The 56,701-nt window shown below is 75.5% G+C and carries 50 protein-coding genes, 2 tRNA genes, 1 rRNA gene, 1 pseudogene and 1 riboswitch (1 of these 55 cut by a window edge); of the genes and pseudogenes, 25 read left to right on the forward strand and 29 right to left on the reverse strand.

The genetic code is table 11. The annotated features are described in order from the left end of the window. The 3 genes and pseudogenes from ABT093_RS03915 to ABT093_RS03925 all read right to left on the reverse strand — a co-directional run. Positions 1–85, reverse strand: a 16S ribosomal RNA gene (locus tag ABT093_RS03915); the annotation flags it as partial. Between the two features lie 612 nt (positions 86–697). After that, positions 698–2,050, reverse strand: a pseudogene (locus ABT093_RS03920) (PP2C family protein-serine/threonine phosphatase); the annotation flags it as partial. Positions 2,051–2,252: 202 nt separating this feature from the next. After that, positions 2,253–3,554 (reverse strand): NAD(P)/FAD-dependent oxidoreductase, encoded by a 1,302-nt coding sequence (locus ABT093_RS03925; protein WP_502884117.1) that lies wholly within the window; start codon positions 3,552–3,554, stop codon positions 2,253–2,255. Between the two features lie 804 nt (positions 3,555–4,358). Here ABT093_RS03925 and ABT093_RS03930 point away from each other — a divergent pair. Both ABT093_RS03930 and ABT093_RS03935 read left to right on the forward strand, forming a co-directional pair. Next, positions 4,359–5,222 (forward strand): TetR/AcrR family transcriptional regulator, encoded by an 864-nt coding sequence (locus ABT093_RS03930; RefSeq protein WP_350560081.1) that lies wholly within the window; start codon positions 4,359–4,361, stop codon positions 5,220–5,222. 338 nt (positions 5,223–5,560) lie between these two features. Beyond that, entirely contained in the window at positions 5,561–7,924 is a 2,364-nt protein-coding gene (locus ABT093_RS03935) for a sigma-70 family RNA polymerase sigma factor (RefSeq protein ID WP_350560083.1), read from the forward strand. Positions 7,925–8,037: 113 nt separating this feature from the next. On the opposite strand, the gene ABT093_RS03940 is transcribed toward ABT093_RS03935, so the two are convergent. The 3 genes from ABT093_RS03940 to ABT093_RS03950 form a co-directional block, all read right to left on the reverse strand. After that, a complete protein-coding gene (locus ABT093_RS03940; protein WP_350560085.1) occupies positions 8,038–8,742 on the reverse strand; it encodes a DsbA family oxidoreductase in 705 nt (234 codons plus the stop codon). Positions 8,743–8,874: 132 nt separating this feature from the next. Then, positions 8,875–9,396, reverse strand: a complete 522-nt coding sequence (locus tag ABT093_RS03945) for a universal stress protein (RefSeq protein ID WP_350560087.1) — start codon at positions 9,394–9,396, stop codon at positions 8,875–8,877. 534 nt (positions 9,397–9,930) lie between these two features. After that, positions 9,931–12,111 (reverse strand): asparagine synthase-related protein, encoded by a 2,181-nt coding sequence (locus ABT093_RS03950; RefSeq protein ID WP_350560089.1) that lies wholly within the window; start codon positions 12,109–12,111, stop codon positions 9,931–9,933. Positions 12,112–12,878: 767 nt separating this feature from the next. On the opposite strand from ABT093_RS03950, the gene ABT093_RS03955 reads away from it, so the two are divergent. From ABT093_RS03955 to ABT093_RS03985, 7 genes are all read left to right on the forward strand, one after another. Next, positions 12,879–14,306, forward strand: a complete 1,428-nt coding sequence (locus ABT093_RS03955; protein ID WP_350547828.1) for an NsdA family TPR-like regulatory protein — start codon at positions 12,879–12,881, stop codon at positions 14,304–14,306. A 108-nt stretch (positions 14,307–14,414) separates the two neighbouring features. Next, a complete protein-coding gene (gene lhgD / locus ABT093_RS03960; RefSeq protein ID WP_350560091.1) occupies positions 14,415–15,650 on the forward strand; it encodes an L-2-hydroxyglutarate dehydrogenase in 1,236 nt (411 codons plus the stop codon). 82 nt (positions 15,651–15,732) lie between these two features. Next, positions 15,733–16,563: a tRNA (guanosine(46)-N7)-methyltransferase TrmB gene (gene trmB, locus ABT093_RS03965; protein WP_350560093.1), complete on the forward strand. Its 831-nt coding sequence runs from the start codon at positions 15,733–15,735 to the stop codon at positions 16,561–16,563. 126 nt (positions 16,564–16,689) lie between these two features. Continuing rightward, positions 16,690–17,979 (forward strand): PrsW family intramembrane metalloprotease, encoded by a 1,290-nt coding sequence (locus ABT093_RS03970; RefSeq protein WP_350560095.1) that lies wholly within the window; start codon positions 16,690–16,692, stop codon positions 17,977–17,979. Between the two features lie 48 nt (positions 17,980–18,027). After that, positions 18,028–18,101 (forward strand) — tRNA-Met (locus ABT093_RS03975). Positions 18,102–18,294: 193 nt separating this feature from the next. Then, positions 18,295–19,047, forward strand: a complete 753-nt coding sequence (locus tag ABT093_RS03980) for a hypothetical protein (protein ID WP_350560097.1) — start codon at positions 18,295–18,297, stop codon at positions 19,045–19,047. A 502-nt stretch (positions 19,048–19,549) separates the two neighbouring features. Beyond that, entirely contained in the window at positions 19,550–20,671 is a 1,122-nt protein-coding gene (locus ABT093_RS03985; RefSeq protein WP_350560099.1) for a hypothetical protein, read from the forward strand. A gap of 10 nt (positions 20,672–20,681) precedes the next feature. Here the strand turns inward: ABT093_RS03985 and ABT093_RS03990 are convergent, their stop codons facing one another. The 4 genes from ABT093_RS03990 to ABT093_RS04005 all read right to left on the reverse strand — a co-directional run bounded on the left by ABT093_RS03990 (position 20,682) and on the right by ABT093_RS04005 (position 23,463). Beyond that, positions 20,682–21,131, reverse strand: coding sequence for a GNAT family N-acetyltransferase (locus ABT093_RS03990; protein WP_350560101.1), 450 nt, complete (start codon positions 21,129–21,131; stop codon positions 20,682–20,684). A gap of 37 nt (positions 21,132–21,168) precedes the next feature. Beyond that, positions 21,169–21,891 (reverse strand): class I SAM-dependent methyltransferase, encoded by a 723-nt coding sequence (locus ABT093_RS03995; RefSeq protein ID WP_350560103.1) that lies wholly within the window; start codon positions 21,889–21,891, stop codon positions 21,169–21,171. Between the two features lie 112 nt (positions 21,892–22,003). Beyond that, a complete protein-coding gene (locus tag ABT093_RS04000; protein WP_350560105.1) occupies positions 22,004–22,750 on the reverse strand; it encodes a sensor domain-containing protein in 747 nt (248 codons plus the stop codon). Positions 22,751–22,875: 125 nt separating this feature from the next. Then, positions 22,876–23,463, reverse strand: coding sequence for a GNAT family N-acetyltransferase (locus ABT093_RS04005; RefSeq protein ID WP_350560107.1), 588 nt, complete (start codon positions 23,461–23,463; stop codon positions 22,876–22,878). 43 nt (positions 23,464–23,506) lie between these two features. Between ABT093_RS04005 and ABT093_RS04010 the strand changes: the two genes are divergently transcribed. Together ABT093_RS04010 and ABT093_RS04015 are read left to right on the forward strand one after the other, a co-directional pair. After that, positions 23,507–24,409, forward strand: a complete 903-nt coding sequence (locus ABT093_RS04010; RefSeq protein WP_350560109.1) for a hypothetical protein — start codon at positions 23,507–23,509, stop codon at positions 24,407–24,409. A gap of 182 nt (positions 24,410–24,591) precedes the next feature. Next, a complete protein-coding gene (locus ABT093_RS04015; RefSeq protein WP_350560111.1) occupies positions 24,592–25,038 on the forward strand; it encodes a hypothetical protein in 447 nt (148 codons plus the stop codon). Positions 25,039–25,114: 76 nt separating this feature from the next. On the opposite strand, the gene ABT093_RS04020 is transcribed toward ABT093_RS04015, so the two are convergent. Next, positions 25,115–25,984 carry a M23 family metallopeptidase gene (locus ABT093_RS04020; protein ID WP_350560113.1) on the reverse strand — a complete coding sequence of 290 codons (870 nt, stop codon included), beginning with the start codon at positions 25,982–25,984 and terminating at the stop codon, positions 25,115–25,117. A 12-nt stretch (positions 25,985–25,996) separates the two neighbouring features. After that, positions 25,997–26,165, reverse strand: a riboswitch (cyclic di-AMP (ydaO/yuaA leader). A gap of 246 nt (positions 26,166–26,411) precedes the next feature. Between ABT093_RS04020 and ABT093_RS04025 the strand changes: the two genes are divergently transcribed. The 3 genes from ABT093_RS04025 to ABT093_RS04035 all read left to right on the forward strand — a co-directional run bounded on the left by ABT093_RS04025 (position 26,412) and on the right by ABT093_RS04035 (position 28,308). Next, a complete protein-coding gene (locus ABT093_RS04025; protein ID WP_350560115.1) occupies positions 26,412–26,702 on the forward strand; it encodes a YiaA/YiaB family inner membrane protein in 291 nt (96 codons plus the stop codon). Positions 26,703–26,821: 119 nt separating this feature from the next. Beyond that, positions 26,822–27,649, forward strand: coding sequence for an alpha/beta fold hydrolase (locus ABT093_RS04030; RefSeq protein ID WP_350560117.1), 828 nt, complete (start codon positions 26,822–26,824; stop codon positions 27,647–27,649). 89 nt (positions 27,650–27,738) lie between these two features. Next, on the forward strand, positions 27,739–28,308 hold the full coding sequence (locus tag ABT093_RS04035) for a TetR/AcrR family transcriptional regulator (RefSeq protein WP_350560119.1): 570 nt from the start codon (positions 27,739–27,741) through the stop codon (positions 28,306–28,308). Positions 28,309–28,396: 88 nt separating this feature from the next. Here ABT093_RS04035 and ABT093_RS04040 read toward each other — a convergent pair. After that, positions 28,397–28,470, reverse strand: a tRNA-Ile gene (locus tag ABT093_RS04040). Positions 28,471–28,664: 194 nt separating this feature from the next. Here ABT093_RS04040 and ABT093_RS04045 point away from each other — a divergent pair. The 9 genes from ABT093_RS04045 to ABT093_RS04085 all read left to right on the forward strand — a co-directional run bounded on the left by ABT093_RS04045 (position 28,665) and on the right by ABT093_RS04085 (position 37,354). Next, positions 28,665–31,022 (forward strand): SpoIIE family protein phosphatase, encoded by a 2,358-nt coding sequence (locus ABT093_RS04045; protein WP_350560121.1) that lies wholly within the window; start codon positions 28,665–28,667, stop codon positions 31,020–31,022. Positions 31,023–31,175: 153 nt separating this feature from the next. Next, on the forward strand, positions 31,176–32,771 hold the full coding sequence (locus ABT093_RS04050; RefSeq protein WP_350560604.1) for an ATP-binding protein: 1,596 nt from the start codon (positions 31,176–31,178) through the stop codon (positions 32,769–32,771). Then, positions 32,755–33,168 carry a roadblock/LC7 domain-containing protein gene (locus tag ABT093_RS04055; RefSeq protein WP_350560123.1) on the forward strand — a complete coding sequence of 138 codons (414 nt, stop codon included), beginning with the start codon at positions 32,755–32,757 and terminating at the stop codon, positions 33,166–33,168. The genes ABT093_RS04050 and ABT093_RS04055 overlap by 17 nt, the downstream gene beginning before the upstream one ends. Further along, positions 33,165–33,515 (forward strand): DUF742 domain-containing protein, encoded by a 351-nt coding sequence (locus ABT093_RS04060; RefSeq protein ID WP_350560125.1) that lies wholly within the window; start codon positions 33,165–33,167, stop codon positions 33,513–33,515. Before ABT093_RS04055 ends, ABT093_RS04060 begins: the two co-directional genes overlap by 4 nt. Positions 33,516–33,531: 16 nt before the next feature. Next, positions 33,532–34,143 (forward strand): GTP-binding protein, encoded by a 612-nt coding sequence (locus tag ABT093_RS04065; RefSeq protein ID WP_502884129.1) that lies wholly within the window; start codon positions 33,532–33,534, stop codon positions 34,141–34,143. Continuing rightward, complete coding sequence (locus ABT093_RS04070; protein WP_350560127.1) at positions 34,140–35,705, forward strand: cytochrome P450; 1,566 nt, start codon at positions 34,140–34,142, stop codon at positions 35,703–35,705. Before ABT093_RS04065 ends, ABT093_RS04070 begins: the two co-directional genes overlap by 4 nt. Beyond that, positions 35,690–36,784 carry a cytochrome P450 family protein gene (locus ABT093_RS04075; protein WP_350560129.1) on the forward strand — a complete coding sequence of 365 codons (1,095 nt, stop codon included), beginning with the start codon at positions 35,690–35,692 and terminating at the stop codon, positions 36,782–36,784. The genes ABT093_RS04070 and ABT093_RS04075 overlap by 16 nt, the downstream gene beginning before the upstream one ends. Positions 36,785–36,824: 40 nt before the next feature. Further along, a complete protein-coding gene (locus tag ABT093_RS04080; RefSeq protein WP_350560131.1) occupies positions 36,825–37,091 on the forward strand; it encodes a hypothetical protein in 267 nt (88 codons plus the stop codon). A gap of 5 nt (positions 37,092–37,096) precedes the next feature. Further along, positions 37,097–37,354: a hypothetical protein gene (locus ABT093_RS04085; RefSeq protein WP_350560133.1), complete on the forward strand. Its 258-nt coding sequence runs from the start codon at positions 37,097–37,099 to the stop codon at positions 37,352–37,354. Here the strand turns inward: ABT093_RS04085 and ABT093_RS04090 are convergent. From ABT093_RS04090 to ABT093_RS04105, 4 genes are all read right to left on the reverse strand, one after another. Further along, complete coding sequence (locus ABT093_RS04090) at positions 37,344–38,162, reverse strand: isocitrate lyase/PEP mutase family protein (protein WP_350560135.1); 819 nt, start codon at positions 38,160–38,162, stop codon at positions 37,344–37,346. The two genes, ABT093_RS04085 and ABT093_RS04090, sit on opposite strands and share 11 nt — an antisense overlap. A gap of 11 nt (positions 38,163–38,173) precedes the next feature. Beyond that, the gene (locus tag ABT093_RS04095; protein ID WP_350560137.1) at positions 38,174–38,659 is read right to left on the reverse strand and encodes a carboxymuconolactone decarboxylase family protein; all 486 of its coding nucleotides are present in this window, start codon (positions 38,657–38,659) and stop codon (positions 38,174–38,176) included. 107 nt (positions 38,660–38,766) lie between these two features. Then, positions 38,767–39,348: an RloB family protein gene (locus tag ABT093_RS04100; RefSeq protein WP_350560139.1), complete on the reverse strand. Its 582-nt coding sequence runs from the start codon at positions 39,346–39,348 to the stop codon at positions 38,767–38,769. Next, positions 39,341–40,663, reverse strand: a complete 1,323-nt coding sequence (locus tag ABT093_RS04105; protein ID WP_350560141.1) for an AAA family ATPase — start codon at positions 40,661–40,663, stop codon at positions 39,341–39,343. The genes ABT093_RS04100 and ABT093_RS04105 overlap by 8 nt, the downstream gene beginning before the upstream one ends. A 219-nt stretch (positions 40,664–40,882) precedes the next feature. On the opposite strand from ABT093_RS04105, the gene ABT093_RS04110 reads away from it, so the two are divergent. Next, entirely contained in the window at positions 40,883–41,674 is a 792-nt protein-coding gene (locus ABT093_RS04110) for an NRDE family protein (protein WP_350560143.1), read from the forward strand. Positions 41,675–41,720: 46 nt separating this feature from the next. On the opposite strand, the gene ABT093_RS04115 is transcribed toward ABT093_RS04110, so the two are convergent. The 9 genes from ABT093_RS04115 to ABT093_RS04155 all read right to left on the reverse strand — a co-directional run bounded on the left by ABT093_RS04115 (position 41,721) and on the right by ABT093_RS04155 (position 51,420). Further along, the gene (locus ABT093_RS04115; RefSeq protein WP_350560145.1) at positions 41,721–42,332 is read right to left on the reverse strand and encodes a response regulator; all 612 of its coding nucleotides are present in this window, start codon (positions 42,330–42,332) and stop codon (positions 41,721–41,723) included. A gap of 37 nt (positions 42,333–42,369) precedes the next feature. Next, on the reverse strand, positions 42,370–43,557 hold the full coding sequence (locus ABT093_RS04120) for a sensor histidine kinase (protein ID WP_350560147.1): 1,188 nt from the start codon (positions 43,555–43,557) through the stop codon (positions 42,370–42,372). Between the two features lie 5 nt (positions 43,558–43,562). Further along, a complete protein-coding gene (locus ABT093_RS04125) occupies positions 43,563–45,752 on the reverse strand; it encodes an MMPL family transporter (RefSeq protein ID WP_350560149.1) in 2,190 nt (729 codons plus the stop codon). A 100-nt stretch (positions 45,753–45,852) separates the two neighbouring features. Further along, positions 45,853–46,653 carry an alpha/beta fold hydrolase gene (locus ABT093_RS04130; RefSeq protein WP_350560151.1) on the reverse strand — a complete coding sequence of 267 codons (801 nt, stop codon included), beginning with the start codon at positions 46,651–46,653 and terminating at the stop codon, positions 45,853–45,855. A gap of 88 nt (positions 46,654–46,741) precedes the next feature. Next, on the reverse strand, positions 46,742–47,386 hold the full coding sequence (locus ABT093_RS04135; RefSeq protein WP_350560153.1) for a dihydrofolate reductase family protein: 645 nt from the start codon (positions 47,384–47,386) through the stop codon (positions 46,742–46,744). Next, positions 47,383–48,663 carry an RNA polymerase sigma factor gene (locus ABT093_RS04140; protein ID WP_350560155.1) on the reverse strand — a complete coding sequence of 427 codons (1,281 nt, stop codon included), beginning with the start codon at positions 48,661–48,663 and terminating at the stop codon, positions 47,383–47,385. The genes ABT093_RS04135 and ABT093_RS04140 overlap by 4 nt, the downstream gene beginning before the upstream one ends. Beyond that, complete coding sequence (locus ABT093_RS04145; protein ID WP_350560157.1) at positions 48,660–49,031, reverse strand: YciI family protein; 372 nt, start codon at positions 49,029–49,031, stop codon at positions 48,660–48,662. Before ABT093_RS04145 ends, ABT093_RS04140 begins: the two co-directional genes overlap by 4 nt. A gap of 425 nt (positions 49,032–49,456) precedes the next feature. Beyond that, the gene (locus tag ABT093_RS04150) at positions 49,457–50,350 is read right to left on the reverse strand and encodes a sigma-70 family RNA polymerase sigma factor (RefSeq protein WP_350560159.1); all 894 of its coding nucleotides are present in this window, start codon (positions 50,348–50,350) and stop codon (positions 49,457–49,459) included. Between the two features lie 128 nt (positions 50,351–50,478). Then, entirely contained in the window at positions 50,479–51,420 is a 942-nt protein-coding gene (locus ABT093_RS04155) for a hypothetical protein (RefSeq protein ID WP_350560161.1), read from the reverse strand. Positions 51,421–51,504: 84 nt separating this feature from the next. Between ABT093_RS04155 and pdxR the strand changes: the two genes are divergently transcribed. Further along, positions 51,505–53,043 carry a MocR-like pyridoxine biosynthesis transcription factor PdxR gene (gene pdxR, locus ABT093_RS04160; protein WP_350560163.1) on the forward strand — a complete coding sequence of 513 codons (1,539 nt, stop codon included), beginning with the start codon at positions 51,505–51,507 and terminating at the stop codon, positions 53,041–53,043. A 111-nt stretch (positions 53,044–53,154) separates the two neighbouring features. Here pdxR and ABT093_RS04165 read toward each other — a convergent pair whose 3' ends face one another. The 4 genes from ABT093_RS04165 to ABT093_RS04180 all read right to left on the reverse strand — a co-directional run. After that, a complete protein-coding gene (locus ABT093_RS04165) occupies positions 53,155–53,352 on the reverse strand; it encodes a DUF6126 family protein (protein ID WP_350560165.1) in 198 nt (65 codons plus the stop codon). 31 nt (positions 53,353–53,383) lie between these two features. Next, positions 53,384–54,049, reverse strand: a complete 666-nt coding sequence (locus ABT093_RS04170) for a helix-turn-helix domain-containing protein (RefSeq protein WP_350560167.1) — start codon at positions 54,047–54,049, stop codon at positions 53,384–53,386. Between the two features lie 72 nt (positions 54,050–54,121). Beyond that, a complete protein-coding gene (locus ABT093_RS04175) occupies positions 54,122–55,834 on the reverse strand; it encodes a pyruvate dehydrogenase (protein ID WP_502884130.1) in 1,713 nt (570 codons plus the stop codon). 151 nt (positions 55,835–55,985) lie between these two features. Beyond that, positions 55,986–56,701, reverse strand: the final stretch of a protein-coding gene (locus ABT093_RS04180) for a glycoside hydrolase family 65 protein (RefSeq protein ID WP_350560171.1). The gene runs 1,696 nt beyond the window's last position; the window shows 716 of its 2,412 coding nt (coding positions 1,697–2,412); the start codon falls outside the window, past its right edge; it ends in the stop codon at positions 55,986–55,988.

Here is a 56,701-nt window from a genome sequence, read left to right on the forward strand (position 1 = left end):
ACCCCGAAGGGCTTCACCGTTCGACTTGCATGTGTTAAGCACGCCGCCAGCGTTCGTCCTGAGCCAGGATCAAACTCTCCGTGAATGATTACCGGTTATCCGGTTCACACCCGCGTCGAGCGGCACGGCAACCACCGGAATAGGGCGGCCCCGCGCACTGCGTCCTCGCTAGTGTTATTTCAAAAGGAATCTCCAACCCCAGAAGAATCTGAGGCCGGGGATGTCAACATATCTGGCGTTGACTTTTGGCACGCTGTTGAGTTCTCAAGGAACGGACGCTTCCATCAGGCGGCTTTCACACCGGCCCTCCGGGCGCTTCGTTCTTTCGTGTTTCCAGCTTATCAGATGTTTTCCGTGCCGTTCCCGGCGCTTCCTTCATCCAACTCGCTGGCGTCTTCTGCGGCTTGACGCCCTGTCCGACGTTTCAAACTCTAGCCGATCACCGCTCCGAAAAGCGAATCCGGCCGCGATCCCCGAAAACAGGCACACCGAATAGACCCTGAGCCGGAACGCGTCGAAACAAATAACGACACGCCTCGGCCCGTAACCGGGAAGAGGTGGTGTTTCAGAGGATTGGCCGCCCCGGGACCGTCCGCGCAGACGCGTGTCCGGTGCTCCCAGCCAGGCAGCTCGAAGAACACTAGACCTCTCGGGTGGCAGAGTCAAGCGCCCGCCGCTGCTCGGGGTACTCCTCGTCGGCCGGCAGCTGGAAGGCGAGGACGGCGACGTCGTCGTCGTGCTCGGAGGTGACGCCCATCGCCCGCAGCAGGCGGGCGCAGACCACGTCGGGGGCACCGACCGCGCCGGCGAGGGTGCGGGCGAGCTGGTCGAGACCCTGGTCGATGTCCTCGTCGCGGCGCTCGACCAGGCCGTCCGTATAGAGGACGCCGGTGGTGCCGGGCAGCAGCCGGAGGGTGTGCGAGAGGTGCACGCCTCCCCCGGTGCCCAGGGGCGGGCCGTTCTGTTCCTCGCTGCGCAGGACGGTGCCGTCGGGGCAGCGCAGCAGGATCGGGAGGTGGCCGGCGGAGGCGTAGTCGAGGGTGCGGCGCTGCGGGTCCCAGACGGCGTAGGTGCAAGTGGCGATCTGGTTGGCGTCGATCTCCATCGCGAGGCCGTCGAGCAGGCTCATCACCTTGTGCGGCGGGAGGTCGAGGCGGGCGTAGGCGCGCACGGCGGTGCGGAGCTGGCCCATGACGGCGGCGGCGCGCAGACCGCGGCCCATGACGTCGCCGATGACGAGGGCGGTGCGGCCGCCGCCGATGGCGATGACGTCGTACCAGTCGCCGCCGACGGCGGCCTCGGCTCCGCCGGGCTGGTAGGTGGCGGCGACCCGGAGGTCGGCCGGCTGGTCGAGCTTCTGCGGCAGGAGGCTGCGCTGGAGGGTGACGGCGGCCTCGCGGTGGCGGCGTTCGGACTCGCGCAGCCGGGCGGCGGCGAGGACCTGGTCGGTGACCTCGGCGGCGAAGACGAGGACACCGGAGGTCGGGTCGTCGCTCGTTCGGGTGGAAAGGGCGGGCTCGCCGCCGGGGCCCGCTCGGCTCGGGTCACGGGTGAGGGGGACGCAGGAGACGTTGTAGTAGCGGTTGCCGGTGAGACCGAGGATGCAGCGGGCCTTGACGCTGCGGGGGCTGCCGCCGCGGATCACCTGGTCCATCAGGGGCAGGACGCCGAGGGCGCCGAGTTCGGGCAGCGCGTCGCAGGCGGGCAGGCCGGTGGGGCGCTCGCCGAAGAGCTCGCGGTAGGCGCGGTTGGCGTAGCCGAGCTGGTGGAGCGGGCCGTAGGTGACGGCGACCGGCGACGGGATGCGGTTGAGGACCTCGCGGAGGTCCTGGGGCCGGTGGGGGTCGAGCACGCCGGTGGGGTCGAGGGCGTCGGGGGTGTCGAGGGCGTCGGGGGTGTCGACCGGTCCGGCGGGGCTGGTGGGGTCGCGGGGGCCGGGCACCACGACGGCGTCGCCGGCCGGGGTGCCGAGGTCGGTGCCGGCCCCGGACCGCGGGGTGGCACGCCAAGGGACTCCGGTGAGCCGGGCGCTCCAGCGCATGAGGTTCAAACGACGGCCGCTTCCTCGGGTTCCAGACATATCATCACTTTTTGTGCACTCGTCAGCACACGGGGTAATGACTCGGTCGGGCCGATCCTGTCAGGCGGAGGCCCGATTCCGGAAGTCGTCCGCGCCGGGCGTGGCCCTCCGGTCGGCCGCAGGGCCGCGTCCGTACGCCGGGCGGGCGGCGGCGGCCGGGCGCCGGGGCGGCTCACCCGGGCCGGTCGTCGACCGGCGCGGGCTGCTCGGGGCGGCCGAGCGGGACCACCTCGCGGGAGAAGAGCCCGGCCAGCGCCCAGTCCACCAGGACCCGCACCCGGCGCTCGCCGCTCGGCAGCCGGCGCAGATGCCGGGCCCGGTGCAGCCACCAGGCCCGGCGGCCGGTGAGCCGCCCGCCGCGCCGGGTGTGGGCCACCGCCCGGCCGAGGCCCAGCGAGGTGGAACAGGCCGGGGCCTCGGGCCGGTACTCGGCGATCCCGGGCGCGTGCGGACCCCCCTCCAGGGCGACCAGCACGTTGGCGGCCAGCAGCTCGGCCTGGGCGAAGGCGTGCTGGGCGTTCGGCGCGCACGGCGCCCCGTCCGCGTGCGGGTCCGGCACGGCGGCGCAGTCCCCGGCGGCCCAGGCCCCCGGCAGCGCGCGGCCGTCCGGGCCCAGCACCTGGAGGGTCGGCAGACAGCGGATCCGGCCGGCGGTGTCCAGCGGCAGGTCGGTGTCGCGCAGCAGTGGGTTCGGGCGGATCCCGGCCGTCCAGACCAGGGTGCGGGCCGCGAACCGGCTGCCGTCGGAGAGCGCCATGACCCCGCCGGCGGCGGACTCCAGGGTGGTGCGCAGCCGGACGTCGACGCTGCGCTCGCGCAGCTGGGCCAGGGTGTGGTCGGCGAGTTCGGGCGTCTCCTCGGCGAGGATCCGGCCGGTGGCCTCGACCAGCACCCAGCGCAGGTCCTCGGGGGTGATGTTGTGGTGACCGCGGACGGCGTACCGGGCCATGTCCTCCAGTTCGGCGAGCGCGCCGACGCCCGCGTAGCCGGCCCCGACGAAGACGAAGGTGAGCGCGGCCTGGCGGAGCGCCGGGTCACGGGTGGTGGCGGCCAGGTCGAGCTGCTCCAGGACGTGGTTGCGCAGGCCGACGGCCTCGCCGACGGTGGAGAAGCCCCGGCCGTGCTCGGCCAGGCCCGGGACGGGTGCGGTGCGGGAGACCGCGCCGGGGGCGAGCACCAGGACGTCGTAGTCGAGTTCGACCGGTGCGGGCGGTTCGCCCGGGCCTGCGGCGTCGGCCCAGGCCCGGCGGGTGGCGTGCTCGATGCGGGTGATCCGGGCGGTCAGCACCTTGCAGGCGGTGAGCTCGCGGCGCAGCGGCACGACCACGTGGCGGGGGTCGATGGTGCCGGCCGCGACCTCCGCGAGCAGCGGGTGGTAGGTGAGGTAGGCCTGCGGTTCGACCACGGTGAGGTGGACCTCGCCGCGGCGCAGCCGCTCGCGCAGGCCGCGCTGGAGGTGCAGCGCTGCGGACATGCCCGCGCAGCCGCCGCCGACGATCAGGATCCTGATGGCGCACCTCCTGTCGATGGGTCCGGGCGCCCGCCTTCGGCCGGGCATGCCCCCATCACGCCCCCCAATAAAGGACCGTCGGCGCCGTCTTGTCCACCATCCGTGCTGTGACGGGCGGGGCGGTTGGGGCCGGGTGGGGACAGATGTGCTGCCGGGGTCAGTTTCTGACGCACTTTCGGCCTCGAACGGCGGTGAACTATGGTCGGATTGTGTGGCGTCGCGGCCACTGCCATGTCAACCGGCGGCGACGCACCGTGGATCGGCCATTACGGCCAGTTCTAGTGTTGGCGGGAGAACCCGACTGCGGGACCGTGATCCGGGGAAGGGTAGTTCCCGGACAAGGCCCCGGACGGGCGCCGAGACGCCGGTCCGATCGCACCGATCGGCCCGGCGGCGCCCGCCGGATCGGGGTCCGGGTGGTCTGCGTGTGACCGCACCCGCGGTCGGGCGTCACCCGGGCGGCACCACCAACGGCACGAGCGATGGGTCATCGGTCATTTCTTTCAGGCGTAGCTGCACCGGGGGGTGCAGGGGCGGGCGACGACAGGGTCCGGAATCGGATGCCTGCGGGGGAGAGTTGGGATGATGGAACAGGAGCGACTGTTGGGGCGAGCGGGTGCGGCACTTCCCGGCCAGGGCGTGGTGCCGGAGCAACGCGGACCCGCCGAGGCGGCCGGGCTTCCCGGGCTTCCCGGGGCGTCCAGTGCGTCCGGCGTTCCCGGAGCGTCCGGGACGGCGTACGCGGCGGTCCCGTACCGGGGCGGCGAAGTGACACAGGCAGGCGGACCACCGCCGGGCGCGCGGCTGCGGGTCGACGCCCGCCGGAACCTGGAGAGCGTGCTGCGCGCGGCTCGCGAGGTGTTCGGCGAGTTCGGCTACGGCGCGCCGATGGAGGAGGTCGCGCGGCGGGCCGGCGTCGGCGTGGGCACGGTGTACCGGCGCTTCCCGAGCAAGGAGGTGCTGGTCCAGCGGATCGCGGCCGAGGAGGTCGCCTGGCTGACCGCCCAGGCGCGCGAGTCGCTGTACGGCGGTTCGGGGGCCTGGGAGGCGCTGGCCGGGTACCTGGCGCACGCGGTGTCCACCGGGGCGGGGCGGCTGCTGCCGCCGGAGGCGTTCCGGTACGCCGAGGAGCTGGGGCGGGTGCCCGAGCAGCGCTCGCCCGAGCCACTGGGCCCCGGCGGGCCGGTCGGCGGGTTCGGCTCCCAGCGGTACGAGCCGCCGGGCGACGGACCGACGGCGGCCGGCGGGTTCCCGGACACCGGGGTCCCGGCGTCCGAGGCCGAGGCCGCGGCGCTGGTGGCCGACGCGGACCCGCGGCTGCTGCTGCAGCTGCTCGCGGCGCTGGTGGCGCGGGCGGGCGCGGCTGGCGAGCTGCGGCCCGGCGTGACCGTCGCGGACGTGGTGCTGGTGCTGACGGCCTCCGTGCCGGTGCACGCGTGGCGCGGCGTTCCGGCGGGCGGCACCGGGCCGGCGGGCACGGCCGCGGCCGCGGTCTCCGGTGCCGCGGTGGCGGGCCCGGCGGCCGGGGACGTCTCGCAGCCGGCAAGTGGTCGGCAGGCGGACGGTCAACCTGCCGAAGGCCCGTCGGACCGCCTGCTGCAGATCCTGCTGGACGGGCTGCGGGCCCGCTGAACGCCACCCCGCCGGACGGCCACCGTCCGCCGCGGGCAAGGAGGTTGGCGAACCGGGTGGTGCGGCGGACCGGATCGCGCGCCCGGCGCGAGCGGTGCCCGCCGGGGTGCCGTTCACCCGGCGAACACATCCGCGACGGCCCCACGGAAGAGTGGGTCGCGGCCGGTCCGGCTACCGCCCAACTCTGCGCTATGCCATCCTTTGCCCGTGGTTGGAGCCAATGTCCCGATGCGCGCCGTTCGCGTGCCCTCGGCGCCGTGCAGCGGGACCTCGTGCGCCCACGCACTCCTGCGCGCCCTGCCACACTACGGGGGCTGTCGTGGAATCTGGGGTCCGTTGTGAGCGCCGAGGAACAGAACGACTACGGCTACGGCCTCGACTTCGGGCGGTCCGCCGGGACCGGGCCCGACTGGGAGTCCGACTGGCGGCCCGAGGGGCCGGGCGCGGACGCCGGGGCGCCCGGTTGCGCGGCGGCGGCCGTCCCGCAGGCGTCCGGTCCGGTGCAGCTTCCGCCCGGCCAGGTGCCCGACCAGGCCGGGATGCCCAGCCGCGAGACGCTCTCCGCCTCCGCCGCCTTCCCCCAGGGCCGCGTCCCCGGGCAGGCCCCCGCCGGACGGGGCGGTGTCACCCCGGAGGCCTTCGTCGGCGCCGGCGCCCCGGCGCGCCCCACCGTGCCGGCGCCCGCCGACCCGGTCGACGGTGAACGGCCGCCCTCCGACGCGGAGTTGACCGCGCTGGTGCGGGCCGGCGACGACACCGCGTACGAGGAGATCTACCGCCGGCACGTCGACTCGGTGCGCCGCTACGCCCGCACCTGCTGCCGGGACAGCTTCACCGCCGAGGACCTGGCCGGCGAGGTGTTCGCGCGCACCCTGCAGGCGCTGAGGGCCGGCAAGGGGCCGGAGTTCGCCGTCCGCGCCTATCTGCTGACCGCCGTGCGGAACGTCGCCGCGGCCTGGACCCGCAGCGAGCGGCGTGAGCAACTCGTCGACGACTTCAGCGTGTTCGCGCAGACCTCGGCGGCCGTCGTCGACCTCGACCTGGCCGACCCGGGCGCCGACGCCTGGGCGATGGCGATGGCCGACCAGCGCATGGTGATGCAGGCCTACGCCGAACTCCCCGAGGACGACCGGATGGTGCTCTGGCACACCGAGGTCGAGCGGGAGTCGCCCAAGACCGTCGCGGTGATGCTCGGCAAGACCGCCAACGCGACCGCCGTCCAGGCCCACCGGGCCCGCGACCGGCTCGCCGCCGGCTTCCTGCAGGCGCACGTCTCGGGCAGCCAGGACCGGGACTGCGAGGGGTACGCCAACCGGCTCGGCGCGTACGCGCGCGGCTCGCTGCGCAAGCGGGCCTCGGCGGAGGTCGGGCGGCACCTCAAGGAGTGCGACCGGTGCACGGCCGCGTGCCTGGAGCTGTCCGAGATCAACCACGGGCTGCGCGCGCTGCTGCCCGGCGGGGTGCTGGTCTGGGTCGGCGTGGGCGGCTTCGGTGCCGCCGCGGCCGCCGTGGGCGGGGCGGCGGTGGTCGGCGGCGCGGCCGCCGGGACCGCGGCCGCCACGGCGGGCGGCGCGGCAGGGGGCGCGGCGACGGGGGCGACGAGTGGTGCCGCCGCGGGTGCGGCGGGTACCGCGGGTGGCGCTGCGGGCGGGGCCGCGGGCGGGGGTGGTGGTGCGGGCGCCGGTGCCGGCGCTGCCGGGGAGGGCCTGGGCACCGCCGCGAAGGCCGGCATCGCCGCCGCCATCGCGGTGGCGGCCGCCGCCGTCGCCGCGTACGCGCTCACCGGCTCGCCCGAGCCCAAGCCCCCGGTGGCCGCTCCCCCGGTGGCCGCCCCGGTCTCGCCCGCGCCGCCGGCCCCCGCGCCCGAACCGGCCGCCCCGGAACCGGCGCCGAAGCCGGCCCCGGCGAGCGCCGAACCGGCGCCCGCGGAGGAGCCGGCGCCCGAGCCGTCGCCGCCGGCCGCGTCCCCCGCGCCGTCCAAGCCCGCGCCCCCGGCCGCGCCCAGCGCCGCGCCGGCCGGCGCGGCGCCGGCGCCGTCGAAGCCCGCGCCCCCGAAGGAGACCTCGGCGCCGTCGCCGTCACCGACGCCGGTGCCGACCAAGCCGCAGCCCCCGGTCCTGGTGACGCCGCAGCCGAGCCTGCCGCCGCTGCCGACGCCCGAGGTGCCGGTGATCCCGACGCCCGAGGTGCCGGTCATCCCCACGCCCACCTTCACGCCGTCCGTGCCGACGCCGACCCCGCCGCTGCCGCCGACCGACTTCTGGGCCGACAGCCTGCCGGTGGTCAAGCCCGGAAACAACCGGGTGCCCCCGCCGCAGCCGAGCATCCGGCAGAAGGGGAGCGACTGGTTCTGGCAGAGGGACGCGGTGTCGGTCGGCGGCACCGAGCACCTGCACGGCATCACCGTGCACGCTCCGGCGACCACGCTGATCGATCTCAACCGCACCTGCACGTCCTTCGACGCGGTGGCCGGGATGGACGACCTGAGCGTGACCCTCGGGGGCGTGGTCTTCTCGGTCCAGAGCGGCGACGGGCGGACGCTGTGGAGTTCGCGCACGCTGCGGGCAGGCGACGCGGCGGTGCCGGTGCACGTGCCGCTGGACGGGCAGAAGTCGATCCGGCTGGTGGTGACGCCGGCGAGCGGGGTCTGGTCGGCGCTGAACGTGGCCGACTGGGCCGAGGCCCGCTTCAGGTGCGTCTGAAACGGGCCTCGGGGGCTCTCCGGTCCGGTGACGGGGCCGGCGCGGGCGGCGGCGTCGGTCCGGGCGCCGGTGTCGGTTCGGACGGCGGCGTCGGTTCGGACGGCGGCGTCGGCTCAGATGGCGCAGGAGCCGTCCGCGCAGGCCTCGCCGGCCGGGGCGACCTGCACCGGCGCGGGCCGGCGCTCGCCGATCTCGGTGGCGACCTGGTCCAGCACCTGGCGGAAGGTCTCGGCCTCCTGGCCGCCCTGGACGGCCCACTTGCCCTCGAAGACGAAGGTCGGCACGGCGGTGATGCCCAGCTCGCGGGCCTCGGCCAGCTGCGCGCGGACCTCGGCGGTGCCCTCGTCGCCCGCGAGGTAGGCGGTCACGCGGTCGCGGTCCAGGCCCGCCGCCACGGCCACCTCGGCGAGGGCGGTGCGGTCGCCGACGTCGACGCCGTCGGTGAAGTGCGCCTTGAGCAGGGCCTCCTTGAGGCGGCCCTGGACGGCCGCGCCGTACTCGGTCTCGGCGAGGTGCAGCAGGCGGTGGCCGAGGAAGGTGTTGGCGTGCAGGGCGGCGTCGAAGTCGTAGGTGATGCCCTCGGTGCGGCCCAGTTCGGCCACCCGGGCATCCATCGCGACGGACTGCGGGCCGTAGCGCTCGGCCAGCCACTCGCGGTGCGGGCTGGCGGTGGCCGGCGCGTCCGGCACCAGCTGGTACGGCCGGTAGACCACCTCGACGTTCTCCTTGCCCGCGAAGCCCTCCAGCGCCTGCTCGAAGCGGCGCTTGCCGATGTAGCACCAGGGGCAGGCGATGTCGGAGTAGATCTCGACCTTCATGACGGGGGCTCCAGGGAGGTGGGGTGGGGCGGGCGGTGGTCCGGTGATCCGGCGGTCCGTTGATCCGGTGATCCGGTGATCCGGGATTGGTGAACGGTGAACCATCTCGGGACATTCCCGGCGCCCCGCCGCTCAGCCCTCCGGCGGGGCGGGGACGACCAGGACGGGGCAGGCCGCGTGGTGGACGACAGCGGTGCTGACCGAGCCCAGGAGCAGGCGGGTGAAGCCACCGTTGCCCCGGGTGCCCAGCACCAGGGTGTGCTGGCGGGCCGAGGCGGCCAGCAGGACCTCGATCACGTTGCCGAGCACCACGTGCAGGGACATCTCCGCCGCGCAGGGGTGGGTGCGGGCCTTCTGGACCGCGGCCACCGAACGGCGCAGACCGTCGGCCATCGACTCGACCAGGGTCTCCACGCTCTCCTGGACCAGCTCGGCCATTCCCGGCGGGTAACCGGCGGGCGCCGGGTTGACGACGGCGAGCACGTACAGGGGCAGGCCGTGCACCTCGGCCTCGGTCATCGCCCGCTCCAGCGCCCAGAGCGAACCGTCCGACCCGTCACACGCCGCGAGCACCCCCGGCGGCCGCCCCGTCGGCGGCCGCCCGAGCACCGAGAGCAGGACGGGGACGGACGGGTCCGGGTGGGCACTGGCCACCACGACCTCCATGGGTACGGGAGAAGGGGACGGGACGCCTCGCCATGATCGCCGCCCCGGCCCGCCCCACGTCCGAGCCGCGCCGAATATGCCCACCGGGCACAGCGCAACGCGGCAGCCGCACAGAAAGTCGGACCCGCCGACTTCCTACTCCAGCCATGCCGCCCGAAAGGCCGAATCAGTAGACCGGTCTGCATATTTGCGGGCGGGGAGGGGGTGGCGAGCGCAGGAAGTCGGACCCGCCGACTTTCCACTCCAGCCACACAGAGGCCAGCGAGCACAATAAGTAGACCGGTCTGGATATTCGTGGGCGGGGAAGAAGCGGCGAGCGCAGGAAGTCGGACCGGCCGACTTTCCACTCCGGCCGCACAGAGGCCGGCGCGGGCAATCAGTGGACCGGTCTGCATATTCGAGGCGGGGAGGTGGCCGCGCGCGCAGGAAGTCGGACCCGCCGACTTTCCACTCCAGCCACACGGAGACCAGCGAGCACAATAAGTAGATCGGTCTGCATATTCGTGGGCGGGAAGCGGGGGGTCAGGGGAAGCGGGTGGGGGCGAGGGCGGGGTGGGTGGGGTGGGGGAGGCCGGTCCAGCAGGAGCCGTGGCGGCGGGCGCGGATGCGGCGGAGCCAGAGTTCGGTGGCGACCAGGTCGGCGAGGCCGGCGAGGGTGGCGGGTGAGAGGGGGGCGGTCCGGTCGGTGGCGTGGGTGAGGGCGGCTCGGACGGCGGGGAGGTCGATGAGGCCGGCCTCCGCGAGCAGGGGGGCGTCGAAGAGTTCGGCCAGGCCGTCGGCGGCCAGCCGCAGGCCCGCCCGGGCGGGGGCGGTGCGGTCGGGGCGCGGCCCGCGGCCCCAGTCCGGCGGCAGGTCGGTACGCCCCGCGGCGGCCAGGACGGACCGCAACAGCGCGTGCCGGGCCCCGGGCTGGAGCCGGACGTCGTCCGGGAGCAGCCGCGCGGCGCGCACCACCTGGTTGTCGAGGAAGGGCGCGTGCAGGCGCTGCCCCGGCTGTTCGGCGGCGTGCACCAGCGTGCGGAAGCCGCGCGCGTGCCGGTGCAGGGCGTGCCGGGCCCGGTACGCGCCCGGGTGTTCACCGGGCTCCGGCTCGCGCGCCGCCAAGCGGAGCCGCAGCGCGACGGCGGAGAGCGCGTCGTCGGAGAGCCAGCGGGCGGCCGGCCCCGGGACCACCCAGGCGAGGTCGTCCGCCGAGCGCGCGCCCGCCGTGCCGGCGCCGTCGGGCGTCCGCCGCAGGGTCAGCCGCACGGCCGTGTCGTCGAGCGCGTCCGCCCACCGGCGGCGGGCCAGCCGGTGGGCGGCGCGCACCACGGTGAGCGGGGTCCGCAGCGCGCCCGCGAGGACGCCGGCGGCCGCCCGGTCGGCGCCCGCCAGCGCGGCGACCGGGGAGAGCAGTTCGCGCGACCGCCCGGCCCGGACCAGGTCGGCCAGCCGGGCCGGGTGCCCGTCCAGCACGTGGCGGGCGCCGTAACCGGTGAGGTGGTCGGTGCCGCCCGCCTCGAACCGGGCCCCGGCCCAGGCCGCGGTGACCAGTTCCGGCCCGGGTTCGTCGGTGAGCCGCCCGGCCGTCGGGTCGGTGCGCAGGTCCGCGTACGGGAGGGTGTCCGGGCCGGTGGCGAGCACGGTGTGGCGCAGCCGCGGGACGTCGGGGGCCGGGACCGGGACGGCGGCGGCGGGGGCGGAGGCGGCCGGCAGGCCGGAGGTGACGGCGGCGACCGGCTCCGGAGCCGTCCGCGGCCGGTCGGCCGCGCGCGCCCAGGAGCCCTTCACCGCTCCGGTGCGCGCGCCCGTCGCCGGTTCGGACCCGGCGGGCGGCGGGCCCGGTTGGCGCGGCACGGCGGTGCCGCCGGCCGCGAGCGGGACGGCGGCGGCGAGCAGCGCGACGGTGGCGGACGCCGTCCCGTAGGAGAGGTCGACGCCGAGCCGGGCCCGCCCCGGCGGCCCGGCCGGGCTGGTGCGGACCCGGAAGCGGACCGACTCCAGCAGCGCCCGGGTGAGTTCCCCGACGGCCGCCGCCTCGCCCCGCCCGCGCGCCCCGCCGGCGCCCGGCTCGTCGTACCCGGAGAGGTACGGCCGCCCGTCGCGCAGGCCGAGCGCGTGCCCGGGCGGCACCCGCTGCACGCCCAGGTAGGGCGTGCCGGTGCCGAGCGCCTCCGGTGCCTCGGGGCAGGCGAGCCGGGCGGCGAGGTGGCCGGTGTCCAGCGGCGCGCCGACCAGGTCGGCGAGCGGCAGCGCCGCCGTGGCGTACGCGGTGCCGCCGCCCCACGGGGTGTGGAAGACCGGCCGGGCGCCGGCCAGGTCGGTGAGCAGCACCGTCGAGCGGGTGCCGCTGCGCAGCACCGCGGTGTAGCTGCCGGGCCAGGCGGTGAGGTGGCGGACGGCGCCGCCGCGGGCGTTGGCCAGGCCGGCGGCGAGTTCGGCGTCGGTGGCGCCGCAGTGGCCGAGGACGGCGAGCCGCAGGACGGCGGGGCCGGCCTCGACCGGGTCCGGCGCGGTGGGGCCGGTGGTGACGGCGGCGGGGGCGCCGGGCCGCAGGGTGACCAGGCGGATCTCCTCGGGCCGCCAGTCGCCGACCGCCCAGAGCGGGTCGGCGCCGCTCCACAGGGGGCGCGCGGCGATCGGGGCGACCGTGCCGGGCGGCGGTTCGTGCGCCGGTGCGCCCGGTCGGGGCGCGCCCGTGCACCAGCCCGTCAGCCACCGCATCGCGCCTCCACCGCACGAGGACCTGCACCGCGCGGCGTCCGCCGGCGGGCGGTCCCCCGGCCGGTCCGGGGCGCGCCACGGCGGGCGCCGCCCACCGCGATCCGGCGCACCGTCAGAAGACACCGTCGGAAGACATGGTGCCACCGGTTGGGCGTCCGCCGACCGGAGTTGTCCTTTCCGGTACGCATCCGGCCGGGCGCGCACCGGAGAACGGGGAGCACCGGCGCCCGGCGGAACCCGCGCCGTCGAACACCCGGACGAGCCTCCCCGTCGGGGCGGGCCGGGCCTCCCCCTCCCCGGCCCGGACCGCCCTCCACGGCGCCCTGTCATGGCCATCGCGAGATGGCCGAAAGGCGTCGCTCTGCCCGGGAGGGCATCCGCATGCCCTCCCGGACGTCGCCGCCGCCCGCGGGGATGTAGGCGGCGGCATCCCCCGGCCCGCCGGGTCCTCGACGGCGGGCCGACCCACGACCACCAGCGAATCGCCGACCAGCCGGTCGGGCCAGGGGGCACGGCCGGGCGCACATCGACACGGGACCGGAGCACGGCGCTCCGGCGCTCCGCCCGGACACCCCCGGACGGCCGGATCCGGGCGGTCGGGACCGATCCCGCCCGCCGCCCGCCGCCCGGCCCCGGGCGCGCGATCCCGCCATCCGGAATGCGGCCTCTTAACCGTCGGAACGCGTCCGACTACTCTAGGTACAGCAGCTACGGCCCGGTGCCGCCCGGGCCCCGCGCACAAGGCCGCAGGAGGTGCCGCCGCCACCATGACCGTCAGCCCACGAGGACCGAACGAACGGCTCGGCACGCTCCTGACCCTCGCCCAGATCAGCAACGCGGGGCTGGCCCGCCGCGTCAACGACCTCGGCGCGCAACGCGGGTTGACGCTCCGCTACGACAAGACCTCGGTGGCCCGCTGGGTCAGCAAGGGCATGGTGCCGCAGGGCCCCGTCCCGCACCTGATCGCCACCGCGATCGGCGGCAAGCTCGGCCGGCCGGTGCCGCTGGAGGAGATCGGCCTCGGCGACACCGACCCGGCCCCCGAACTCGGCCTCGCCTTCCCGCGCGAGGTCCCCGACGCCGTGCGGTCCGCCACCGACCTCTGGCGGGTCGACCTCGACCTGCGGCGCGGCCCCGGCGGCGGGCGCTGGAGCGACAGCCTGGCCGGCACCTTCTCGGTCGCCGCGTACGCGACCCCGGTCTCCCGCTGGCTGATCACCCCCGCCGACGGCTCGGTGGCCCGCGAGGTGCCGCGCTCCCCCGCCGAGGCCGGCTCGTACCGGGTCGGCCACTCGGACGCCGCCAAGCTGCGCGAGGCCGCCCAGGAGGCCCGCCGCTGGGACTCCAAGTACGGGGGCGGGGACTGGCGTTCGTCGATGGTGCCGGAGTGCCTGCGGGTCGAGGCCGCGCCGCTGCTGCTCGCCTCCTACAGCGACGCGGTGGGCCGGGCGCTGTTCGGCGCGACGGCCGAACTCACCCGGCTGGCCGGGTGGATGGCGTTCGACACCGGCCAGCACGAGGCCGCCCAGCGCTACTACATCCAGGCCCTGCGGCTCGCCCGGGCCGCCGCGGACGTCCCGCTCGGCGGTTACGTGCTGGCCTCGATGAGCCTGCAGGCCGGCTACCGGGGCTTCGCCGAGGAGGCCGTGGACCTCGCCCAGGCCGCGCTGGAGCGCAACCGGGGCCTGGCCACCGCCCGGACGATGAGCTTCTTCCACCTGGTCGAGGCACGGGCCCAGGCCAAGGCGCGGAACGCGGCGGCGTGCGCGACGGCGCTCGGCGCGGCGGAGAGCGCCCTCGAACGGGCGCGCGCCGGGGATCCCGATCCGGCGTGGATCGACTTCTACGCCTACGACCGGCTCGCCGCCGACGCCGCCGAGTGCTTCCGCGACCTCGGTGTGCCCTCCAAGGTCCGCCAGTTCACCCGCGAGGCGCTGGCCCGGCCGACCGAGGGGTTCGTCCGCTCGCACGGCCTGCGGCTGGTGGTCTCCGCGATGGCCGAGGCCGAGGCGGGCAACCTCGACGCGGCGGTCGCGGCCGGCGAGCGCGCCGTCGACGTGGCCGGGCGGATCTCCTCGCAGCGCAGCCGCGAGTACGTGGTGGAGATGCTGCGCCGGCTCGAACCGTTCCAGGGCGAGCGCCGCGTCCGCGAACTGACCGAACGGGCCCGCGCGGTGATCGTCGCCCCGGCCTGACCGGGACCGGGGGCCCGGCGACGACGCCCCCTCGACCGGCCCCCGCCGGCGTGGCAGCATCGCGGTCGGACGGGGGACGGTCGGACGAGGCGAGGCGAGGAGCGGGCCGTGCGGTACGACGTCGACGTGCTGGTGGTGGGGGGCGGGATCGTCGGGCTCGCCACAGCGTACGCGCTGACCGGGGCCCGGCCCGGACTGCGGCTCACCGTCCTGGAGAAGGAGCCCGGCCTGGCCACCCACCAGACCGGGCGCAACAGCGGGGTGATCCACAGCGGCGTCTACTACCGGCCCGGGTCGCTCAAGGCCCGGTACGCCGTCTCCGGTGCCGCCGAGATGGTGGAGTTCTGCCGCGCCCACGCCATCCCCCACGAGGTCACCGGGAAGCTGATCGTCGCCACCGGGCCCGCCGAGCTGGACCGGCTGCGCACGCTGGCCGAACGCGGCCGGGCCAACGGCATCCCGGTCACCGAGCTGGACCGCCGGGGCATCGCCGGCCACGAGCCGCAGGTCACCGGCATCGCCGGGCTGCACATCGGGACCACCGGCATCTGCGACTTCCCCGCCGTGGCCGCCGCCTACGCGCGGCTGGCCCGGGAGGCCGGGGCGGAGATCCGCACCGGGGCCGAGCTGCGGGCGGTCGCCCGGCGGGCCGACGGCGTCACCGTGCAGACCTCGGCGGGCGAGCTGCGCTGCCGGGTGCTGGTGAACTGCGCGGGCCTGCACAGCGACCGGGTCGCCCGGCTGGCCGGCGACGACCCCGGGGTGCGGATCGTGCCCTTCCGCGGCGAGTACTACGAACTCGTCAAGGAGCGGCGGGAGTTGGTCCGGGGCCTGGTCTACCCGGTGCCCGACCCGGCGTTCCCCTTCCTGGGCGTCCACCTGACCCGGGGCGTGCACGGGGACGTGCACGTCGGCCCGAACGCGGTGCCGGCGCTGGCCCGCGAGGGCTACGACTGGCGCACCGTGCGGCCGCGCGACCTCGCCGGCACCCTCGCCTTCCCCGGCACCTGGCAGATCGCCCGCCGGCACTGGCGCTACGAGGTGGGCGAGCTGCACCGCTCGCTGTCCAAGCGGGCGTTCACCGCGGCCGTCCGGCGACTGCTGCCGGCCGTCACGGCGGGCGACCTGGCCCGGGCCGGGGCGGGCGTGCGCGCCCAGGCGGTGGCCCGGGACGGCTCGCTGCTGGACGACTTCGCGTTCGCCGGCTTCGACCCGGACGACCCGCGTTCCACCCGCCGCCTGGTGCACGTGCTGAACGCGCCCTCCCCGGCGGCGACGGCCTCGCTGCCGATCGGCCGGGAGGTGGCCCGCCGGGCGCTCGCCGCACTGGAGGCGGGCGGCTGAGCGGGCGGACGGGACCCGGCCGCGTGGGGACCGTCACAGGCCCTGCGGCCCGCGGCCGAGGGCCCCGTAGACTCGGGGGATTGTGACTGCCACCGCCCCGATCCCCCAGCCCTCGCCCTCCGCCCGGCTCTCCGCGGCGCCCGCCGCGTACCCCGCGCCGATGTACCCGCACAAGGCCACCGAGGCCCAGCACAGCGAGCGCCGCATCCGCAGCTTCCAGCCGCGCCGGGGCCGGATGACCAACGCCCAGGCGGGCGCGCTGGACCGGGGCTGGGAGAAGTACGGCATAGCCATCGACGGCACCCCGCTCGACCTGCCGGCGCTGTTCGACGGCCTGCCGGTCACCCTGGAGATCGGCTTCGGGATGGGCGAGACCACCGCCGCGATGGCCGCCGCCGACCCCGCGACGGGCATCCTGGCCGCCGACGTCCACACCCCCGGCCACGGCAACCTGCTCGGGCTGCTGGAGCGCGACGGCAGCACCAACGTCCGCCCGGCCGCCGGCGACGCCGTGATCCTGCTGCGCGACATGCTGCCGGACGCCTCGCTGGCCGGCCTGCGGGTCTACTTCGCCGACCCGTGGCCCAAGCCCAAGCACCACAAGCGCCGGCTGGTCCAGCCGTCCTTCCTGGACCTGGTCCTCCCCCGGCTGGCGCCCGGCGCGCTGGTGCACTGCGCCACCGACTGGGAGCCGTACGCCGAGCAGATGCTCGCCGTGCTGTCCGCCTCGCCGGAGCTGGAGAACCTGCACCCCGAGGGCGACGGCACCGGCTGGCTGGAGCCGGCGGACCACCCGGACGGCTCCGTCCCCGGCTACGCGCCCCGGCCCGCCTGGCGCCCGGTCACCAAGTTCGAACGGGCCGGCATCGCCAAGGGCCACGTGGTGCACGACCTGCTGTTCCGCCGCCGCTGAGCGGCCGCCGGGCGTTCGACCCGGCAGGCCGTCCCGGCCCCGGCGCCCGCCGCCGGGCCGCACCGGGACGGGGCACGCGCCCCGGCTCCCGCCGGCGGCCGGTCACCGTGGCCTACCCTGTGCCGGGTGAGCACCCCGTCCTTCGGTGGGTACCACATCACCGTGCGGGCCGCCGACGACCGAGAGATGCCCACGCCCACCGCCGGCCCCCGGACCGTCCCGGGGCCCCGGAGGCGCCGGGCGCACCGGCTCGTGCCCGCCCCCGCGCCCCGGCCGGACCGCGCGGCCTCCCCCGCCGCCCCGGCCGCCGGCGCCGCGCGGGCGCTGCGCCCGGTGGCGTTCCCCGCCGTGACCGCGACGGTCGTCCTGGCCCTGGCCGGCTGCGGCGTGCTGATCCTCCACCTGGTCCGCCGCCAGACCGGCACCGCCGGGCTGCTGGTCGGCCTCGGGCTGGCGACGGTCCCGCTGCCCTTCGTGCTCGGCGGGCTCGCCTGGCTCAACCAGACCGCCCGGGTGCCGCTGCGGTACACCGTCTTCTGTCTCGGCTGGGGCGCCTGCGCCGCCACCACGGTGGCCATCCTCGCCAACGGCTGGACCAGCACCTACCTGACCGCCCACCAGGGCAGCCTCGGCGAGGCGCTGGGCGCCGACCTGGTCACCCCGGTGATCGAGGAGAGCGCGAAGGGCGCCGCCCTGCTCGTCCTGCTGCTGCCGCTCGGCCGCCGGCCGCGCCGCGCGGGCGGGCACCGCGGCGGGCCCGGCGCGGGCGGGCCGTACCGGCTGCCCGGCCCCCGGCGGCCGCGCGGGTACGAGCGCCGGCCCGTCCGGCCGCACGCGCGCGGCCGGCTGCGGCTGCGCCCCTGTCCGCGCCCGCTGCCCCACCCCCGCCCCGGGCGGGCGGTCCTCCCCCGCGGCGCCCGGGTACGGCCGCGCGCGCTGGCCGCCGGGGTGGTGCTGGGCGGGATCACCGCCTGCGGCTTCGCCTTCACCGAGAACGCGCTCTACCTGGGACGGGCGTTCACCGACGACCAGCAGCAGCGGCTGGACAGCATCGGCCTCGGCGAGCCGCCGAGCCTGCGGGACTTCGACAGCACCGTGCAGACCTTCGTCCTGCGCGGCCTGCTCTCGCCGTTCGCCCACCCGCTGTTCACCGCGCTCACCGGGCTCGGCCTGGCGCTGACCCTCACCACCGGGCGCCGCGGGCTGGCCCGGCTGGCCGCGCCGGGCGGGCTGGTCCTGGCGATGGCCCTGCACGGCACCTGGAACGCCGCCGCGGACCTCGGGACACACGGCTTCCTGCTGGTGTACGCGGCGCTGATGGTGCCGTGCTTCGCGGCGCTGGTCGGCTTCGCCGCCTGGGCCCGGTCGCGGGCCGGGCGGCACACCGCGCGGGGGCCGTCGAAGGGGCGGACGTAGAACCGATTTCCCATTCGGGCGACTTCCCCGTATGGTTGTGTTCACCGACGCGGGGTGGAGCAGCTCGGTAGCTCGCTGGGCTCATAACCCAGAGGTCGCAGGTTCAAATCCTGTCCCCGCTACTCAGTAGCCGAAGGCCCGGAGGATTCGTCCTCCGGGCCTTCGTCATGCCCGGTGACCTCGGGCTCGGCACAGTCCTGCCACGAACCTGTAACGGCACGGCGGGTCAAGATCAGTCAAATGGTCCTTCGATCATACTGAGCGGGAAAGTCAGCCGTTCGGACGCGCACTGTCGCGCCGGGTTAGGAAGCACTCATGTTGTCGAAGCGCCTTGCCAGCACCGCCGCGATCTGTCTGCTGCTCGCGGCCGGAGCGACCGCCTGCGGCGACGACAAGGCCTCCCCCGCGAAGCTGGACACCGCCAAGCTCAGCGCCGAGGAGATCCAGAAGCAGGCCAAGGACGCCCTGGCCGGCGCCACGTCGGTCAAGGTCGTGGGCACGATCGGCGGCGCCGAGAAGATGACCCTGGACCTGGCGGTCGACACCCAGGGGCAGTGCAAGGGCACCATCACCATGCCCGGGACGGGCAAGTTCGAGCTGCTGGGCGACGGCAAGCAGGTCTACCTGAAGCCCGACGCCGAGTTCCTGACCAACGTCGCCGGCGGCGGCGCGGACGGCGCCAAGGCCGCCGAGCTCCTCAAGGGCCGCTACATCGCGGGCGTCCAGGACGACCCGGAGATGAAGGAGCTCACCACCGCCTGCAACCTCAAGGAGCTCACCAGGAGCTTCGTGGAGGACGGCAAGTCCACCGACCTCACCAAGGGCTCGGCCGGCACCGTCAACGGCGCGAAGACCTTCAGCGTCAAGTCGAAGAACAGCAGCGGCGACGAGATCGTCCTGCACGTCGCCACCGAGGGCACCCCGTACCCGCTGCGGCTCGAGAAGACCGGCAAGGACGGCGGCCAGGCGGACTTCACCGAGATCAACAAGCCGCTGACCATCCAGGCCCCGCCGGCCGACCAGATCATCGACTACTCGATGTTCAAGGACCAGGCGACCACCGCCTGATCCGGCCGGAAGCGGCCGCGATAAATGCGTTGCCCTCCTCCCTGCGGGCTGCCTATGGTGGCTGCACACTGAAGGGAGGTGATCCTGAGTTGAGTTCCATCAGGATGCGTGAGGTGGCTGCTCGCTAGAGCCGCCCCTGCCTGCGCAGGGCGGGGCCGCAGGCCCCCGGCACAGGCGAAATCCACAGCAGTCACCCGGCCCGCGGGCTCACCGGTACATCCCCGGTGCCTCGGTGCCCGGCCCCTCGCGGGCCCGGGCCCGAGGAGCAGCCCGCGGGCTGTCTGCGTTCCCGGGGCGGGTCCGGAGGTCCGGGAGCCGGGGTTCCGGACGGTCCTGACGGTCCGTCCGGGTCCGTCCGGGTGTGTCCGCGGCCCCGGCGGGGCATCACGACCTCGGCATCGGGGGTATCCCCGCTAGAGTCGGCGCGCGCTCCGCAGGAGTGGGGTGCGGGCACTGGGGGTGGTGGGCGATGGCGACACGGCGGAGCGGCGGAGCGGCGGTCGTGCGGACGGTGCAGCGGGTGGCGACCGGGATGCTGCTGGGCGCGGGGCTGCTGGGGCTGGTGCTGTTCTCGCTGGGACGGCCGCACCCCTGGCAGGCGCTGGGCGGCGGACTGGTGGTGGCCTGCGCGGCGACGCTGGTCGGCGGTGCGCTGGGGTTCCTGTTCGGGGTGCCCCGGGTGCGCGGCGGCTCCGGCGGCTCGACGGATGCCGGCGGCGGTGAGCCGCACGGCTCCTACGCGCCGAACACCAACCTGGAGCAGGTCTCGGACTGGCTCACCAAAGTGCTGCTGGGCGTCGGGCTCACCCAGCTCGGCTCGCTCGGCGAGCGGCTCGGCCGGCTCGGCAGCACGCTCGCCCCGGCCCTGGGCGGGGGCGCCGGCACCGCGCCCTTCGCGGCCGCGCTGGTCCTGCACTTCCTGCTGCTCGGCTTCCTGGCCGGCTGGCTGCTGACCCGGCTGGCGCTGCCGCGGGTGCTCTCCGACGCCGACCAGGCGCTGGACCTCTTCCTCGCCGGGCAGGACCGGGACCGCAAGGGCGACAAGGTGGGCGCGGACGACCTGCGGATGCGGGCGATGCAGCACCTGGGGCTGGTCGGCACCAGCGCCGGGAAGGCGGACGACCTGCCCGGTTCGATGCTGCCGGCGGACAAGGCGACCGGTCCCGAGCGGGTACTGGCCGAGGTGCGGTCGACGGCCCGGCGCTCGGCGCTGACGGCGTCCCAGGTGCGGGAGCTGTTCGCGGACGGCTCCGAGGGGCGGCGGATCCAGGCACTGGCCCTGATGCAGGGCGATCCGGCGCTGGCCGACCTGCCGAGCGTGCTGGAGGCGATCGAGCACCCGCGCTCCGGGTTCGAGCAGTACCACGCGCTGCTGGCGGCGCGCGGGCTGATGTCCCGGCTGCCGGCCGAGGAGGCGCGGCGGCTGCGGGACGCGGTGGCGGGGCGGCTGATGGCGCCGGACGGGATCCCGTACGGCTCGGACCGGAGCTGGCTGGCGGAGAAGATCCTCTCGGGGCTGGAGGCGCCGGTGTTCCTGCCGCAGCAGCAGGGCGGGCCGGCGGCGGACGGAACGGTCCCGGCACCGGCACCGGCGCCGGCGCCGGCACCCGCGGCGGAGGTGTGAGGACGCGCCCTCAGAGCGCGAAGCGCAGCTCGGGGCGGTCCCAGTCGATCGGCGGCCGGGCCGGGAAGGTGCCGACCCGCTCGGCGCCCATCCGCAGGTAGAAGGCCTCGGCGGGCGGGTGGGAGACCACCTTGATGCCGCCGGTGACGCCGACGGCGCGGGCGCGGTCGAGCAGGTGGGTGATCAGCCGGCGGCCGACGCCCAGGCCCTGCGCCTCGTCGGCGACGAACATCAGGTCGAGATCGGCGGGCTCGGTGACCAGCGCGTAGAAGCCGAGCAGGTGGTCGTCGGCGGCGCGCACGGCGAGGTGGACCTCGTGCCGGGCGAGGTACTCGGGCGTCACCCGGTATCCGGCGATCATCGGCGCGTAGCGGCCGTGGTAGGCGGAACAGTCCTGGATCAGGGCGGTGAGCCGGTCGGCGTCCGAGGCCTCGGCCGGCTTGATCAACATCTCGCTCATGGCCGGTGAGTATAGGGGCACAGGGCTGGTTCGGCTATTACCGGGGGGCGTCCGCCCGGTGCAGGACGAGTACCCGCTGGGCGCGGCCGTCCCGGTCGGCGGGCGGCAGCACCCGGACCTCGCTGGCGATCCGGCGCTCGCCCAGCGCCCGGCGGACGGCGTCCAGGCGGGTGGTGCGGCGGCCCTCGCCGTCGTACAGCGGGTGGATCCGGACCTCGCCGTCCGGGGCGGTGACCCGGACGAGTTCGGCCAGCGCGGCCAGCTGCCGCTGCGGCCCGAACAGCTCGGGGTAGGCGAAGAGCAGGTAGCCGCTCAGGGTGAGGGCGAAGACGCCGTCCGCGAAGGGGAGCCGGGGCAGCGCGGCGGCGACGTACTGCCCGGGGTGGGCGGCGCGGTCGGCCGCGAAGAGCCGGTGGGCCCGGTCCCAGCCGCGCAGATAGTGCTCGGGCCGGCGGTACCGGCGGGCCGGGTAGAGGTCGGGGCGGTCCACCATCGCCGCGGCCATCGCGGCCCGGGCGGCCAGCGCGCGGGCGGCGATCTCGTCGGCCGGCCGGGCGTACACCGGGTCGGCGGCGACGACCCGGCAGCCGAGCGGACGGGCCTCGGCCACCAGCGCGGCGGCGCCGCCGGGGCAGTCGAGCAGCGGGCCCGGCAGGGCGGCGATCCCGGCCCGGGTGAGGCCGAACAGGCCGCAGTACTCGTCCAGCGAACGGGAGGTCACCAGGGGCGGGACCGGGGCGGGGGCGGTGCGGTCGGCCATCCCGGCCATCCGACCACGGGCCGCGCGGCCCCGCACCCGGGGACAGCGGGCGGGGGCCGGAGAGCGGGACGGGAACGGGGGACGGGGGACGGGACCGGGAGGGGGCCTGAGGTCAGCGGCCGAGCAGACCGCGGGCGGCGAGCCGGTTGACGTTGGTCAGTCCGCGCACCAGCTGCGGCGTCAGGAAGACGAACAGCAGCCCGACCAGGCAGACGCCGGCGATCTGCAGCGGCGACTCGACGTAGTAGACGTGCCGCACGCCGTCGCTGCCGGTGAAGTCGAAGATCCGGTAGCCCGGCCAGTCCACGTAGCGCGGGAACACCCAGTGGTAGACGGGGTAGAGCGCGAGCGTCCAGCCGACGCAGAGGAAGACCAGCGACAGCACCGTGCTGAGGATCGCCCACGGGAACATCACCACCTGGTACAGCACGGCCTTCCAGCCGGCCGCGTCCGCCAGGCGGGCGGTGATCGCGCCCCAGGCGCCCGGCCGCACCGCGCGCACCGGCGCCGGGGCGGGCACGTCCAGGGCGAGCATGCCGCGCACCCGGGCGCGCTCCAGCCCGCCGAAGCCGCGCGCGGCGGAGGTCAGCGCCGCCAGCACCGGCAGGCCGAGCACGGTGACGAAGGTGCCGAGGCCGAGGCAGAACAGCGCGACGGCGACGGTGAAGCCGGCGACCGCCACCGGCAGTCCGGTCAGCGCGTAGCCGACCTCGCGGTAGAAGTACCCGGTGAACGGGGCCCGCCAGGCGTACGGCGGCTCCTCGATGCGGCGGGCGACGGCGTGGCGCTCGCCGCCCTCGCGGCCGTCGTACGCGTCGTACTCGTCGTACTCGTCGCGCTGCATGGTGTGGGTGCTCATGGCCGGATCTCGGTCCCTCGGGTCGGTCGCGGTTCGGGCTCGTGGGGTCTGTCCTGCTGACTCCGCCAGCCTCTCAGGGCGCGCGCCGCCCGGACATCCTGCTCCCCGGCGAACCGGGGGTGGGGTTATCCCCCCGCGACGGCGCTCCCGCCGGCCGGGACGTCCTCGGCCAGGAGCGCGTACTGGTAGGCGTCGCGCCAGCCGTCGTGGCGCCGGTAGTCGTGCCGGACCCGGCCCTCCAGCCGGAAGCCGGCCCGGGTCAGCACCCGGACCGAGGCGGCGTTGTCGACGTCCACCCGGGCTTCCAGCCGGTGCAGGCCGAGCGGGCCGAAGGCGAGGTCGCGCAGCAGGGCGACGACCTCGCCCGCGTAGCCGAGGCCCCAGACGTCGGGGCGCAGGGCGTAGCCGAGGTGGGCGGCGTGGTGGGGGACGAGGCCGAGCGCGGCGTTGCCGATCGGGACGGCGCGGGCCGGGTCGTCGGCGTCGGCGAGCCGGGTGACGGCCAGCCGGTAGACCTCGCGGTTCTCCTTCTGCGCCTCCTCCACGAACTGGGCGACCTGGTCGGCGCAGGACTCGTGGTCGCGCGGGGCGAAGGGGAGGTAGCGGGTGGCCCGCGGATCGCCGAACACCGCGTGCAGCGCGTCGACGTCCTCGGGGGTGTGGTGGAACTCGCGGATGGCCAGCCGGGGGCCGGTGAGTCGGACGGGGACCATGGCTCCCGACCCTACCGCCGACCAGCGGTTACGGTTCGTGGTTATGGAAGACGAAGACCTGCGGCTCGCCCCGCGCACCAAGGCCGCCGAACTGCTCGCCTGGGCGGAGGCGCAGGGCCGCGAGCCGGTCGCCGGCGCCCCGCTGCGGGCGGTGCTGGCGCTGCTGGAGCTGGGCGGCGGCAGGATGCGCGACGGCTGGCCCGAACTGACCTCCGCCGCGGTGGAGCACCTGCTGTACGAGCAGCTCCACCTGTACGTCCAGCCGGAGCCGGGGCAGGACCCGCTGGCGTACGGCGCGGCGGTGCGGCTGCTGGTCGACCACCAGCGGGCGGCGAAGCGGCTGAACGCCAAGCGGCAGGAGCGGCTGCACGCCGAGGCCGAGTGGCAGGGCGAGGTGGCGGCCGGGCTGCTGCGCCGGGCGGACCTGGTGACCTGGCCCCGGCTGTACACGCTGCTGCTGCGCGCGGCCGGGGTGGACACCGGCGACGAGGCGGCGGTGCGGGCCTGGCTGGAGGGGTTCCGGGAGCGGTCGCAGGAGGAGCGGTCGGCGGCCTTCACGGCGCTGGAGGCGGACGGCGTGCTGGACCCGGTGGACGACGGGGGCTGGGGTGCCGGGACCCGGCCGCTGGCGGTGGGGATGGCCACCGACGGCGCGCGCCGGCTGCTGGAGCAGGGGCTGATGCGGCGCAGCTACCGGAACCTGGCGGAGCTGACGGCGCTGGGCCGGCCGATGCCGGACGAGCTGGCCGGGGACTTCACGGCGTTCGAGGAGGCCGCGGTCCGGGTGGCGCTGGAGCTGGCCGGCGCGTGGACGGTGCCGGGGCTGCCTCGGCTGCTGGTGGAGGAGTTCCCGGAGCTGGCGCCGGAGCCGGGCCAGGAGGAGATCGACGCCTACCTGGCGGGCCTGGAACCGGCGGAGGGGTTCGAGGAGGACGGGGCGGAATAGCGCCGGTCCGGCGGGACCGTGGATTCGAGCCACCGGGCGGTCGATTCCGGCACTCCTCAAGGGATTCGGGGCCGGCCGCGATTGATGGATCGCACGCGGTGGAATCGCTTGGCCATGTGAAGCGTGACATATCACATGCGCTCCACGGTTCCCTTTGCCCGTTCTCGAAGGAGAGAATTCTGATGAATCGTTTCTCCGCCATCCTGGCGGCCGCCACCGCGCTGTCCTCGCTCGGTGTCGCGGGCGCCGCCCAGGCCACCGCGCAGACCACGGGCACGACGGCGACCACCGCGGCCGCCGCGACGAGCACCTGCGCCAACGGCTTCGCCGGTGTCCTCCAGAACCGCGTCTGCGTCACGGTCGACGGCGCCGGCGTGACGGCCGGCGGCTACACGACGCCGACCCCCGGCTGGACGGCGCAGGACGCCTCGTACAGCCTGACCCTCGGCGTCGTCGGCGGCGCGTCGCTCGGCACCGACAGCGGGACCGGCATACTCCCGCCCGGCGGGCGCGGGTTCGGCTACCTCGCGGCCACCGCGCCGTGCGGCTCCACCGTGACGGCCACCCTCGTGACCACCACGTGGGGCTACGGGGCGACCGCGACCGTCACCGCGCCCGTCACCTGCTGATCCCCCCTTGGAAGAACTCCGCCCCGCCGGACGCGATCCGGCGGGGCGGAGCCCTCACAGTGTCCGACGGGAGGCGTCAGGGGGTGACGCCGTGCTGCTCGAACCAGCTCTCCGGGTCGACGGGGGCGCCGCCGCCGGGGCGGACCTCGACGTGCAGGTGGGCGCCGGTGACGTTGCCGGTGGCGCCGACCTTGCCGATCTGCTGGCCGGGGACGACCTTGCCGGAGCCCTTGATGATCGAGGAGAGGTGGCAGTACCAGATCTCGGTGCCGTCGGGCAGGGTCTCGACGATCCGGTAGCCGTAGGCGCCGGCCCAGCCGGCCGAGGTGATGGTGCCCTGGCCGACCGCGTAGACGGGTTCGCCCTGGTCGGCGGCGAAGTCGAGGCCGGTGTGCAGGTGGGCCCAGTAGCGGGCGCTCTGCCCGTAGTGGGCGGAGAGCCGGTAGTCCTTCACCGGCAGCTTGATGGCGGCGAGCTTGGCCTTCTCGGCCTCCTCGGCGGCGCGCCTGGCCTGCTCCTGCTGGGCGATCTGGGCGGCCCGCTTGGCCTCGGCCTCCTGGGCGGCCTGGACGCGGGCGTTCTCCTCGGCCGCGGTGCGCTGGCTGTCGGCCTGCAGCTGGATGCGGGCGGCGAGGGCGAGGCCGGGGTCGGCGGAGAGCGCGACCGGCTGTTCGTCGGGCGCCTCGACCGCCGGCGCGGCGGCCGGGGTGGCGGAGGCGAAGCCGGTGGCGCCCAGTGTGGCGGCGACGGCGGTGACGCCGAGCAGCGGGGCGGTGCCGCGGGTCTGGCGGGGCATCCGGTGCCGGCTGGTCGGGTCGGCCGGCGGGGCGGTCTCGTCGGCGGGGCCGCCGAACGGGCCGTGCCCGGTGTACGGGCCCGGGTGGTCGAGCAGCCGGGTGCCGGTGGAGGAGCCGGACGGATGTGCCGGGGTGTGCGTCGACGCCACGGAGGCGCGCTCCTTTCCTTCCTTCGCGCCTACCGGGTTAGCTGACGGGTTCGGAGCAGGAAGGTCTCCTACGGCTGGGCCTGGACGGGGCCTGACCCGGCCGATTCACCCCAAGGAACGTGGTTCCCCGGCTCCCTGGCCTGCCCGGAGGCCGGCCGGCGGGATTAGGCGACGGCGCACGGTGCCGTCTGGGTACGGCGTTGCGGACCGCGCTGCGTTATCAAACGTTAATCCGAGAGCCCCCCGATTCCAAGCCATCCGTTGGTGACGGCGGGATACGGATCGGGCACCACGCTGCCCGGTGGGCGATTTGGGACGTTTGATGACAACTGACACTACCGAACGTGTCGGGACGTCAACGAACGGCCCCTCACTTGAGTACGCCTACTCATGTGCGGGCGGGCGCGGCGCGGCCATCCTGGCGCCCATGAGCACACCGATGCAGTCCCGCACCACGGCCGCGTACTACATCCAGGCCGTGCTGTCCTTCACCCTCTCCGCCGCCGCCCTCGGCATCGGGATCGCCTTCCTCCCGGTGGAGCCCTGGACCCGGGCGTTCCTCGCCCTCGGCCTGCTCTACACGATCACCTCCACGTTCACCCTGTCCAAGGTGGTCCGGGACCGGCAGGAGACCACCGAGCTGGTGACCCGGGTCGACCAGGCGCGGCTGGACAAGCTGCTGACCGAGCACGACCCGTTCAAGGTCGAGGGCGTCTGAGCCGCCCCGCGGGCGGGCCGGTCGTGCCGGACGCGCCGATAGCTTGACGGCTAAGGCTATTAGCCTTAGCTTTATGGCTATCGGCGCTCCGCCGACGGTCCCGCCCCAGGAGGCTCCCCATGAACGGCACCACCGCTCCCGTCACCCGCCACCTCGACCTGCCCGGCGGCCGGATCGCCTTCGACGACACCGGGCGCGGCGAGGGCGCCCCGGTCGTCCTGCTCCCCGGGATGCTCGACAGCCGGGCCGCGTACCGGCACCTGCGCCCGCTGCTGGCCGCCGCCGGCCGCCGGGTGATCACCATGGACCTGCGCGGCTTCGGCGAGTCCTCGATCCTCTGGGACGACTACTCCCCCGCCGCGATCGCCGGTGACGTCCTCGCCCTGCTGGACCACCTGGGCATCGAGCGGGCCGTGCTGGCGGGCAGCTCCTACACCGGCGCCAGCGTCGTCAGGGCCGCCGGGGACGCCCCCGAGCGGGTCGCCGGGATCGTCCTGATCGACGCCTTCGTCGAGAACGTGCCGGCGGGCGCCCTGCAGCGCCTGGCGGTCGGCGCGATGGGCGCGCTGCTGGTGCGCTCGCCCGCGTTCTGGGGCCTCTACCACCGCAGGATGGCCTACCCGGGCCCCAAGCCGGCCGACCACGAGGAGTACGTGGCCGCGCTGGTCGCCGCGATGCGCACCCCCGGCCGCAGGACCGCCACCCGCGGCTACGTGCGCGGCGACTCGGCGCCCACCGGCTGGACCGCCGCCGTGCGCTGCCCGGCGCTGGTCGTGATGGGCTCGAAGGATCCCGACTTCGGGAAGCCGGAGCTGGTCGCCGACCGGCAGGCCGCCGCGCTGAACGCGCGCAAGGTGATGATCGAGGGGGCGGGACACTACCCGATGGCCGACCACCCGCGGGCCACGGCCGACGCCCTGCTGTCCTTCCTCGCCGGCCTGGCCTGAGCGCCGCCGCCCCCGCCCCGCGCCCGTCCCGCCGTCCCGACCCGCCCGATCCCGTCCCGCACCGCACCGCACCCAGCCAGGAGAACCGCATGCCCCGAGTCGGACTGACCCCCGAGCAGGTCGTCGGCCACGCCCTCGCCCTCATCGACGAGCAGGGCCCCGAGGCCCTCACCCTGGCCGCCGTGGCCGCCCGCGCCGGGGTCGCCACCCCCTCGCTGTACAAGCACGTCAGCGGCGGCCTGGCCGAGCTGCGCCGGCTGGTGGCCGTCCGGGTGACCGAGGAGCTGGCCGACCGGCTCGCCGAGGCGGCGCTCGGCCGCAGCGGGGACGCCGCGGTCGCCGCCGTCCTGCGGGCGTACCACGCGTACGCCACCGAGCGCCCGCACCGCTACGCGGCCCTGCCGCAGGCGCCGCAGCCGGACCAGGACCTGACCGAGGCGGCCGGCCGGCTGGTCGGGGTGATCGTCGCGGTGCTGCGCGGGTACGGACTGGAGGGGTCCGAGGCGATCCACGCCGCCCGCACCTTCCGCTCGCTGGCCCACGGCTTCGCCGCGCTGTCGACCGGCGGCGCCTTCCAGCTCGCCGAGGACCTCGGGCGGACCCAGGACCGCATGATCACCGTGCTGACCGCCGGCCTGCGCGACTGGCCGCGCCCCTGAGCGGCGGCCCGGGGAGGCCCGGTAACCGCGGGGAGCGGGGAACGCCGAAGGGCCCGGAGCGGGATGCTCCGGGCCCTTCGGTGTGGTGTGGGGCTAACAGGACTTGAACCTGTGGCCTCTTCCTTATCAGGGAAGCGCTCTAACCGTCTGAGCTATAGCCCCGTACCGTCCGGCCCGCCTGGCGGCGGACGTCGTACGGAGAAGGGTACCGGACCCGGCGGGGGTCTCCGCACACCGGGCGTCCCCGGAAACTCGGGCGCCCCGGGACCCGCCGTTCTCCCCACGCCTCACCCGCTTAAGAAATAAGGTATTAAGAATTAACTGCCCCATAAGGAACCGGAGAGGCCGGCCGTCCCGTGGACCCGCGCAGCAGCCCCACCGCGCGCAGTGCCATGCGCTGCGTCCGCTTATTGCTCGGCTGCACCAGCGCCGCCGAACTGCTCGGCACCGTGCTCGCCGAGGGCCCGGGCTGGATCACCGGCGAGGGCTCGGCCCTCTATCTGCTGGACGGCGCCGGAATGCTCCGGCTCTCCGCCTCGCACGGCCTGCCCGACTGGGCGCACGAGCGCTACAGCGTGGTCGACCCGGCCAGTGAGCTGCCCGCCGCGATGGCCCTGAAGCTGCGCCGCCCCTATCTGCTGAGCCCCGAACGCACCAGCGTCGACTACCCGAACCGGAACGCCGGGATGGGCACCGGGATGGTCGCCGTCATCACCCTGCCGATGGTGGTCGACGAGCAGCCGATCGGCGTGCTCGCCCTCGCGCTCGCCCACCGGGGCGCCGTCCCGCAGCGCGACCTGGACGTGCTGGAGACCCTGGCGGACGCCTGCGCGCACCGGCTGGCCTACCTGCTGGAGCACGCCGGAGCGCTCACGGCGCCGCGCACCGGGGGCGCCGCGCCGCACGGGGTGCGCCCCGGGCCCCGCGCCGACGGCGACCCGGCCGCCGGCACGGCCCACCCGCTGCTCTCCCTCGCCGTCCGCGCCGCCGGGCACGGCGCCTTCGAGCGCGACCTGGTCACCGGCGAGACCCACTGGGACGCCCAGGCGCTGCGGCTGGTCGGCCGCCCCGCGCCACCGGACGGCGGGCCCGCCCCCGCGCCCGACCTCGACCTGGTCGTCCACCCCGAGGACCTGCCGGACGTCCAGGCCGCGCTCGCCGAGGCGCTCTCCACCGGCGGCCCGTACCGGATCCGCTACCGGGTGCCGCACCGGGGCGGCGGGGTGACCCGGATCGAGGAGACCGGCGAGGTCATGCTGGACGTGCACCGCCGCCCGGTACGGATCTCCGGGCTGATCGCCGACCTCGACCACGGCCGCTCCCCCGAGGAGCGCCCGCCCGCCGGCCGCTGGGGCGGACGCCGCGCGCGCACCGGGGCCGCCGGGAGGAACGCCGGGGCGAACGCCGACGGGGCGGCGGCCGGGGCGTCCGCCGGGGCCCGGTCGGCGCTGCTGCTGGCGCTCACCCGGGCGCTGTCCCGGGCGGTCACCGTCCGGGACGTCACCACGGCCGTGACCGACGTCGCCCGGCCCGCCTTCGGGGCGGCCGGCATCGTGCTGGACCTGGTCGACGAGGGCCGGCTGCTGCCCGTCGCGCACACCGTCTACGGCGGCCCCCGGCGCACCGAGCTGACCCGGCTGGCCGACCTGTCGGAGGGCGTGATGCAGCGCGCGCTGGCCCGTTCGACCCCGCTGTTCAGCGAGCCGGCCCGGCGCGGACGGGGGCGTGGACGGGACCGCGGGCCCGGGCGGCCGGCGCCGACCGGCACGGGGGGACCGCTCGCCCCGGCCGCGTGGGCGGTGCTCCCGCTGGTCGCCTCCGGCCGGCAGGTCGGCTCCTGTCTGATCACCTTCGCCACCGAGCGGGTCTTCAGCCGCGAGGACCGCACCCTCTACTCCGCCTTCGCGGGCATCCTCGCGCAGTCCCTGGAACGGGCCCGCCTCTACGACACCCACCACCACCGGGCCACCGAACTGCAACGCGCGATGCTGCCGCGCACGCTGCCCCGGCTGCCCGGGATCGCCAGCGCCGCCCGCTACCTGCCGAGCACCGAGGGCATGCAGATCGGCGGCGACTGGTACGACCTGCTGCGGCTGCCCGGCGGCCGGATCGGCCTGGTGATCGGCGACGTCCAGGGCCACAACGCCGAGGCCACGGCGGTGATGGGCCAGCTGCGCAGCGGGCTGCGCGCGTACGCGACCGACGGGCACGATCCCGCCGCCACGCTGGCCCGGACCAGCCGGCTGCTCGCCGAGATGGACACCGAGCTGTTCGCCACCTGCCTCTACCTCACCCTGGACCCGGCCGACGGCACGCTGCGGGCCGCCCGCGCCGGGCATCCGGCCCCGGTGCGGGTCACCGAGGACGCCCGGGCGGTGGAGCTGGATCTGCCGGGCGGCCCGCCGCTGGGCGTCGCCCCGGACCGGCCGTACCCGCTGGCGGTGGAGCACCTGACGCCCGGCGAGACGCTGCTGGCCTACACCGACGGCCTGGTGGAGGACCGCGAGGAGGACTACGACGAGTCGGTGCAGCGGATGCTCGGCGGACTGGAGCTGTGGGCCCGCAACGCCGGTCCGGTGTGGCTGGAGCCCGGCCCGGCCCTGGAGAGACTGGCCGATCTGCTCACCCTGAACGTCACCGAACGGCGTTCGCGGCCGGACGACGTCGCGTTGCTGCTGTTGCACCGGTTGTCAGCTGTGCACCAGTGGGGCTGATGGGACACCGATCGGGGGTCCACGGAGCGTCCGGTCGAGTCCGAAGCCGTGCGGATTGGCGCGGTATTGACAGGATATAGACGAGATCCGGTCACTTGGCGAGATCCGGTCACACCTTCGTAGGATCATCACCCTAGAATTCGCCGCGTGACGATGACTCAGTGGTGCGCAACGGCAACAGGCGTGCTCGCCGTCCTCGCCCTCGTGGCCGCCGCCCGCTACCGCGCGGTCGCCGCCACCCAGCGCCGCCGGGTCTCCGAACAGCAGCGCGAGATCGCCGGGCTCCGGGACCGGCTCGCCGCCGAACTGTCCCGCCGCAACGCCGAACTGGCCGCCGTCCAGCACGAGCAGGAGCTCACCGCCTCCACCCAGCGGGCCTTCCTCAGCGTCGCCCGCCGGATCCTGGTGATGGCGCACGACCAGCAGGCCCTGCTGGACGAGATGGAGCGCACCCACGACGACCCGGCCCTGCTGGAGGGCCTGCTCAAGGCCGACCACGCCGCCGCCCAACAGGCCCGGCTCGCCCAGACGCTGGCCGTGCTCTGCGGCGCCCGGGCCGGCCGCCACTGGCCGGAGCCGGTCTCGCTGGAGGATGTCGTGCGCGGCGCCCAGTCGCGCATCCTGCCCTTCCAGCGGGTGATGATCCGCAGCCGGATCGAGACCGCGGTGGTCGGCGCGGCCGCGGAGGCGCTGATCCACGCCGTGGCCGAACTGCTGGACAACGCCACCCGCTACTCCCCGCCCAGCACCCAGGTGTTCGTCACCCTGATGCCCGTGCACAACGGCGCCGTCATCGAGATCGACGACGGCGGCGTCGGCATGCCCGAGCAGGCCGTGGCCAAGGCCTCCGCCGCCCTGGCCGGCGGCTCCACGGTGGAGATCTCCCGGCTCGGCGAGGTGCCGCAGCTCGGCCTGGCGGCGGTCGGCCGGCTCGCCGAGCAGTACGGGTTCCGGGTCACCCTCAGCTCCGCGCCCTCGCCGTACGGCGGGGTGCGGGTCGTGGTGCTGCTGCCGAACGCGCTGCTCACCGAACCGCTGCCGCCGACCGTGCCCGGCCTGGGCATGGACGACGCGGTGTTCGGGGGCGGCCAGCGCCGCGGCGCCCCGCCGTCGGGCGGGACGGGCCGCGGCACCGGGTACGGAGCCGCGCCCGTGCGGCCCGGCCAGGGCTCGGCCGCCCCGTACGACCCCGCGTCCGCCCCCGGCTACCCGCCCGCGTACCCCTCTCCCGGGTACCCGCCGATCGGGCAGCCGCCGGCCGGGCAGCCCCCGGCCGCACCGTCCGCCGCGACCCCGGCGGGCGGCCCTCCGGCGGGCGAGGTGCCGGAGCCCGGCACCACCCCGCCGCCGCTGCCCCGCCGGAGCCACCGGCGCGGCCGCGCCGCCACCCGGCACGCGGCCACCGCCGCCTCCGCCCCGCCGCCGGCCCCGCCGTACCGCTCGGCGCAGCAGGCGCAGGCGTTCATGGCGATGTTCCAGGCCGGTACCGCCAGCGGCCGCTCGGCCGCCCGGGCCAACTCCCAGGCCCAGACGGCGTACCGGCCCCGGACCCCGTACCAGGACCAGGCGGCGTCGCAGGACCCGGCGGCGCAGCAGGACCGGGCCCTCCCCCGCGGCCCGTTCGGCCAGGACCGGGACGGGTTCCCTCCCCCGGGACACTCCCCGGCCCCGGCCCCGCACGACCCTTCCCTTCCCGCTTCCCCCCAGCTTCCCCAGCGCTCCGGAGAGTTCCATGACCACCACCCCTGACCTCGGCTGGCTGCTCGCCGACATCATCAACGTCCCCGAGGTCCAGCACGCCGTCGTGGTGTCCAACGACGGCCTGGAGATCGGGCGCAGCGAGAACATCGTCCGCGAGGACGCCGAACGGCTCGCCGCCGCCTGCTCCGGCCTGCAGTCGCTGGCCCGCGGCGTCGCCCAGGGCTTCGGCGGCCACCACAGCGCCACCCGGCAGATCATCATCGAGTACGGCGGCGGCTACCTCTTCATCGTCGCCGCCGGCGCCGGCGCCCACCTGGCCGTGGTGACCGGCGAGGCCGTCGACGCCGGCCTGGTCGCCTACCAGATGCAGGTCCTCGTCGAGCGGATCGGCACCCACCTCACCAGCCCGCCGCGCGCCGACCTCGCGGCGGGGGGTCACCGGTGAGCGGCGGCCCGGTCCGCCCCTACGTCATCACCGGCGGCCGCAGCCGCTCCACCCGCCCCGAGCTGGCGATCGAGAGCCTGGTCAGCGCGTTACCGGACCGGCCCGAGCTGCCCGAGGACGCGCTGCTCAACCGTGAGCACCAGCGGATCGTCGACCTCTGCCGCAGCCTGCTGTCGATCGCCGAGGTGGCGGCCCACCTGGGGCTGCCGCTCGGCGTCGTCAAGGTGCTGGTCGGCGACCTCTGGGACCTCGGCGCCGTCCAGGTGCTCCCGCCCGTCCCGCAGGCCGAGCGCCTGCCCACCACTCTCCTGGAAGAGGTGCTCGTTGGCCTCCGCCAACTCCGCTGACCCGCTCGCCGGCCCGGTGGCCGCCGCGCCGTCCGTCCCGCCCGCCGACCCGCACTACCTGCCGCCGTCCGTCCAGGGCGCGGTGAAGATCCTGGTCACCGGCCCGTTCGGGGTCGGCAAGACCACGCTGGTCGGCTCGCTCAGCGAGATCACCCCGCTGCGCACCGAGGAGACCATGACGGCCGCGAGCGCCGGCGTGGACGACCTCACCGGGCGCCCCGGCAAGACCACCACCACGGTGGCGCTGGACTTCGGCCGGATCACGCTCAACCGGCGGCTCGCGCTGTACCTGTTCGGCACGCCCGGCCAGCAGCGGTTCTGGCCGCTCTGGGACGACCTGTCGCGCGGGGCGCTCGGCGCGATCGCCATGGTCGACCTGCGCCGCCCGGACGAGAGCTTCGACGTGCTCGGCCGGCTGGAGGAGCAGCGGATCCCGTTCGCGGTGGCGGTCAACACCTTCCCGGACGCGCCGAGCTACCCGGAGGAGGAGCTGCGCTCCGCGCTGGACCTGCTGCCCGGGGCGCCGATCCTGTACTGCGACGCGCGGGACCGCCGGGCGGCGTACGACCTGCTGATCGACTTCGTCGACCACCTGCACCGCACCGCCGTCCTGGAGCTGCAGCGATGACCGTTCCCGAGCCCGCCGGCACGGCCGCCGTCCCGCCGCCGGGATGCCCCGCCCACGCGGGCGGCGCCGCGACCCACCGCGGCACGCTGCCCGGCGGACTGCCCGTCGGGGTGCCGCTCACCCCGCTGTACGGCGCCGCCGTCGCCGACGACCCGCACGGCCTGTACGCCCGGCTGCGCGAGCAGTACGGCCCGGTGGCGCCGATCGAGCTGGAGCCCGGCGTCGAGGCCTGGCTCGTCCTCGGCTACCCCGAGCTGCTCGAACTCACCCGCAACGAGGCGCTGTTCTCCAAGGACTCGCGCCGCTGGCGGGTGCCCGCCGAGGGCCGGCTGGCCGCCGACTCGCGGCTGCAGCCGATGACCTCCTGGCGCCCCACGCTGCTCAACCTGGACGGCGCCGAGCACCAGCGGCTGCGCGCCGCCGTGGCCGACACGCTCGCCCGGATCGACCACCGGCAGCTGCGCGGGACCACCGAGACCGCCGCCAACGCGCTGATCGACAGCTGGGGCCCGGACGGCACCGCCGACCTGGTCGCCCAGTACGCCCGCCGACTGCCGCTGCTGGTCTTCACCCAGCTGCTCGGCCTGCCCGCCGACGCCGGTCCGCACCTCATCCGGCTGATCAGCCACATCGCCGACAGCGGCGCCGAGTCGGTGCGCGCCAACCAGGAGTTCCAGGCGGTTCTGGTCGACCTGGTGCAGCGCCGCCGCGCCACCCCCAGCGCCGACCTCACCTCCTGGCTGCTGGCCCACCCGGCCGCGCTGACCGACGAGGAGGCGGTGCACCACCTGGTGGTGATGATGGTCGCCGGGAACGAGACCACCATCTGCTGGACCGGCAACACGCTGCGGCTGCTGCTCACCGACCGCCGGTTCCGGGCCACCCTCACCGGCGGCCGGCTGACCGTCGCCGACGCGCTGGAGGAGGTGCTCTGGCGCGACCCGCCGACGCAGAACTTCCCCGGCCGCTGGGCCACCGGCGACACCGTGCTCGGCGGCCAGTACATCAGCCGGGGCGACATGCTGGTGCTCGGCCTGGCGGCGGCCAACGCGGACCCGGCCGCCCAGGGCCCCGGCGCGCTCGGCCACGCCGGTCTCGGCGGCAACCGGGCGCACCTGGCGTGGGGCGCGGGCAAGCACGTCTGTCCGGCCCAGCACCCGGCGCGGATCATCGTCGAGACCGCCGTCGAGACGCTGCTGCACCGGCTGCCGGACCTCCAGCTGGCCGTGCCGGCCCACGAGCTGGCCTGGCGGCCGTCGCCCTGGTCGCGTGCCCTGGCCAGCCTGCCGGTGCTGTACAGCGCCTTCACCCCGCCCCGCCCGCCCGCGCCCGAGAGGCCCTCCGCATGGACACCGCCGCAGCTGCCGGAAGACCAGGACACGACCGTCACGCCGAACCCGCCGGGCCCGGTGGAGGCGCCGTCGGAGCCGGGGCCGGCCGGCCCGGGCCCGTCCGGCTCGACGCCCTCGGACGCGACCAGCACGGGGAGAACGCCCGGCTCCGGGAAGCCGGCCCGGCGGTCCTGGTGGAGCTCCCTGGCGGGGTGGTGGTCTGGGCAGTAACCCACCACGACACCCTGCAGCAGCTGCTCGCCGACCCGCGCGTCGGCAAGGACCCGCAGCTGTGGACGACGTTCCGGGAGGGGCGGCTGCCCGAGGGCTGGCCGCTGACCACCTTCGTCACCGTGCCCGGCATGATCACCGCCGACGGCGAGGACCACCGGCGGCTGCGCGGCCTGGTCACCCAGGCGTTCACGCCGCGCCGGGTCGCCGCGCTGCAGCCCGCGATCGAGGCCCGCGCCACCGCGCTGCTCGACCGGATCGCCGGGCTGGAGGCCGCCGCGGAGGGCTTCGACCTGCGCGAGCACTTCGCCTACCCACTGCCGATGCAGGTGATAGGCGAGTTGCTCGGCCTGCCGCCCCGGCAGCAGGACGAGCTGCACGAGCTCTCCGACACCCTGGTCTCCAGCTCCGCCACCCCCGAGGCCGCCGTCGCCGCGCAGCGCTCGCTGTTCGCGCTGCTCGCCTCGGTGGTCGCCGCCAAGCGGGCCGAGCCCGGCGACGACCTCACCACCGACCTCATCGCCGCCCGCGCGGACGAGGACCGGCTCAGCGAGAGCGAGCTGGTCGGCACCCTGCTGCTGATGCTGGTGGCCGGCCACGAGACCACGCTCAACCTCATCACCAACGCCGTCCGCGCCCTGCTCGCCCACCCCGGGCAGCTGCGGCTGGTGCTGGACGGCACGGTGCCGTGGTCGGCGGTCGTCGAGGAGACGCTGCGCCACGACTCGCCGGTCGGCCAGTTCCCGCTGCGCTACGCGACCGAGGACATCCCGGTCGGCGACGCGGTGATCCGGCGCGGCGAGGCGCTGCTCGCCTCGTACGCGGCCGCCGGGCGCGACGGCGCCCACTACCCGGACGCGGACCGCTTCGACGTCACCCGGCAGCCGAACCGGCACCTCTCCTTCGGGCACGGGCCGCACTTCTGCCTCGGCTCCGGGCTCGCCCGGCTGGAGGCGGAGACGGCGCTGCGGCTGCTGTTCGAGCGCTACCCCGCGCTGGCGCTCGCGGACGGACCCGCGCCTGAGCCGATCGGGTCGTTCGTCAGCAACAGCGTGCGGACGCTCCGGGTGACCGTCTGACGCGCGGTGACCGAGGGCGGCCCGGGTCGTTGGGGGGTTCATGAAGAAACTCGCCACCCTGGCCGCCCTCACCCTGGCCGGTCTCGCCGCCGCCGTGCCCGCCGCGTCCGCCGCCACCTCCGTCGCGAACTCCCCGGACGCGCTGGGCGGCCTGTCCAACGGGCTCACCCTCTCCCCCGCCGACCTCGTCATCCACGAGGCGAAAGACCTGCCACTGGTCGGCAAGGCCGCCACCGAGATCGAGGCCATCGGCAACGACCAGATGACCCACCCGGGCCTCAGCGGCCAGATCGGGCACGGTCTGTGACCGGCGTGCGGCGGCCCCGCGCGCTCGGGCTGGCCGCGCTGGCGCTGGCCCTCGCGCCGGCGCCCGCGTTCGCTGGGTCTGCTGAGTCCGCGCCGGCGCCCGGGTCCGGCGCGAACGGCTGGGACTTCAGCGCCGCCGCGACCTGTCTGCAGGAGGTGGCGGTCGTCCCCGCGCTCGGCAGCCACGCCGCCGGGCCCAGTCACTGCGCCCGCGGGAACCTGCTCGACCACGCCGTGGGCACGGTCGACTCGCTCACTCCGTGAGGTACAGCCCCTGCACCTCCCGGTAGTCCAGCCCGCCGTCGAGCGCGGTGTACGTGCCGTGCGCGTACACCTCCTCGGCGGCGCGGCGCACCGCCGCGTAGGCCGCCTTCGCCAGGCCCGGCCCCAGGCTGACCCGGGCCACGCCCAGCGCCGCCAGCTCCGGCACGGACGGCGAACCCGGCCCGGCCAGCACGTTCAGCGGCGCGGGGACGGCCTCGACCAGCGCGGCGATCACCGCCGGGTCGGCCACCCCCGGCACGAAGACGCCGTCCGCGCCCGCCGCGACATAGGCCCGCAGGCGCTCCACCGCCTCCTCCAACCGCCCCTGCGGCGCGCCGATCCGCCGCAGGAAGACGTCGGTGCGGCCGTTCACGAACAGCGGCACGCCGGCCGCGTCCGCCGCCGCCCGGGCCGCCGCGATCCGCTCGGCCGTCTCGGCCGCGGGCCGGTCGCCGTCCTCCAGGTTGACGCCCACCGCGCCGGTGGCGAGCAGCGCGGCGACCGTCCCGCCGACGCCGGCGGCGGTGTCGGCGAACCCGCTCTCCAGGTCCGCGGTGACCGGCAGCGGCCCGGCCGCGCGGACCACCAGTGCGGTCTGCGCCAGCACCGCCTCCCGGTCGGCGGCGTCCCCGTCGGCGCTGCCGAGCGCCCAGCTGACGCTGGCGCTCGCCGTGGCGACGGCCGGCGCCCCGGCGGCCGCGACCAGCCGGGCGCCCACCGCGTCCCAGACGTTGGCGAGCACCAACGGCGCCCCGGGGCGGTGGAGTTCACGCAGACGGCGGGCCTTCTCCCGCTGCTCCGTCGACATCGCCCCGCCCCTCACTTCGCCGCGGCCGGGCTGAGCCGGGAGGTCACGCCGATCCGGTTCCAGGCGTTGATGGTGATGATCAGCGCGATCAGCTGCGCCAGCTCGGCCGGCTCGAAGTGGGCGGCGGCCTCGTCGTAGACGGCGTCCGGCACATGGCCCTGGGTGAGCAGCGTGACCGACTCGGTCAGCGCGAGCGCGGCGCGCTCCCTGGCGGTGAACCACGAGGTCTCGCGCCAGGCGGGGAGGGCGAGCAGCCGGTGGTTCTGCTCGCCGTGCTTCAGCGCGTCGGTGGAGTGCATGTCGATGCAGAACGCGCAGCCGTTGATCATCGACGCGTGCACCTTGACCAGCTCCGCGAGCACCGGGTCCACACCCTGCCGGGCGGCGCGCTCCACGGCGAACATCGCCTTGTAGTACTCGGGAGCGAGGTCGGGCAGCGAGATCCGCTGCGCCGGGGCGGGCACGGAGGCGTCGGTGCTGTCGTTCGTGATCGTCATGCCCGCCAGCCTAGGGAGCCCGCGGCCCACCGTCCCGGTCCGTTCACACGCGAAAATCCTGCGCCACTTCGACCGGGCCGGACGCCGGTCCGTCGCCCGCCACCCGATCAGATCATGTGCCGCACAAGTTCGTGAACGCTGGTCGACGGGTTGCGGTGTTGGCCCCCGCAGACGGACCAGCGCTTGCCGGCCCGCTGGACGGCGTCCTCCACTCGCCCGCTGTAGGCCTTGAAGTCGATGGACTTCTTGTCGTAGTCGCCCACGTGCTTCTTGAGCAGCGGGACGACTTGGCGGTAGGCGGAGAGGTGCGCGTTGTGGTCGCAGAAGTGCAGCAACAGCCAGTACTCGAAGCACGGTGTCGACAGCGCGACGAGGATTCCCTCCTTCTCCGCGAGCCCGATGGCCTGGTCGATGTCGAACTCGTCCTTGTCCAGGACCACCCAGTAGTCGTCGAAGACGTCCCGATCGGCGTTCCTGTGCTTGACCGCGGCCCGCACCACGTTCAGGGGATCACTGGTCTCCACCCGCACCTTGACGACGATGTTCGACTTGCGGCGCTCGTTCCGCAACCCCTCGAAGTACTGCTTCTCGGTCTGCGCCGCACCGCACAACACCAGGATCCGCTGCTGGACGCGGCGTCTCTCCCGAGCCCTCCGACTGGCCGGAATCGACGTCCGAAAGCTACTCATCGGCACCCTTCCCCGCGGGAACAGCCGCCTCGGCCAGCTCGTCGGAGAGCACGAACGGCACGGCCCCGATCGATCCTCCGAGGTACCGCCGCTCCCAGTTGAGTCCGTCCCGGGGCTTGAAGTCCGTCAGCGGGAAGAGGAGCGACTCTCCGAGCTCGTTCTTCTCCACCAACCAGATCTCGTCACGCCGGAGCAGTTCCTCTCCCCCGTGGCGGCCGAGCAACGAGCTGTCGTGCGTGGTGAAGACGAGCTGAGCACCCTCCGGATTCGTCCCGGGCCCCTGGAACAGTCGGACGAGCTGGGCGAGCAGGAGCGGGTGAAGGCTGGTGTCGAGCTCGTCGACCACCAGGGTCCAGCCGTGGTCCAGTGCTGCGAGGACGTAGCCTGCGGCCTCGAACCACGCACGGGTGCCGCGGGACTCCTCCTCGAAGGGGAGTTTCGCCACTTCCGCGCCGGCGTGTTCGAAGAGGATGCTTCGCGGCCGGCTCAGGAGTTCCGCGGGGATGACCGGCGGTTCGTCGCCGGTGTAGAGCACCCGGGTCACGTCCTGGTCGGTCTTGATGCGCACCGAATTGGGTTCGGCCAGATCCTCGACGGGAACCCGCTCGAACACCACGTCGTTCACCCGCCGCTCGATCCGCGAGATCCCGAAATCAGCAGCCTTTATCAGGCGTTGGATCCGCTCGGAGTTCTCCGGGTCACCGAGCATCCGCAGCGTCCGGCTGCGCATCAGGCGCACGTTCGTCCGCTCGTCCGAGGTGAACCAGAGCGACTGGTGGAACCAGTCGTAGACCGCCTGCGGAGCCTCGATCTTCGCGCGGGCCGCGTAGAGAAGGAAGAGGCCGTCGTCCGGTGTGAGGTCCTGCAACAACTGGATCTTCGGCGAATTCAGGGTGCGTCCCGTCCGGTACTTTCCGCCGCTCCTGTCGAACAGCACGACCTTTCTCCCCTTCGGGTAGGAGAAAAGCCACTCGTCGACGATGAGGTCGCCGCTGACCCCGAAACCGTAGGAGTAGCGGACGCCGTCGACGAGGATGTCGACCGCGTAGTTCGACGGGCGCCGCTTCGACTCGGAGTCGAGCAGGAACGGCTGCTGGCGCTCGCCGCCGGATGCCCTCCAGGCGGTGTCCTGGTCGGTCACGGTGTCGTGCATGAACCGCAGAGCGTGCAGCACGTTGGACTTGCCGGAGGCGTTGGCGCCGTAGATCGCGGCGACTCTGACCGACTTCTCGTCCTTGCGGTACACCGCCCGCAGGTCCAGATCCTGCTCGTCCTTCAATGAACGGTGATTGGAGACCCTGAAGTCGAGTAGCACGCCTGACTCCTCTCTGGGCCCCGCAGAGGCACCGGTAGCCACATTGTGAACAAGTGATTTGCGCGACAGAGATCACGAGAACGGTACGGCTCAACAGACCCGGGCGCCAGTAGCTCGTGATGACGACCGTGTCACTGCCGGTTCACGAACGGGCGTGCGAGGATCGCGGGGAGGGTGGTGCGGACGAGGGCAGGGGGACGGGACGTGTGTACGGCGTTCGTGAGCATCGAGCCGGCGGCCGCGGTGCCGGTGCTGCTGCTGTCGGTGCGGGACGAGTACGCCGGACGGCGGTGGGCGCCGCCCGGCCGGCACTGGCCCGCGCAGCCCTCGGCCGTCGGCGGGCTGGACCTGGTCGCGGGCGGGACGTGGCTCGCGGTGGAGCCGGGCGGTGCGGGGCCGGTGGCCGCGTGCCTGCTGAACGGTTTCGGCACCCCGGCGGCGGAGGGCGGGCGGCTGTCGCGCGGCGAGCTGCCGCTGCTGGCCGTCCGGGGCGGCCGGGTCGCGGACCTCGACCTCGACCGCTACGACCCCTTCCACCTGGTGATCGTCCGGCCCGACGGCGCGCGGGTGCTGAGCTGGGGCGGCAGCGGCGGCCGGCTCACCGAACTGGAGCTGCCGACCGGCCTGAGCGTCGTCCTCAACGACGGGCCGGAGGGGCTGGCCGAGAGCCGCACCACCTCCGAGCGGATCCGCGCCCTGATGGCCGCCCGCGCCGCCCACTTCCGGGCCCGCTTCGCCGCCGAGCCCCGGCCGCGGCCCCGGGCGGACACCTCGACGGCCGGGGAGGCGTGGGGCGGCTGGCTGCCGATCGTCACCGGCGACGGGCTGGCCCTCGACGACCCCGCCGCCCTCATCCAGCGGCGCGAGTTCGGGGACGGCCGGATCTGGGGCTCGTCCTCGATCTCGCTGCTGGCCCTCGCGCCCGGGAGCGTCCGCTACGACTTCGCCGCCGTTCCCGTCGAGCCGGACGGCTGCGAGGGCTGGCGGCGGGTGGAGCTCCAGGGCCGGTAGCCGGCCCCGGTCGCCGAGGGCGCCGCCCACAAGACGGCGGCGGGCGCTAGCGGCGGTCCAGAAGGCCTCGGTCGAGGGCGGTGACGACGGCGTGGGTGCGGTCGCCGACGTCGAGTTTGGCGAAGATCCGCAGCAGGTGGGTCTTCACGGTGGCCTCGGTGATGACGAGGCGGCGGCCGATCTCCACGTTGGACAGGCCGTCGGCGACGGCGCTCAGCACCTCGGTCTCGCGGGCGGTCAGCGTGACGGGGGCGGGGCGGCGCATCCGGGCGACCAGGCGTTCGGCGATCCGCGGGGCCAGCACGGTCTCGCCCCTGGCCGCCGAGTGGATGGCGTCGACGAGCCGTTCGCGGGTGGTGTCCTTGAGCAGGTAGCCGATGGCCCCGGCCTCGACCGCGCGCTCGATCTCCTCGTCGGTGTCGTAGGTGGTCAGGATCAGCACGCGGGTGGCCGAACCGGCGGCGGTGATCTCGGCGGTGGCGCTCGCCCCGTCGAGGACCGGCATCCGCAGGTCGAGCAGGGCCACCTCGGGCCGCAGGCGGGCGACGAGGTCGACGGCCGCGCGGCCGTCGCCGGCCTCGCCGACGACCTCGACGGTGGGCTCCGCGGCCAGCAGGGCGACCAGCCCGGCTCGCATCACGGTGTGGTCGTCGACCACGACGGTCCGGACCCTTCCCGTACCGGGTCGCACGCCGTCACCCCCGTCCGTCGGCGGGGAGGGCGGCGAGCACACGGGTGCCGTCGCCGACGGAGCTGGTCACGGTGAGCTCGCCGCCGAGTTCGGCGAGCCGTCGGCGCATGCCGTTGAGTCCGAAGCCGCGGGAGTCCCGCACCACGAACCCCTTTCCGTCGTCGGTGATCTCCAGTTCGACGCCGGAGGCGCCCGGCGCGAGGACGACCGCCACCTGGGAGGCGGCCGCGTGCTTGCGGATGTTGGCCAGCGACTCCTGGGTGCAGCGCAGGAGCGCGATCCGGGTCGGCCGGTCGCACACGACGTCCGCCAGCTCCGCCGTCACGGGAAGCCCGGTGTCCTCGGTGAACCGGTCCAGGGTCCGGCGCAGGGTCGCGGCGATCGAGCCGGGCGCGAGCCCGCTCTGCGGGGCCGATCCCACCAGCACCCGCGCCTCGGCGAGGTTCTCCCGGGCGGTCTGCTCGATCGAGAGCAGGTGCCGGGCCGCCCGCCTGGGGTCGGTGCCGAGGCCGGCGGCGGCCGCCTCCGCCAGCACGATGATGGAGGCGAACCCCTGCGCCAGGGTGTCGTGGATCTCCCGGGCGAGCCGCTCGCGCTCCTCGGTGGCGCCCTGCAGCCGGTGCGCCTCGGCCAACCGCAGCCGGGCGGCCTCCAGTTCGGCGCCCAGCCGGCCGGCGCGCTCGTCGCTCTGCTCGACGATCCGGACCACCCCGAGCCCGACGAGCACGCCCGCCAGCCAGCCGATCACGGTGAAGACGACGTTGCCCGCGGCGAACTCCTGGGCGTCCCAGGCTTGGTGACGGACGATGCCGGTCACGGTGGCCGCCGCGGCGAGGGCGCTGAGGGCGATCGCCCGGCGCGGGCTCCCGGCGAGCAGCCAGAACTGGGGGAGCGAGACGATGAACAGCGCCGCGCCGTCGCCGCGGACGAGCGCCAGTGCCCCCATCGCGGCCACGAGCACGCCCAGGAAGGCCTGCGGCCGCAGCACCGGACGCCTGGGGCGGGCCGAGACGCCCGCGTAGCAGAGGGCCAGCGCCGCCGACAGCCCGATCGACCAGTACGCGGTGGCGCCCGCGTCGTCGAGCACGGAGACGACCGGGGGGAAGATCCCCAGGACGACCCACCCGGCCACGTACCACCGGCGGAGCGCGCGTAACCGGAACCGGTCGTCGGACTGCGGGAGACGCGTCATGACGGTCAGCCTACGATCGCCCGCCGGGGGCGCGGCCGGGGGCGGGGGCGCTTCGGCGGCCACCAGGCCGTGTCGCGGAGCAGCAGCAGGGCCGAGGGCAGCACCATGAGCCGGACGACCACGGCGTCCAGCAGCACGGCCACGGCCAGACAGAAGCCCATCTGCTTCATCTCGGTGAGGTGCAGGGCGACGAAGGCCCCGAACACCGTCACCATCACGACCGCCGCGCTGGTGACCACCCGGGCCGACCGGCCGATCCCCGCGAGGACCGCCTCGCGGGCCGGCGTCCCGGCGCGGACGAACTCCTGGATCCGGCTGACCACGAACACCTGGTAGTCCATCGACAGGCCGAACAGGATCACGAAGAGGAACAGCGGCACCCGGGAGGCGATCGCGCCCAGCGAGTCGAAGGCGAGCAGGCCCTCGGCCCACGTCCCCTGGAAGACCGCGACCAGCAGGCCCAGCGAGGCCGCCGCGGACAGCAGGTTGAGGACGACGCCGAGCAGCCCGAGGACCGGCGAGCGGAACGCCCAGAGGGTCATCAGGAAGGTGGCCAGCAGCAGCAGGCCGACGACCAGCGGCAGCGTCGAGCGCTCGTGTGCCACGTAGTCACGGCCCCGCGCCACGTCCCCGCTCACCGCGCTCCGCGTTCCCGCCAACGAGCCGACGGTGGCGGGCAGATGGACCCGCCGGAGGTGGTCGAGGGAGGTGATCGCCTCGGTCGAGGAGGCGGGGAACGGGACGGCCAGCTCCAGGACGGCGATCCGGCCGTCGGCGGAGGTGCGCAGCACCGGTTCGGCGCCGGCGGCGAACAGCGGGTCGGCCTGCGCCCGCCGGCCGAGGTCGTTCAGGGCCCGCTTCACCTCGGCGGCCCGGTCGGGGGCGGCGCGGGTGACGACCTCGTGCCGGGTCAGGAGCTCGGGGAAGGCGGCGGTGAGCCGGTCGTGGACCCGCATCGCGGGGATGTCGCGGGAGAAGGTGTCCTTGCCGGGGTCGACGAGTTTCAGGCCGAGGGCGGGCGCCGCCAGGCCGAGCATGAGGAGGGCCGAGAGGCAGAGGGTGAGCGCGGGGTGCCGCTGCGCGGGCCGGAGCAGGGCGGCGACCACCCGGCCGGGGCCGTCCGCCGTGCGGCGCCCGAAGCGGTACCTCGACGCCCTGCGTCCGGCGCGGCGCCCGGCGCGGCGCTCGGCGCGGCGGCCGATCGTCACCAGCAGGGCGGGCAGCACGGTCAGCGAACTCGCCACGGTGACCGCCACGACCAGGATGGTGCCCGTCGCCAGCGAGGAGAAGATGACGTCCGAGGCCAGGTAGAGGGTGGCGGTGGAGACGATCACGGCGAGACCGGAGACGAGGACGGCCCGCCCCGCGGTGGCGGCCGCCAGCTCCACCAGGGCCTCCGGCGCGAGCCGCCCGCCGCCGCGGGCCCGTTCCTCGCGTTCGCGCTCCAGGTGGAAGAGGGTGTAGTCGACGCCCACCGCGAGGCCGATGAGCAGGATCATGTTGGTCCCGACCCCGGCGTCGGGGACGAGGTGCGAGACCAGCATGGACAGGCCCAGGGCGGCGGCGATCGAGGAGAGCGCCAGCAGCAGCGGCACGCAGGCCGTCACCACCGAGCCGAAGACGAGCAGCAGCGTCACGAGCGTCACCGGCAGGGTGATGCGCTCGGAGAGCGCGAGGTCCTTCCCGCGCTGCTCGTTGACGCCCTTGCTGACGGAGGGCGAGCCGGTCTCCTCCACGATCAGTCCCGGGTGGGCCTCCTGCGCCTTCGCGGTCTGTTCCAGGAGCGGGACGACGTTCTTCCGTCCTTCGAGCTCGGGCCCCTTCAGCACCACGGAGACCCGGACGGCCTCGCCGTCCGGTGACCGGACGGGCTCCGCGACCCCGGCCACCCCGGGCAGTGCCCGCATGCGCGCGGCGACGTCCCGGGCCGCCGCGGCCGCCGCGGCCGCGTCCAGTCGCCCGGCGGCGGAGCGGATGACGACGTGTTCCACGGGCCGGCGCTCCAGGCCCCCTTCGGCGGCGATCGCCTCGGCACGCCCGGCCTCGCCGACCCGGTAGTCCTCGGTGGTGGCCTCACGGGTGCCGGCGGCCACGCCGACGCCGAGGCAGAGGACGACGAAGGCGAACCAGCCGGCGATGGCGGTCCGGGCGTGCCGGGCGCTCCAGCGGGCCATCCGCACGGGGAGTTGATTCATACCCGCGATCCTGCGCAACCGGCCCCGGCCCGCGACACGCCTGCCCGGTGGAACCCGCCGTCCACCGGTCGGTGGACGGCAGGCCCCCCGGGGCGGGCGGTCAGGTCCTCGGCAGGTCGTGGAGGCAGGCGTCGAGCAGCGCGGCCAGCGCCTCCGGGCGTTCGAGGTGGAGGTCGTGGGTGGTGCCGGGGATGCTGACCGCCGTGGTGTCGGGGCGGTGGTGGAGCATCCGTTCCAGATCCTCCGCCTCGACGATCGTGGACCGGGCGAGGACGACCAGGGTGGGGCAGGTGATCCGGCTCCACTCGGGCCACCAGGAGCGGTGGGTGTTCTCCCGGAGGGACGCGAGCATCACGTCCGCCGCGAAGCGGGGGTGCCAGCCGTCCTCCCGCTCCTCCAGCCCGGCCGCCCAGCCCGCGCCGACGGGGCCGCCGCCGAGGAACTCCGCGGCGGCCTCCCGGGTGGCGAACGGGGTGGGCCAGGAGGCGAACCAGGCCCCGATCCCGTCCACCGCCTCGGGGGTCGTACGGCCGGGGCCGGCTTCCACCATCACCAGCGCCTCGACCAGGCCGGGGTGGGCGGCGGCGGTCAGCATCGCGGCGTGGCCGCCGTAGGACTGGCCGAGCAGGGTGACCGGGCCGGTGCCCAACCGGTCGATCACGGCGGCGACATCGGCGACGTGGGCGGCGCGGGAGACGTCCGCGGGGCGGCGGGTGCTCGCGCCGTGGCCGCGCTGGTCGACGGCGACGACCCGCCGGTGGGGGCTCAGGCGGCGGGCGAGGGCGTCCCACTCCCCCAGGTGCCCCGCGAGGCCGTGCAGGAGCACCAGCGGCGGACCGTCGCCGCCCCAGTCGTGGCAGACGAGGCTCACGTCGTCGCGGACGATGGTGTGTTCGATCATGCGTCGGTCTCCGGGAACGGCGGGCGGCCCCGGGAGACGCGGCGGTCCCCCGGGGCCGGTCGGGTGGTCGGTCGCGTCCGCCGGAAGGTCACTTCCGCCAGAACAGGTGGTGTGTCACGCCGCTCGGGCTGGGGACGACGTCCAGGTGGAAGCGGTCGCGCAGCTCGTCCGGGGATTCCCACAGCTTCAGCCCGGAACCGAGCTTCAGCGGGGAGACCGCCACGTGCATCGTGTCGACGAGGTCGGCGTCGAGGAACTCGCGGATGGTGGTGACCCCGCCGCCCAGACGGACGTCCTTGCCCCGGGCGGCCTCGCGGGCCTGCCGCAGGACGGTGGCCGGGTCGCCGGAGACGAAGTGGAACGTGGTGTCGGAGAGGGTGATCGACGGACGCCCGTGGTGGGTCATCACGAACACCGGGGTGCGGAACGGGGGCCGGTCCCCCCACCAGCCCTGCCACGCGTGGTCCTGCCAGGGGCCGCGCTGCGGACCGAACTTGTTGCGGCCCATGATCTCGGCGCCGATGTTGCGGGCGTAGTCCCGGGTGAGGTGGTCGTCCAGACCCCGGCTGCCCCCGGGGTCGGTGCGCATCGGCCAGCTGGCCGTCGCCCCGGCCCAGGAGAACAGCCGCTCCGCGTGGTCGAGACCGAACGGCCGCTCCAGGCTCTGGTCCTCGCCGGCGGCGATGCCGTCGCTCGACACGTTGAAGTTCTGGACCTTCAGGAGCTGGGTCATGTGCTTCCTCCGGTGTTGTCGTCGGGCACGCCGGCCTCCAGGCGGCGGGCCCGCTCGGTCAGGTGCCGGCGTTCCGGGGCGCTGGTGGCCCGGCGGGCGGCCTCGCGGTAGACCTCGGCGGCCGCCGGGTCGCCGAGGAGTTCCAGCAGGTGGGCCCGGGTGGCGAAGAGGCGGTGGTGGCGGGCGAACCGCTTGTCCGCCTCCAGCGGTGCCAGGGCGGCGAGACCGGCCTCCGGGCCCCTGACCATCGCCAGCGCCACCGCGCGGTTGAGGGTGATGAACGGGTTCTCGCCGTACCGGGCCAGCAGGCCGTAGAGGCCCAGGATCTGCGGCCAGTCCGTCGACTCCGCGTCCGGCGCCTCGTCGTGGACGGCCGCGATCGCCGCCTGGAGCTGGTACGGCCCGGGCCGGCCGTGCGGCAGGGTCCGGGTGATCAGGGCCACGCCCTCCTCGATCAGCGACGCGTCCCACAGCGAGCGGTCCTGCTCCGCCAGCGTCACCAGCTCCCCGCCCGGCCCGGTGCGCGCCGGACGGCGGGCGTCGGTGAGCAGCATGAGGGCGAGCAGCCCGGCCGTCTCGGCGTCGTCCGGCACGAGGCTCAGGAGCAGCCGGGTCAGCCGGATCGCCTCGGTGGACAGTTCGGGCACGGTCAGGTCGTCGCCGGTGCTCGCCGTGTAGCCCTCGTTGAAGATCAGGTAGAGGACCTGGCGGACCTCGGCCAGGCGCCCGGAGAACGGACCGTCGGGCAGTCCGGACGCCCGCACGGTCTGCTTGGCGCGGCTGATCCGCTGCGCCATCGTCGCTTCCGGTACCAGGAACGCCGCCGCGATCTGCGCCGTGCCGAGGCCGCCGACGGACCGCAGGGTGAGGGCGATCCGGCTGGGTGCGGACAGGTCCGGGTGGCAGCAGAGGAACAGCAGGTGCAGGGAGTCGTCCCGGCCGGAGGCGTCCGCGGCGTCCGGCGCGGGGCTGAGCAGCGCGGACTGCGGCGTGGCCAGCGCGAGCGCGTCCTCGCGGCGCCGGCGGGCCGCCTCGCTGCGCACGGCGTCGGTCAGCCGCCGCCCGGCGACCGTCACCAGCCAGCCCCGCGGGTTCTCCGGCACCCCCTCGGCCGGCCACTGGGTGGCGGCCGCCAGCAGCGCCTCCTGCACGGCGTCCTCGCAGGCGTCGAACTGCCCGCGCCCGTACCGGCGCACCAGCGCCCCGAGGGCCTGCGGCGCGAGGTCGCGCAGCAGGCCCCCGAACCCGCCCGGATCCGGCAGCCGGTCGACGCTCACACGTCCGCCGCGTTCGCCGGGGACTCGTGCAGGACCGGCCACAGCTCCACCGGCTCGACGTCCGCGAACGGCATGTCGGCGGCGATCCGCTGGGCGCGCTCCAGGCTCTCGCAGTCCAGCAGGTAGAAGCTGGCGATGTACTCCTTCGTCTCCAGGTACGGACCGTCGGTGACGACCGGCAGGCCCTCGGAGCGGCGGACCAGCTGGGCGGCGGCCGCGTCGGCGAGGCCGTAGGCGCCGATGAGTTCGCCGGTCTCGCGGTACTTGGTGTTGAACGCCTCCTGCTTGGCGATCGCCGCGGGCCACTCCTCGGCCGGGAACGCGTCCCACTTGGCCTGGTTGCCGTAGATCGTGACGAGGTACTTCATCTCGGGTGTCCTCCCGTCCCGCGTGCCCCGTGCGGCGCGCTCTCACCTTCGGTCGGAGCCGCCCAGCCGGGTCTCGACATCCGCCGGAAAGATTTTTTTCGACATCCTTCCGGGTTCCGCCGGGGCGGGGAAACCCGGCATGGTCGGCGGACCGGGGCGGGACGGGGTGCGGGCGGCGGTGCGGGCGGCGGTGCGGGCGGCGGTGCTGTCGCGGGGCGCCCCGCCGGGGGGGGGGGGGCCCCCCCCCCCCCCCCCCGCCCGGGGGGGGGCGGGGGCGGCGCCCCCCGGGGGGGGGGGGGGGGGGGGGGGGGGGGGGGGGGGGGGGGGGGGGGGGGGGGGGGGGGGGGGGGGGGGGGGGGGCGGGGGGCCCGCGGGGGGGGGCGGGCCCCCCCGGGGGCCCCCCCCGCGCCGGGCCTGGCGGGGCGTCAGTCCGCCGAGAGCCCGAGGCGCTCCAGGCGCTCCGGGTCGGTGAAGATGTCCAGCTCGACGACCCGGCCGCCGCGCACGGTGAACACCGCGAGCGAGACCGGGCGGCCGTCGGCGAAGGCGGCCACCGCCGGTTCGCCGTTGACCAGCACCAGGCGGGACTCCCCGGCGAACTGCGCGCCGAACAGGCTCGCCCCGGCCGCCACCTGGGCCGCGCCGCGCCGGAAGGTGGCCGGGCGCAGGGCGCCGCCGTCGGAGCGGGCCACCACGTCCGGGTCGAGGACGGCGAGCAGCGCGTCGAAGTCCCCGCGCCGGGCGGCGGCCAGGAAGGCCTCCACCACCTCGCGGCGCAGCGCCAGGTCGGCGTCCGGCGCGGGGGCGGCCCCCTGGACGCGGCGCCGGGCCCGGCTGGCGAGCTGGCGGGTGGAGGCGGAGGTGCGGCCGAGGATCGGGGCGATCTCGTCGAACGGCACCGAGAACAGGTCGTGCAGCACGAACGCCAGGCGCTCCGCCGGGGCCAGCGTCTCCAGCACGATCATCAGCGCGATGCCGACCGAGTCGGCGGTCAGGATCTCCTGCTCCGGGTCGACGGCCCGGGCCGCGCCGATGACCGGGTCGGGCAGCCGGACCTCCCGGCCGTCCTGGTCCTGCAGAGGGTCCTCGCGCCGGGCGACGCGCGAGCGCAGCAGGTCCAGGCAGACCCGGCCGGTCACGGTGGTCAGCCAGCCGCCCAGGTTGGCGACCTCGCTGACGTCCGAGCGGCTCAGCTTGAACCACGTCTCCTGGACGGCGTCCTCGGCCTCGCTGAGCGAGCCGAGCATCCGGTAGGCGACCGCCCGCAGATGGGGCCGGTGCTGTTCGAAGCGCTCGGCCAGAAAGTCTTCCCCGTCCACCTGTCACATCCTCGCGTCGGCATCCGTCGCTTCCCTGACGGACGTTAACCGGTCCGCGTGACGCCGGCGCTGGCGGCCCGCGCCCGGCGGATCACCGGACGGGCCGCCGGAGGTCCGCCGCCCGGCCGTCAGGGACGGCGGGGGCCGCGCGGTGAGGAGGACGGGGCCGGGCCGCCGGAGGGGCGCGGCCGGGGCGGGCGGGGCGGCCGGGCGGGGCCGAGGGCGGTCTGCCGGCGCTGGATCTCCTGCCAGGTCCGCGGCGGGCAGGGGCCCTGCGGGTGGTCGGAGAGGAAGCTCTCGTACGGCACCCGGCGCGGCGTCATGCCGATCTCGACCCAGGACGGTTTGCCGGTGCGGTCCCAGCCCTCGTTCTCCATCCGGATGTAGTCGGCCCGGTGCTCCTTGTCCTTGCTGGTGATCTGCAGGACCTCCGCGTACCCGGCCCGGGCGCCCACCACCACGCAGTAGTGCCGCGCCGCCTCCGCGCGGTCCCGGAAGGGCACCATCGCCACCCACACCTCCCCCGCCGCCGGACGGGCGACGGTGGCGGCGCGCGGGGCGGTGCCGCCGCGGACCGGGCGCGAGGCCGTCCGCACCCGCGGCGACGGGTCGCCGGCCCAGGACCGGACGCGCGTCCGCCACGCCCAGGCGAGCGCGCCGACCACGACGCACTGCAGGGCGGCACCGTTCGCGGCGGCCGGATCCTGGCCGCCGAAGACCTTCGGCACGAGGTGGGCGCCGACCAGGTGGGCGGCCGCCGACGAGGCCGCGGTCAGCCCGGCCGCGCGGGCGGGCACCACCCACAGGGCGACCCGGCGGGCCCGGCCGGCCTGCCGGTCCAGCAGCAGCGCCACCGCGTACGCGATGCCGACCAGGATCGCCACCTGCCCGGACGTGACGTGCTGCGGCGGGGTCTGCGCCTCCAGGAGAGCGGGCATCAGGACCGGCAGGGCGAGCGGGTAGCCCAGGGCCACGAAGAAGAGCAGCATGAAGAAGGCGCTCAGACAGCCACCGCCACCGGGCCGCCGCCTTCGCTGCGGGACCGCCGAACTCCCGTACCGGTACGCCATGTTCGCCACCCCCATCGCGATCGCGCGTCCGGCGCAATGTACCGGACATCCGGGAGCCGCGGGGGTTGCGGCGATAATCCCGCCATGAGCCGCCCCCGAACGCCCCCCGGCCCCGCTCCGAGCCCCCACCGCAGCCCTCCGCGCACCGCCCGCGGCACCGCCCGCGGCACCGCCCCCTGGACCGCGTTCGGCGGCGACCTGCACCTCGACCTCGGCGAACGGCGCGCCGCCGGGGCCGGGCTGCGCGCGGCACTGGAGGACGCGCTGCGCGAGGCCGTCCAGGACGGGCGGCTCGCGCCCGGCACCCGGCTGCCGTCCTCCCGGGCGCTCGGCGAGGACCTCGGGATCGCCCGGAACACCGTGGTGGAGGCGTACGGGCAACTGACCGCCGAGGGCTGGCTCAGCTCGCGGCGGGGCTCCGGGACGACGGTCGCCGAACGCGCCGCGCCCCGGCCCGCCGCCCGGCCGGTCGAGGTGCGGGCCGGGCGGCGCCCCACCGGGCGGCACGACCTGCTCGCCGGGCGCCCGGACCTCTCGCTGTTCCCGCGCTCCGCCTGGCTGGCCAGTGCCCGCCGGGCGCTGGCCGTGGCCCCGCACGAGGCCTTCGACTACGGCTCGCCGCTGGGGCGGATCGAGCTGCGGCGGGCGCTCGCCGGCTACCTGGCCCGGGTGCGGGGCGTGCGCACCGACCCGGACCGGCTGCTGATCTGCTCCGGCTTCGGCCAGGGCCTCGGCCTGCTGGCCGCCGCGCTGCGCGGGCGCGGCGCGGGGCGGATCGCCGTCGAGGGGTACGGGCTGCCGCCGCAGCGGGACACCCTGCGGGCGGCCGGGCTCGGCCTCGCGCCGCTGCCGCTGGACTGCTCCGGGGCGCGCACGGACCTGCTGGCGGAGCTGTCGGGCGCCGGGGAGGGCGCCGGCGGGCGGCTGGGGGCGGTGCTGCTCACCCCGGCGCACCAGTTCCCGACGGGCGCCGCGCTGGCCGCCGACCGCCGGGCGGCCGCCGTCCGCTGGGCCCGCGGGCACGACGGGTACGTGATCGAGGACGACTACGACGGCGAGTTCCGCTACGACCGGCAGCCGCTCGGCGCGATGCAGGCGCTCGACCCGGACCGGGTGGTGTACGGCGGGACGGCCGCCAAGAGCCTGGCGCCCGGACTGCGGCTGGCCTGGCTGGCGCTGCCCGACGAACTGGTCGAACCGGTCGCCGCGCTCAAGGAGGCGGCGGACACCATGAGCCCGGTGACCGACCAGCTCACCTTCGCCGAGCTCATCACCTCGGGCCGGTACGACCGGCACGTGCGGCGCTGCCGGCTGCACTACCGCCGCCGCCGGGACCTGCTGGTCGCGGCGCTCGCCGAACGGGCCCCGCGGGTGCGGGTCACCGGGATCGCCGCCGGACTGCACGCCGTCCTGGAGCTGCCGCCCGGCTCCCTGCCGGAGGCGGAGCTGATGGACCGCGCCCGCGCCGCGGGCCTGGTCCTCACCGGCCTCGGCTGGTACCTCGCCGGGCGGAACGCGGCCCCCGACGCCGCGCCGGCCCTGGTGGTCGGCTACGCCACGCCGCCCGACCACGCCTTCCCGGCCGCCCTGGACGCCCTGTGCGAGGTGCTGCGCACGGCCTGAGGGGCGAGCCGGGGCCGTCCGGGGCGGGGCCCCGGCGGCCGGGGGCGGCCCGGGGGCCGGGGCGGGGGCCTGGAAACGCGGCTCACGTGCTGAACGGGCCTCTGAGGTCCGCTACTTGCGGCTGCCCAGTTCGAACAGGAGGATGATGAAGCCGGCGAAGAGGTGGCCCCCGGCGGTGTAGATCACCAGGCGGTGGTAGACGCGGCGGTTGGCCCACTTGCCGGCGTCTATGGTCTTCGGGGCACCCTCCGCGTTGGTGTCCGGGGTGGGCACGGCGCTCGGGGCGGGGGTGGCGGCGGTCTCGGCCATCGGGGTCTCCTCCGGGTTTCCTGACATCGGGTCAGTGGTGCGGGGCGGCGGGGCCGCCGCCGAGGCAGAGTTCGCCGCCGGGGCTCTGCAGCAGGGTGTGCATGAAGAGCAGTTCGACCCCGGACGAGGAGTCGGCGGCGATGCAGTGCGGGGTGAGCGAGTCGAAGTGGGCGGAGTCGCCCTCCTCCAGAATGTGGACGCGGTCGCCGAGGGTCAGCTTCAGCCGCCCCTGGAGGACGTAGAGCCACTCCTCGCCGGGGTGGACGCGGACGACGGCGTCCTGCACGCCCGGGGGGACGTGCACCCGCAGCGCCTGCATCGCCCGGCCGGGGGCGCCGGCCCGCCGGTAGCCCCAGCCGCCGGCCCGGCCCGGTTCGATCGCGCCGCCGCGCACCACCGGGTCCGGCTCGGTGAAGGTCTCGCCGAGCAGGCCGGACACGGAGGTGCCGTAGGCGCGGGCGAGGCCGAGCAGGACGGGCAGTGAGGGCTGCCGGCGTCCGGTCTCCAGTCGGGACAAGTAGGCTGGGGAGAGACCGACCCGGGCGGCGGCGACCTCCAGGGTGAGGCGGCTGCTGAGCCGGTGCTCGCGCAGCCTGGCGGCGAGGCCGGCCACCTCCTGCGTCTCCTGGTCGCCGACGGGAACGGCGGCGGCGGGGACGGCGGGAGCCTCGGACGGACCGGCTGGGCTGGTGGTCATGTGTCCAGTGGACACCTCACGTGCCGGGTGGGCAATTTTTTTGCCCCACAGGCAAGGGCGTGTGTCGGGCCGCTACGGGCGGGGAATGTTCCTGAGGTTGGACCGTGCCAGGTCGATCATCCGGCCCACGCCGCCGGAGAGCACCGTCCGGCCGGCGGCCAGCGCGAAACCCTTCAGCTGGGCGGCGGTGATGTGCGGCGGGATGGACAGCGCGTTCGGGTCGGTGACCACGTCCACCAGGGCAGGGCCCGGCCGCTCCAGCGCCTCGGCCAGCACCTCCCGCACCCGGGCCGGCTCGGTGACCCGCTTGGCCGGGATGCCCATCGCCCGGGCGATCCCGGCGTAGTCGACGTCACCGTTGTCGATCTCCGACTCCGGGTAGCCGGAGACCAGCATCTCCAGCTTGATCATGCCGAGCGCGCCGTTGTTGAAGACCACCGTCTTCACCGGCAGCCGGTGCTTGGCCACCGTCAGCAGCTCGCCGAGCAGCATCGACAGCCCGCCGTCGCCCGCCATCGCCACCACCTGCCGCCCGGGGAAAGCGAGTTGGGCGCCGATCGCGTGCGGCAGCGCGTTGGCCATCGAGCCGTGCAGGAAGGAGCCGATCACCCGGCGGCGCCCGTTGGGCTGCAGGTACCGGGCGGCCCAGACGTTGTTCATGCCGGTGTCGACGGTGAACACCGCGTCGTCGGCGGCCACCTCGTCCAGCACCGAGGCCACGTACTCGGGGTGGATCGGCAGGTGCTTCTCGATGTCCCGGGTGTAGGCGCCGATCACGCCCTCCAGGGCGCGGCAGTGGCGGCGCAGCATGTCGTCGAGGAAGGAGCGGTCGGTCTTCTGCTCCAGCAGCGGCAGCACGGCCCGCAGGGTGGCGGAGACGTCGCCGTGCACCGCGAGGTCGAGGGCGGTGCGGCGGCCGAGCCGGGTGGCGTCGTGGTCCACCTGGACGGTGCGGGCCTGGGGCAGGAAGGAGTCGTAGGGGAAGTCGGTGCCGAGCAGCAGGACGAGGTCGGCGGAGTGCAGCGCCTCGTGGCAGGCGCCGTAGCCGAGCAGCCCGCTCATGCCGACGTCGTACGGGTTGTCGTACTGGATCCACTCCTTGCCGCGCAGGGAGTGCCCGACCGGCGCGTGCAGGGCCGCCGCGACCTCCATCACCTCGGCGTGCGCCGCCCGCACGCCCGCGCCGCAGAACAGCGCGACCCGGCGAGCGGCGTTGAGCGCGCGCCCGAGTTCCTGCACCTGGGACCAGGGCGGGGCGGCGACGGCCTGCTCGGTGAGGAAGTGGCTGGTGCCGGTCGGGCCGGCCGCGGAGAGCGCGGCGACGTCTCCGGGGAAGGCCAGTACGGAGACGCCGCGGGCGCCGAGCGCGTGCTGGATCGCGACCCGCAGCAGCCGGGGCAGCTGGCCGGGCGTGGAGAGCATCTCGCACCAGCCGCTGCAGTCGGTGAACACCCGTTCAGGGTGGGTCTCCTGGAAGAAGCCGGTGCCGATCTGGCCGGAGGGGATGTGCGAGGCGAGGGCGAGGACCGGGACGCCGCTGCGCTGGGCGTCGTAGAGGCCCTGGATCAGGTGGGTGTTGCCGGGACCGCAGGAGCCGGCGCAGACCGCGAGGCGGCCGGTCAGCTCGGCCTCGGCGGCGGCCGCGAAGGCGCCGGCCTCCTCGTTGCGCACGTGCACCCAGCCGATGCCCTCCGTCCGGCGGATCGCGTCCACGACGGGGTTGAGGCTGTCGCCGACCACGCCGTAGACCCGCTCCACCCCGGCCTGGCGGAGCACCGCGACCATCTGCTCGGCCACACTCACCACGGGGGATCTCCTCACGCCGGGGACGCACGACACCAGCACCGTGCGCCGCCGCCGGGCCCCCCGCACCCGGGGTGGGCCGGACGGGTGAGGGGGGCGGCCGGGGAGGGGGCGCGGTGGCCGGGGCGGGCGGCTACTCGGCGGCGAGGTGGTCCGGGCCGGAGGTGATCCGGCCGGCGGAGAGCCCGGACTGGGCCTGGCGGCGGGCCGGTTCGCGGCCGGGGGGCTGGCCGCAGCGCTCCTGGGCGGGCGGGGTGGTGGTGGGCAGCGAGACCGGGCGGCCCGCCTTCACCTGGACCGTCTCGCCGTCGTGCCGCAGGTGGATCACCTCGCCGCGGCGCAGCGTGTACGTGGTCTCGTCGTGGTCGATCCGCACCCCCAGCAGCTGCCCGCGCACCAGCAGCGAGAAGCTGAGCCGCATCAGCCCGCTGGGCAGCCGGGGCCGGAACCAGAGCACCTCGCCGTGGTCGCGCAGCCCGCCGAAGCCGGCCACCAGGGCGATGCAGGCCCCGGCGAGCGAGGCCATGTGCAGACCGTCGCGGGTGTTGCCGCCGAGGTCGTGCAGGTCCATCAGGGCGGCCTCGGCGGTGTAGTCGTACGCGAGGTCGAGCTGCCCCACCTCGGCGGCGATCACCGCCTGGGTGCACGCGGAGAGCGAGGAGTCGCGGACGGTCAGCCGCTCGTAGTAGGCGAAGTTGCGGACCTTCTGCTCGTCGGTGAAGGCGTCGCCGCGGACCTGCATGGCGAGCACCAGGTCGGCCTGCTTGACCACCTGCTTGCGGTACAGGTCGAAGTACGGATAGTGCAGCAGCAGCGGGTAGTTCTCCGGCGGGGTGTTCTCGAAGTCCC

The sequence above is a fragment of the Kitasatospora sp. NPDC002551 genome (assembly GCF_040296005.1).
In the GTDB taxonomy this organism is placed as follows: Bacteria; Actinomycetota; Actinomycetes; order Streptomycetales; family Streptomycetaceae; genus Kitasatospora.

Bases quoted from the DNA above. Each gene is read 5' to 3' on its own strand.
- ABT093_RS04030 (WP_350560117.1), top strand. From the start codon at position 26,822: ATGAACGGCACCACCGCTCCCGTCACCCGCCACCTCGACCTGCCCGGC.
- ABT093_RS04050 (WP_350560604.1), top strand. From the start codon at position 31,176: ATGACTCAGTGGTGCGCAACGGCAACAGGCGTGCTCGCCGTCCTCGCC.
- ABT093_RS04010 (WP_350560109.1), top strand. From the start codon at position 23,507: ATGGAAGACGAAGACCTGCGGCTCGCCCCGCGCACCAAGGCCGCCGAA.
- ABT093_RS04055 (WP_350560123.1), top strand. From the start codon at position 32,755: ATGACCACCACCCCTGACCTCGGCTGGCTGCTCGCCGACATCATCAAC.
- ABT093_RS04095 (WP_350560137.1), bottom strand. From the start codon at position 38,659: ATGACGATCACGAACGACAGCACCGACGCCTCCGTGCCCGCCCCGGCG.
- ABT093_RS04090 (WP_350560135.1), bottom strand. From the start codon at position 38,162: ATGTCGACGGAGCAGCGGGAGAAGGCCCGCCGTCTGCGTGAACTCCAC.
- ABT093_RS04155 (WP_350560161.1), bottom strand. From the start codon at position 51,420: ATGGCGTACCGGTACGGGAGTTCGGCGGTCCCGCAGCGAAGGCGGCGG.
- ABT093_RS03995 (WP_350560103.1), bottom strand. From the start codon at position 21,891: ATGGCCGACCGCACCGCCCCCGCCCCGGTCCCGCCCCTGGTGACCTCC.
- ABT093_RS04170 (WP_350560167.1), bottom strand. From the start codon at position 54,049: ATGACCACCAGCCCAGCCGGTCCGTCCGAGGCTCCCGCCGTCCCCGCC.
- ABT093_RS04135 (WP_350560153.1), bottom strand. From the start codon at position 47,386: ATGACCCAGCTCCTGAAGGTCCAGAACTTCAACGTGTCGAGCGACGGC.
- ABT093_RS04130 (WP_350560151.1), bottom strand. From the start codon at position 46,653: ATGATCGAACACACCATCGTCCGCGACGACGTGAGCCTCGTCTGCCAC.
- ABT093_RS04120 (WP_350560147.1), bottom strand. From the start codon at position 43,557: ATGACGCGTCTCCCGCAGTCCGACGACCGGTTCCGGTTACGCGCGCTC.
- ABT093_RS04080 (WP_350560131.1), top strand. From the start codon at position 36,825: ATGAAGAAACTCGCCACCCTGGCCGCCCTCACCCTGGCCGGTCTCGCC.
- ABT093_RS04165 (WP_350560165.1), bottom strand. From the start codon at position 53,352: ATGGCCGAGACCGCCGCCACCCCCGCCCCGAGCGCCGTGCCCACCCCG.
- ABT093_RS04015 (WP_350560111.1), top strand. From the start codon at position 24,592: ATGAATCGTTTCTCCGCCATCCTGGCGGCCGCCACCGCGCTGTCCTCG.
- ABT093_RS03990 (WP_350560101.1), bottom strand. From the start codon at position 21,131: ATGAGCGAGATGTTGATCAAGCCGGCCGAGGCCTCGGACGCCGACCGG.
- pdxR (WP_350560163.1), top strand. From the start codon at position 51,505: ATGAGCCGCCCCCGAACGCCCCCCGGCCCCGCTCCGAGCCCCCACCGC.
- ABT093_RS04100 (WP_350560139.1), bottom strand. From the start codon at position 39,348: ATGAGTAGCTTTCGGACGTCGATTCCGGCCAGTCGGAGGGCTCGGGAG.
- ABT093_RS03925 (WP_502884117.1), bottom strand. From the start codon at position 3,554: ATGTCCGCAGCGCTGCACCTCCAGCGCGGCCTGCGCGAGCGGCTGCGC.
- ABT093_RS04025 (WP_350560115.1), top strand. From the start codon at position 26,412: ATGAGCACACCGATGCAGTCCCGCACCACGGCCGCGTACTACATCCAG.
- ABT093_RS04145 (WP_350560157.1), bottom strand. From the start codon at position 49,031: ATGAAGTACCTCGTCACGATCTACGGCAACCAGGCCAAGTGGGACGCG.
- ABT093_RS04175 (WP_502884130.1), bottom strand. From the start codon at position 55,834: ATGGTCGCGGTGCTCCGCCAGGCCGGGGTGGAGCGGGTCTACGGCGTG.
- ABT093_RS04070 (WP_350560127.1), top strand. From the start codon at position 34,140: ATGACCGTTCCCGAGCCCGCCGGCACGGCCGCCGTCCCGCCGCCGGGA.
- ABT093_RS04125 (WP_350560149.1), bottom strand. From the start codon at position 45,752: ATGAATCAACTCCCCGTGCGGATGGCCCGCTGGAGCGCCCGGCACGCC.
- ABT093_RS03955 (WP_350547828.1), top strand. From the start codon at position 12,879: ATGACCGTCAGCCCACGAGGACCGAACGAACGGCTCGGCACGCTCCTG.
- ABT093_RS04000 (WP_350560105.1), bottom strand. From the start codon at position 22,750: ATGAGCACCCACACCATGCAGCGCGACGAGTACGACGAGTACGACGCG.
- ABT093_RS03980 (WP_350560097.1), top strand. From the start codon at position 18,295: ATGTTGTCGAAGCGCCTTGCCAGCACCGCCGCGATCTGTCTGCTGCTC.
- ABT093_RS03940 (WP_350560085.1), bottom strand. From the start codon at position 8,742: ATGAAGGTCGAGATCTACTCCGACATCGCCTGCCCCTGGTGCTACATC.
- ABT093_RS03950 (WP_350560089.1), bottom strand. From the start codon at position 12,111: ATGCGGTGGCTGACGGGCTGGTGCACGGGCGCGCCCCGACCGGGCGCA.
- ABT093_RS04035 (WP_350560119.1), top strand. From the start codon at position 27,739: ATGCCCCGAGTCGGACTGACCCCCGAGCAGGTCGTCGGCCACGCCCTC.
- ABT093_RS04005 (WP_350560107.1), bottom strand. From the start codon at position 23,463: ATGGTCCCCGTCCGACTCACCGGCCCCCGGCTGGCCATCCGCGAGTTC.